Origin of the sequence: Gardnerella piotii (assembly GCF_003397585.1) — a bacterium.
In the GTDB taxonomy this organism is placed as follows: Bacteria; Actinomycetota; Actinomycetes; order Actinomycetales; family Bifidobacteriaceae; genus Bifidobacterium; species Bifidobacterium piotii.
In genome coordinates this window covers 1153428-1211098 of record NZ_QJUV01000001.1, presented here as the reverse complement: position 1 = coordinate 1211098, position 57671 = coordinate 1153428, and the positions used below count along the sequence as shown (strand labels likewise).

43 protein-coding genes, 2 tRNA genes and 1 riboswitch (2 of these 46 cut by a window edge) are annotated in these 57671 nt (G+C 41.5%); of the genes, 35 read left to right on the top strand and 10 right to left on the bottom strand.

Translation table 11 applies throughout. From position 1 onward, the window contains the following. The 7 genes from D0T20_RS05265 to murI form a co-directional block, all read left to right on the top strand. On the top strand, window positions 1-3815 hold the 3' portion of the coding sequence (locus D0T20_RS05265; RefSeq protein ID WP_116438610.1) for a S8 family serine peptidase. The gene continues 2086 nt to the left of window position 1, outside the view; 3815 of the gene's 5901 nt are visible here — the last part of the coding sequence; its start codon lies beyond the left edge, outside the window; the stop codon is at window positions 3813-3815. Window positions 3816-3935: 120 nt separating this feature from the next. Further along, window positions 3936-5276, top strand: a complete 1341-nt coding sequence (gene xseA / locus D0T20_RS05260; protein ID WP_116438739.1) for an exodeoxyribonuclease VII large subunit — start codon at window positions 3936-3938, stop codon at window positions 5274-5276. Window positions 5277-5356: 80 nt separating this feature from the next. Next, on the top strand, window positions 5357-5668 hold the full coding sequence (locus tag D0T20_RS05255) for an exodeoxyribonuclease VII small subunit (protein ID WP_032817070.1): 312 nt from the start codon (window positions 5357-5359) through the stop codon (window positions 5666-5668). 117 nt (window positions 5669-5785) lie between these two features. Continuing rightward, a tRNA-Arg gene (locus D0T20_RS05250) sits at window positions 5786-5858 on the top strand. A 179-nt stretch (window positions 5859-6037) separates the two neighbouring features. Continuing rightward, on the top strand, window positions 6038-7123 hold the full coding sequence (locus D0T20_RS05245) for an Abi family protein (protein WP_240320607.1): 1086 nt from the start codon (window positions 6038-6040) through the stop codon (window positions 7121-7123). Between the two features lie 288 nt (window positions 7124-7411). After that, a complete protein-coding gene (ileS, locus tag D0T20_RS05240) occupies window positions 7412-10822 on the top strand; it encodes a mupirocin-resistant isoleucine--tRNA ligase (protein ID WP_116438609.1) in 3411 nt (1136 codons plus the stop codon). Between the two features lie 568 nt (window positions 10823-11390). After that, window positions 11391-12173: a glutamate racemase gene (gene murI / locus D0T20_RS05235; protein ID WP_004130381.1), complete on the top strand. Its 783-nt coding sequence runs from the start codon at window positions 11391-11393 to the stop codon at window positions 12171-12173. Window positions 12174-12220: 47 nt separating this feature from the next. On the opposite strand, the gene D0T20_RS05230 is transcribed toward murI, so the two are convergent. Beyond that, window positions 12221-12847: a vitamin K epoxide reductase family protein gene (locus D0T20_RS05230; RefSeq protein WP_240320597.1), complete on the bottom strand. Its 627-nt coding sequence runs from the start codon at window positions 12845-12847 to the stop codon at window positions 12221-12223. 78 nt (window positions 12848-12925) lie between these two features. Here D0T20_RS05230 and D0T20_RS05225 point away from each other — a divergent pair, with 78 nt between their 5' ends. Beyond that, window positions 12926-13822, top strand: coding sequence for a PHP domain-containing protein (locus D0T20_RS05225; protein ID WP_116438607.1), 897 nt, complete (start codon window positions 12926-12928; stop codon window positions 13820-13822). A gap of 68 nt (window positions 13823-13890) precedes the next feature. Here the strand turns inward: D0T20_RS05225 and D0T20_RS05220 are convergent, their stop codons facing one another. Beyond that, window positions 13891-14115 carry a DUF3107 domain-containing protein gene (locus D0T20_RS05220; RefSeq protein WP_018616133.1) on the bottom strand — a complete coding sequence of 75 codons (225 nt, stop codon included), beginning with the start codon at window positions 14113-14115 and terminating at the stop codon, window positions 13891-13893. Between the two features lie 9 nt (window positions 14116-14124). After that, complete coding sequence (locus D0T20_RS05215; protein ID WP_116438605.1) at window positions 14125-15753, bottom strand: phosphotransferase; 1629 nt, start codon at window positions 15751-15753, stop codon at window positions 14125-14127. A 150-nt stretch (window positions 15754-15903) separates the two neighbouring features. Between D0T20_RS05215 and D0T20_RS05210 the strand changes: the two genes are divergently transcribed. Beyond that, the gene (locus D0T20_RS05210) at window positions 15904-17544 is read left to right on the top strand and encodes an ATP-dependent helicase (protein ID WP_116438603.1); all 1641 of its coding nucleotides are present in this window, start codon (window positions 15904-15906) and stop codon (window positions 17542-17544) included. A gap of 53 nt (window positions 17545-17597) precedes the next feature. Here the strand turns inward: D0T20_RS05210 and D0T20_RS05205 are convergent, their stop codons facing one another. Next, window positions 17598-19343 (bottom strand): zinc-dependent metalloprotease, encoded by a 1746-nt coding sequence (locus D0T20_RS05205; protein ID WP_116438601.1) that lies wholly within the window; start codon window positions 19341-19343, stop codon window positions 17598-17600. 260 nt (window positions 19344-19603) lie between these two features. Between D0T20_RS05205 and D0T20_RS05200 the strand changes: the two genes are divergently transcribed. After that, complete coding sequence (locus D0T20_RS05200; protein ID WP_409256833.1) at window positions 19604-20521, top strand: S16 family serine protease; 918 nt, start codon at window positions 19604-19606, stop codon at window positions 20519-20521. Here the strand turns inward: D0T20_RS05200 and D0T20_RS05195 are convergent. After that, window positions 20512-20585 (bottom strand) — tRNA-Val (locus tag D0T20_RS05195). The two genes, D0T20_RS05200 and D0T20_RS05195, sit on opposite strands and share 10 nt — an antisense overlap. 164 nt (window positions 20586-20749) lie before the next feature. On the opposite strand from D0T20_RS05195, the gene D0T20_RS05190 reads away from it, so the two are divergent. From D0T20_RS05190 to D0T20_RS05165, 6 genes are all read left to right on the top strand, one after another. Next, complete coding sequence (locus tag D0T20_RS05190; protein WP_116438599.1) at window positions 20750-22093, top strand: DivIVA domain-containing protein; 1344 nt, start codon at window positions 20750-20752, stop codon at window positions 22091-22093. Between the two features lie 54 nt (window positions 22094-22147). Further along, window positions 22148-22900 carry a DNA repair protein RecO gene (gene recO, locus D0T20_RS05185; protein ID WP_020973338.1) on the top strand — a complete coding sequence of 251 codons (753 nt, stop codon included), beginning with the start codon at window positions 22148-22150 and terminating at the stop codon, window positions 22898-22900. 86 nt (window positions 22901-22986) lie between these two features. Continuing rightward, a riboswitch (TPP riboswitch) is annotated at window positions 22987-23088 on the top strand. Window positions 23089-23124: 36 nt separating this feature from the next. Further along, window positions 23125-23745: an ECF transporter S component gene (locus D0T20_RS05180; protein WP_004130359.1), complete on the top strand. Its 621-nt coding sequence runs from the start codon at window positions 23125-23127 to the stop codon at window positions 23743-23745. A gap of 169 nt (window positions 23746-23914) precedes the next feature. Next, window positions 23915-24838, top strand: coding sequence for an ABC transporter substrate-binding protein (locus tag D0T20_RS05175; protein WP_004122192.1), 924 nt, complete (start codon window positions 23915-23917; stop codon window positions 24836-24838). 108 nt (window positions 24839-24946) lie between these two features. Next, window positions 24947-26188, top strand: a complete 1242-nt coding sequence (locus tag D0T20_RS05170; RefSeq protein WP_116438597.1) for a phosphotransferase enzyme family protein — start codon at window positions 24947-24949, stop codon at window positions 26186-26188. 121 nt (window positions 26189-26309) lie between these two features. Further along, entirely contained in the window at window positions 26310-27104 is a 795-nt protein-coding gene (locus D0T20_RS05165; protein ID WP_016635710.1) for an isoprenyl transferase, read from the top strand. A 26-nt stretch (window positions 27105-27130) separates the two neighbouring features. On the opposite strand, the gene D0T20_RS05160 is transcribed toward D0T20_RS05165, so the two are convergent. Further along, complete coding sequence (locus D0T20_RS05160) at window positions 27131-28360, bottom strand: M20 family metallopeptidase (protein ID WP_016787373.1); 1230 nt, start codon at window positions 28358-28360, stop codon at window positions 27131-27133. Window positions 28361-28424: 64 nt separating this feature from the next. Beyond that, on the bottom strand, window positions 28425-28814 hold the full coding sequence (locus tag D0T20_RS05155) for an MTH1187 family thiamine-binding protein (RefSeq protein WP_016635708.1): 390 nt from the start codon (window positions 28812-28814) through the stop codon (window positions 28425-28427). Window positions 28815-28999: 185 nt separating this feature from the next. Between D0T20_RS05155 and D0T20_RS05150 the strand changes: the two genes are divergently transcribed. The 13 genes from D0T20_RS05150 to D0T20_RS05085 all read left to right on the top strand — a co-directional run bounded on the left by D0T20_RS05150 (window position 29000) and on the right by D0T20_RS05085 (window position 46182). Then, window positions 29000-30520: a glycine--tRNA ligase gene (locus tag D0T20_RS05150; RefSeq protein WP_016635707.1), complete on the top strand. Its 1521-nt coding sequence runs from the start codon at window positions 29000-29002 to the stop codon at window positions 30518-30520. Window positions 30521-30601: 81 nt separating this feature from the next. Next, window positions 30602-31756: a tRNA dihydrouridine synthase DusB gene (dusB, locus tag D0T20_RS05145; protein WP_116438596.1), complete on the top strand. Its 1155-nt coding sequence runs from the start codon at window positions 30602-30604 to the stop codon at window positions 31754-31756. Between the two features lie 229 nt (window positions 31757-31985). Beyond that, entirely contained in the window at window positions 31986-33194 is a 1209-nt protein-coding gene (ftsZ, locus tag D0T20_RS05140) for a cell division protein FtsZ (protein ID WP_032835871.1), read from the top strand. A 24-nt stretch (window positions 33195-33218) separates the two neighbouring features. Continuing rightward, complete coding sequence (locus tag D0T20_RS05135; RefSeq protein ID WP_016635704.1) at window positions 33219-33683, top strand: cell division protein SepF; 465 nt, start codon at window positions 33219-33221, stop codon at window positions 33681-33683. Window positions 33684-33894: 211 nt separating this feature from the next. Next, entirely contained in the window at window positions 33895-34188 is a 294-nt protein-coding gene (locus D0T20_RS05130) for a YggT family protein (protein WP_032818175.1), read from the top strand. Window positions 34189-34460: 272 nt separating this feature from the next. Next, window positions 34461-35774 carry a DivIVA domain-containing protein gene (locus tag D0T20_RS05125; protein ID WP_016787380.1) on the top strand — a complete coding sequence of 438 codons (1314 nt, stop codon included), beginning with the start codon at window positions 34461-34463 and terminating at the stop codon, window positions 35772-35774. A 68-nt stretch (window positions 35775-35842) separates the two neighbouring features. Next, on the top strand, window positions 35843-36337 hold the full coding sequence (locus D0T20_RS05120) for a signal peptidase II (RefSeq protein WP_016808726.1): 495 nt from the start codon (window positions 35843-35845) through the stop codon (window positions 36335-36337). Further along, window positions 36330-37286, top strand: a complete 957-nt coding sequence (locus tag D0T20_RS05115; protein ID WP_116438594.1) for an RluA family pseudouridine synthase — start codon at window positions 36330-36332, stop codon at window positions 37284-37286. The genes D0T20_RS05120 and D0T20_RS05115 overlap by 8 nt, the downstream gene beginning before the upstream one ends. Before the next feature lie 52 nt (window positions 37287-37338). After that, the gene (gene dnaE / locus D0T20_RS05110) at window positions 37339-40899 is read left to right on the top strand and encodes a DNA polymerase III subunit alpha (RefSeq protein WP_116438592.1); all 3561 of its coding nucleotides are present in this window, start codon (window positions 37339-37341) and stop codon (window positions 40897-40899) included. A 157-nt stretch (window positions 40900-41056) separates the two neighbouring features. Further along, a complete protein-coding gene (locus D0T20_RS05105) occupies window positions 41057-41746 on the top strand; it encodes a hypothetical protein (protein WP_116438590.1) in 690 nt (229 codons plus the stop codon). A 175-nt stretch (window positions 41747-41921) separates the two neighbouring features. Further along, window positions 41922-43259, top strand: coding sequence for a type I glutamate--ammonia ligase (gene glnA / locus D0T20_RS05100; RefSeq protein WP_004130324.1), 1338 nt, complete (start codon window positions 41922-41924; stop codon window positions 43257-43259). Window positions 43260-43691: 432 nt separating this feature from the next. Further along, window positions 43692-44648 carry a nucleoside hydrolase gene (locus tag D0T20_RS05090; protein ID WP_032813541.1) on the top strand — a complete coding sequence of 319 codons (957 nt, stop codon included), beginning with the start codon at window positions 43692-43694 and terminating at the stop codon, window positions 44646-44648. Between the two features lie 130 nt (window positions 44649-44778). Continuing rightward, window positions 44779-46182 carry an MFS transporter gene (locus D0T20_RS05085; protein ID WP_016635694.1) on the top strand — a complete coding sequence of 468 codons (1404 nt, stop codon included), beginning with the start codon at window positions 44779-44781 and terminating at the stop codon, window positions 46180-46182. Window positions 46183-46267: 85 nt separating this feature from the next. On the opposite strand, the gene hrpA is transcribed toward D0T20_RS05085, so the two are convergent. Both hrpA and D0T20_RS05075 read right to left on the bottom strand, forming a co-directional pair. After that, complete coding sequence (gene hrpA, locus D0T20_RS05080) at window positions 46268-50341, bottom strand: ATP-dependent RNA helicase HrpA (RefSeq protein ID WP_116438589.1); 4074 nt, start codon at window positions 50339-50341, stop codon at window positions 46268-46270. Window positions 50342-50359: 18 nt separating this feature from the next. Continuing rightward, on the bottom strand, window positions 50360-51061 hold the full coding sequence (locus D0T20_RS05075) for a class I SAM-dependent methyltransferase (RefSeq protein WP_116438587.1): 702 nt from the start codon (window positions 51059-51061) through the stop codon (window positions 50360-50362). A 120-nt stretch (window positions 51062-51181) separates the two neighbouring features. Here D0T20_RS05075 and hflX point away from each other — a divergent pair, with 120 nt between their 5' ends. From hflX to D0T20_RS06395, 6 genes are all read left to right on the top strand, one after another. Further along, window positions 51182-52699, top strand: a complete 1518-nt coding sequence (gene hflX, locus D0T20_RS05070; RefSeq protein WP_205412668.1) for a GTPase HflX — start codon at window positions 51182-51184, stop codon at window positions 52697-52699. A 131-nt stretch (window positions 52700-52830) separates the two neighbouring features. Further along, window positions 52831-53793 (top strand): L-lactate dehydrogenase, encoded by a 963-nt coding sequence (locus D0T20_RS05065; protein WP_004130300.1) that lies wholly within the window; start codon window positions 52831-52833, stop codon window positions 53791-53793. 154 nt (window positions 53794-53947) lie between these two features. Beyond that, complete coding sequence (locus D0T20_RS05060) at window positions 53948-55294, top strand: SufS family cysteine desulfurase (RefSeq protein ID WP_116438585.1); 1347 nt, start codon at window positions 53948-53950, stop codon at window positions 55292-55294. A 28-nt stretch (window positions 55295-55322) separates the two neighbouring features. Then, entirely contained in the window at window positions 55323-55949 is a 627-nt protein-coding gene (gene sufU / locus D0T20_RS05055) for a Fe-S cluster assembly sulfur transfer protein SufU (RefSeq protein WP_116438584.1), read from the top strand. 53 nt (window positions 55950-56002) lie between these two features. After that, window positions 56003-56479, top strand: coding sequence for a metal-sulfur cluster assembly factor (locus tag D0T20_RS05050; protein ID WP_016635688.1), 477 nt, complete (start codon window positions 56003-56005; stop codon window positions 56477-56479). Window positions 56480-56492: 13 nt separating this feature from the next. Continuing rightward, window positions 56493-57194 (top strand): HAD family hydrolase, encoded by a 702-nt coding sequence (locus tag D0T20_RS06395; protein WP_162862693.1) that lies wholly within the window; start codon window positions 56493-56495, stop codon window positions 57192-57194. Between the two features lie 5 nt (window positions 57195-57199). On the opposite strand, the gene D0T20_RS05035 is transcribed toward D0T20_RS06395, so the two are convergent. After that, window positions 57200-57671, bottom strand: partial view of a DUF4125 family protein gene (locus tag D0T20_RS05035; RefSeq protein WP_162862692.1) — the 3' portion only. It continues 173 nt past the right edge of the window; the window shows 472 of its 645 coding nt (coding positions 174-645); the start codon falls outside the window, past its right edge; the stop codon is at window positions 57200-57202.

The following is a 57671-nucleotide window of genomic DNA, read 5'->3' as shown; positions in this document are numbered from 1 at the left end:
GTCGCAGCAATGAAAGTAAAGCATATGCTTCTCTTTATGAGTTAAAGCAGGGTGAACGCAAGTTTAATGTAACATTGCACAATTATGGTTCTGAGAATGTTAAATATAGCATACCGAATCAGGTTGTTGTAAACGAGACAAATAAACCTGGTGAAAAAACATCCACATTTGTGAACGATAAAGAAACATTAACTGCAGATAAGTCTTCCGTAATTGTAGAGGCTGGTAAAACAGTTGATATTACTTTCACATTGAATCCTCAATATGGGGAAAACCATTACATTGAAGGATGGGCTTGCTTAAAGTCTAAGACTAAAGGTCAGCCTGATTTGTCTGTTCCATATCTTGGTTTTGTTGGTAATTGGAATGCTGAGCAGATTTTGGTTAAACCTGGTGAAAAGTATAAGAATGCTGATAAACCAGCTAAGCCTGTTAATCCTGCACAAAATCCTTCTCCTGCAGCTCCGAACCAGTCTTCCGATGAAAGTAATGGTGAAATTGATTCAACTACTGCCCTTATGTCTGATTCAGCAGACGGAAGTATGCAAGTTAAGATAAATGGATCTAAACGATTCATGTTCTCACCTAATGATGATGGATGGTATGATTTAATCACACCATATGTGCCATTATTGCGTAGTGCGGCAGATATTCGCTACGAGATTATGGATGAAAATGCAAGCAAGGTATTACGAGTTTTAGGTGAAGACCACAATGTTTCTAGACCTACTTTGCCTTCTGCAGCAGATTCAATGGGCCATGAAGGTGTGAATGGTCGTTTTGATGGTAAGCGTTATGATCCGAAAATCGCGCAGTTTGTGCGGTTTGAGGATGGAAATTACGTGTATCGCATTCAAGCTCGTTTGGGCAAAGGCTTTCAGTGGCAAAACTACGACATGAAGTTTGCTCTAGATACGCATGGTCCTAATGTGAATGTTTCCGACCGTGATTCTAATGGCGTTGTAACAATCACTTTAAGTGATAACTTAAGTGAAGATCCTGGTCTTCCAGTTATTCGCCGTGTTGGTGATGATGATGTATTTAAGTATGATGATGCAACTGGTTGCACTTTAGATAAAGTACATCATAAGCGCGTGTGCAAAATAAATGTTGGTAACACAACGCCATTTATTTCTGTTGTTGCTAAAGACGCAGGAATGAATGGAACTCGTGTAGTTAAAGTGTTTGCTAATAAAGATCATAAAATCTTCATTTCTCGTCGAAAGGAAATGGACGGGAAGATGGTTGGAACATCTGTAGTGCATGACAATAAGTTAAATCTTGAAGGTTATGTTTCTGATGATGTTAAATCCATGAAAGTTCTAGCAAGTTACAAGAAATACGATGGATCAATTGTTAAAACAACAGTTAAAGTGAATCTAAATAAAGCACCAAAGTTTACTGCTAGTAATATAAAAATAGTACGTGGTGAAAACACTGTAAAGGTGCTTGGATTCTCTGATGATAAATGCAAAACGCAAATAGCTAGCGAAGAGTTTACGTTAACATACAATCCAGAGCGTCCGCGTATTAGTGTTACTAATACGGATAGTGGCGATAGTGATGGAAGTTTGCCTGTTTTGAGTGATGGTAGTGTAACTGTAAAAGGCAAAGTAAAAGATAGTTCACAACCTAAGCAAAAGCTTGAGCTAACAATTCGTTACCAAGTGGATAAAGTGAAGCAAGCAGCTGGTTCTACTGATCCTGGTTCTTCTAATTCAAGCAGCGAATCTGCTGATGATGTAGATGACACTGAGACAAAAGAGGATCCAGTAACGATTAATTCGGATGGAACATTTGAAGTAACAGTAAAGCCTTCTGCTAAGGCGTATCAGGTTACTCTCTGCGCAAGTAATGGTCAGAATCTTAAAATTAAGTCTGTTAAGCTTCAAGGCCGTAACGAGCCGAACTTTATGGAAGTAAGCAATGGCGTGTTCTATCCAAGTAATGTAACTCCACTTGGAGCAAATATTTGGATGATTAATCCTATTACTGCAGGACCAAGCTTAGACTCCTTTACTTTGCAAGGTACTGTTGGTCCAGATATAAAGAGTGTAGAATTTACTCCTTCTACGCGTCTTAATAAAGATGGCAAGTATATGTTAGAGTCAGCTATTGCTGCAAAGATAGACAGTCAAGCGCATAGTTTCTCTATTGATTTGCCAATGCATACTGGAATTAATGATTTCCGTGCTGTTGTAAAAACTGCTGATGGTAATAAGCTTATGGATTTTGCAGTTGCTTTCTTGTTTGATAAAGAAGCTCCAAAAGCTACTTTTGTTAATCCACAATTATATGGTCATACATTGTTTACAAACAAAGATACCGTAAAGTTTAAGGGTAGTGCTCAAGATAACGCTTCTGGATATAGGCTTTCTATCAATCATTCTGTTGTTGCAGAGTTTACTTCTCTGGAAAATGGTGATGGCCCAGAAGCAAACAAAAAAGAATTTGAGCGTGATGTTGATGTAGAAGATGGAGATCATGTTTTTCTTGAGCTTGAAGACAAGGTTAATTCATCTGTTTATGGTTCCATTCCAGTTGTTGTTGATAAAACAAATCCAACTGTAGATGTGAGCATGAAAGACGGTGAATCAGTAGAAGGTGACTATACTGTTGCTGTAAAAGCTAAAGATGCAAATCTTAAATCTGTAGCTGCATATGTTGATGACAAGCCAATCGGTGCTGTTTCTAATACGAATTTAGCTCCTCATCCTGTAGAAAGTACATTGCTTTCGTTAACTCAAGGATATAGTTCCTATACTGAAGTAGATAAACCTGAAAAGGATCATTTGGAATTAAAGGCAGTCATTCATGCTAAAGATCTGGCAGAAGGTAATCATATTCTTCGCGTAGAAGCTATTGATTATGCTGGAAACTCAGCTGCTGGTGATAATCAGCGAACTTCCATTCCGTTTGTTAAAAAGAAGCATGCTGAACCAGTTAAGCCTGATCATTCTAAGCCAGATGTGCCTGGTCATAATGTGAATCCAAATGTTCCAAAGAAGCAAGAAATTCCTGCTCCTCCAGATGCAAACGCTCATGTTCCAGCAGCTCCTAAGAGTGTTGTTGAATTAACAAAAGCTCTTAAGAGCAATCTTTTAGTTGGTAAATATGAAAACAATGTTGCTCGTGCAGGTGTCGAAAATCCTATGAAGCTTCGACTTAGCCAAAATAGTGACATTATTGAGCAGCTTAAGAAGAATAAAGTTGTATATGCATATGCGTACATTTATTCTCTTCCTGTTTTGTTGCATGGCAAAGATGGTGCTAGCTACGTAAAGGTTGTTTTGGATGATAAAGGTCAGCCTCATTTTTATGCTGAGATTCCAGAAGGATATTCGGGTAAACATACAATTGTTCTTATTGATAACAGAGGATTACAAATTGCTTGGACTAATGTGTGGGTTATTCCAGCTAATGCAACTTCATTCGATGAGACTATTGCAGAATATAACTTGATACATTCTGAAAGTCATCCTGGATTTACTTTTGCGTCTAGTGATGAAGATTATGAATCTGCAAGTAATATTGCAGATAATAATGAGGTAAATGGTTCTGAGACTAACTCAGGAGCATATGCAGGTGCTAATGGTAATGCTAATAGCAATGTTAATGGCAATAGTAAGAATGCTAATAATAATGCTAATTCTTCCTTAAGTAACTCATTATCTTCTTCAAAGAACACTAATACAGAGGGAATGCTTTCAAAGTTAGGTGTGACTGGTGCTGGAATAGTATTCACACTGGCTACATTGGCTTTGTTGCTGCTAAGTGGCACTTTTGCACTTTTTGTTCGCAAAATGCGCATGTAAAGTGTTAACTAGTTACCTTTAAGTCTAAATAGTTATATTCCCCATGTGTAACAGCATGGGGAATATTTGGTTAGTGCGCTTTATGTTTTGTATGCTCATTTGTTAAATTGGCGTGTTTGCATGTTTGTCCTTCTTAACAGTCAAGCTGTAAGCATGACATTAAGTATGGTGTTGCAAGAATTGCAAAATGAGCATCAAGGCTCAGAGTTGCAGCCTAAAGCGCAATCTAATCGCACGCTACCTTTGCGTGCAAGCGAAACAAGTGCAGAAAATCCTTGGCCAGTAAGCGTTATAAGCCAAAAGTTCCATGGTGCTGTAGAAAAGTGGCCTGCTGCTTGGGTAGAAGGTCAGATTGTTGAAATCAACATGAGAAGGTCTACGTCTGGCTACGTAACGCTTAGAGACAGCAACGAAGACGTTTCAATCTCCATAATGGGCTTTAGCAAGTTTGTTCAGCAAGCGAAAGATTTGCGGCAGGGCGATAGGGTAGTTGTTCACGGCAAGGCAGATATTTGGGTAAAAGCAACACGATTGAGCTTTGTTGCCGACGAAATTAGGCGTGTTGGTGCTGGCGACTTAAAAGCGCAAATAGACGAGTTGCGCAAAAAGCTTAAAGGCGAAGGCTTGTTCGACGCGGAAAATAAGGTGCCGCTGCCCGAGTTTCCAAAGTGCATTGGACTGGTGTGTGCGCCTCAAGCTCGCGCAGAGGGCGATGTTATTACAAACGTCAATTTGCGATGGCCTGTAACGCGTTTTAAGGTGGTTCACGCGCATGTTCAGGGTGTGCAATGCCCAGCGGACGTTATTGCGGCCATTAAGCAGCTAGACGCAGACCCAGAGGTTGATGTGATTATTGTTGCGCGCGGCGGCGGTAGTTTTGAAGATTTGATTGGATTTTCGGACGAGGGCGTGGTTCGCGCTACGGCTGCTTGCGTAACTCCGATTGTTTCTGCGATTGGTCACGAAGACGATTGGACGCTGATTGATTTGGCGGCAGATATGCGAGCTTCTACGCCTACAGATGCAGCAAAGCGCGTTGTTCCAGATGTTAACGAGCAATGGCAGTTGATTGATAACGCCTTGCAACACGCGCGCATGAGGATTTCTGCGCGAGTTAGCAACGAGATTCAGCTTATTGAGGGATATGCGAATAGGCCAAGTATTACTCAGCCAACCACTATGTTGGAGCCGCACGAGTTGTTTGTTCAGCAAGCAATTGAACGCATGAGGCATGGTTTGGTGCGTCTGCTGGATGACGCTAGTTTGACTGTTGAAAAGGCACATGCCAGCATTACAGCTCTTAGCCCGCAATCAACGCTTAATCGCGGTTACGCGGTTGTGCAAATTAGCGGCGGGAAAGTGCTTGACGATTCTAGTCGTGTAAAAACTGGCGACGATATAACAGTTACTCTTAAAAGTGGCTTGATCACAGCTAATGTTACATCTGTAGAAAAGTCGTAAAGTCGTAAAGTCGTAAAGTTATAAAGCTGTAAAGTCGTAAAATAAAAAAAGTTTTAAATAAAAATTAGAAAAGGATGATTATGAGTGACGAAACTACGCGCGAAAATGGTGCAAAAGTTGATGCGATTAGCACGCTTAGCAGCGAAGAGCGAGCTGCGATTGACGCAATGCCTTACGAAGAGGCGCGCGAAAAGCTTGTGCAAGCTGTTAAAGCGCTTGAGGCTGGCGGCTTGACTTTAGATCAGTCTATGCATCAATGGGAGCTTGGAGAGGCGTTAGCAAAGCGTGCGCAGGGCTTGCTTGCATCGGTTCGCGCTAAGTTGGACGCGGCTCAAGCGGAGCAGTCGGCTACAGCAGCAACTGCTGGAACGCAGTCGAATCTTGAATCGTGAATCTTGAGTGCGTTATAGCGCGTAAACCACGCCATGGTGTATAATTGCCATTTGTTGCTTTGCAAGAAGCGTGCGCATGTTTCGTTTTGCGTGTTGCGCGCTGCAATCAACTAAACTGCCTCGGTAGCTCAGTGGATAGAGCACCACTCTCCTAAAGTGGGTGTCGTCAGTTCGATTCTGATTCGGGGCACTTTTTGTGTATAGCTATATTTGGTTGTGTGCTGTATATAGTTTGTTTATTTTTTGACAAATATTAGTTTCTTTTGTAGAATAGATACGTGGTGAAGCCAGGCTGTGTCTGGTTCGCGAAGAGCCAATCAAGTGATTGATTGGCTCTTTGTGCATCTAATGGCGGGGGATTTGGTGGGAATGATGGTGATTTATAAGCCTTTTACTACTATCAAGCAGCAAATAAAATTGCTTAAGTCTAGAGGAGTAGTGTTTTCTGATGAGCTTAAAGCTATGGAAATACTTGAAAGAGAAGGCTACTATAGCGTTGTGAATGGGTATAAAAATCCATTTCTTGAATCAAAAAATTCGAATAAATATGTTCAAGGAACAAAGTTTGAACACATTTATTATCTTTTTAAATTTGATCGCGAACTTCGTGGTATTATTTTTGCGGCTACAACTAGAACAGAAGCATTGTTAAGATCATCATGTTCATATTGTTTTAGCCAGATTCACGATAATGAAGTCAATGCTTACCTTAATGAAGCTAATTATGAAGATCCAAAGGAATCGCGCGGTTTAGTTAGAGCATTTAATCGAATTATAGAAAATAATACGTCAAATAATAAAAAATTAAATCTAGGGAAAGAATACATACGGCATTGTATCAATAATCACGATGGTCAGGTTCCATTATGGGTTTTATCTAATGACCTAACTTTCGGACAGATATTCTGGTTTTACAAAGTTCAAACTAGATGCATGAGAGGTTTGGTTGCTAGGGAATATACTGAACTTTATAATTCTTCACACTGTTCTCAAAAAGATATTACGTCAATAAAAATTGATTCTACTTATAGAAGAATTAAAGAGTTCAGAAATATTTGTGCGCATGATGAACGTTTGTATTGTGCTAGACCACATAGTTTCAATGCAACAGTTTTTCAGCTTATTAAAGATTTCGACTTATTCTTAGACACTAACTATTATCTAGAGTTTTTAGAGAAAATTGAGAAATTACTAAGTGCGCTTTGCGTTGAAGTGCCAAGTTGTTCCAAAAATGTTATTGAATGCATTGGAATGTCTAGTATTAATGAATTTTATGATTGGAAAAATAAAATTAAAGAAAATATTACCTTGAATAGTAACTTGCCTGTTCCCAACGAACCAACGCTTAAAGCTATGAATCACGCTAATCAAATTATAGATGGCAAAATTGCTGAAGATGGCATTGTTTTTAGTAATGCTAATGAAGCTAAAGCATTTTTGGATAATATGTCATGAAAATGTCATGAAAATTATTCGCGAGTCGCGAAATCTTCCTAATGTTAGGGGATAGTGTTAGATTATTTCTAACTTAAGCGATGATCCGTTATCGGCGGGGAGTTTTCGGAAGAACGGCGAGGATTCGTAAGATTCTTGCTTATTAGAACCGACGGGGTTGGCCCGCATAGCCAAACACGAGAGGCTGCAAGAGTTGCATAAGCATTTTTGCAGCAAGCGAGGTGGTACCGCGGCAGTAACTGTCGTCCTCGCAGGGAAATATTCACCCTGTTGAGCGAGGAGAGCACAGTGAGCGAATCCACTAGTCCAGCCGCAAACGCATCCGAAAATACGTCTACAAATAACGTATATCCAAAGGCAAGTGTTTCTGTATCAACGCAAGAAAACGCTGGAGCGCAAGTTGCACCAAATCCTTCCTTCCCAAAGCTTGAAGAGTCCGTTCTTCAATATTGGGATGCAAATAACACTTTCCGCAAGTCAATCGAATACCGCCCGTCTGGCAAGGGTAGCCAAAACGAGTTCGTGTTCTTCGACGGCCCTCCATTCGCAAACGGTCTTCCTCACTACGGTCACCTTCTTACAGGTTATGCAAAAGACGTTGTTCCGCGCTATCAAACCATGCGCGGACGCAAAGTAAACCGCGTTTTTGGTTGGGATACTCACGGACTTCCAGCAGAGTTGGAAGCGCAGAAGGAACTTGGCATTGAGTCGGTTGATCAAATCGAAAAAATGGGCATCGCAAAGTTCAATGATGCTTGCCGTGCCAGCGTTTTGAAGTACACAAATGAGTGGCAAAACTACGTGCATCGTCAGGCTCGCTGGGTTGATTTCGAGCGCGGCTACAAAACGCTGAATATTCCATACATGGAATCCGTAATGTGGGCGTTTAAGCAGCTTTACGATAAGGGCTTGGCTTACAAGGGCTACCGCGTTCTTCCGTACTGCCCAAAGGACCAGACTCCTCTTAGCGCTCACGAGCTTCGCATGGATGCGGATGTGTACCAAAACCGCCAGGATACAACTGTTTCCGTCGCCGTTAAGCTTCGCGACGAAGACGACGCTTACGCAGTATTCTGGACCACCACTCCTTGGACAGTTCCAACAAACTTCGCAATCGTAGTTGGCGCAGACATTGACTACGTGGAAGTTCGTCCAACTGAAGGCAAGTTTGCAGGCAAAAAGTTCTACATTGGCAAGCCTTTGCTTGGATCTTACACTAAGGAACTTGGCGAAAACTACGAGGTTGTGCGCGAACTTAAGGGCGCTGAAATGGCAGGCTGGCGTTACTACCCAGTGTTCCCATACTTTGCTGGCGAATCTGCGCTCGCCGAAGGTGGTACTCCTGGTCCTAATGCTTTTACGATTTTTACAGCAGATTATGTTGACACTGCAGAAGGTACTGGCCTTGTTCACCAAGCTCCTTACGGCGAGGACGATATGAACACGCTTAACGCGCACGAAATTCGCAGCGTTGACGTGCTTGACGCAGGATGCAAGTTTACAAGTGATTGCCCAGATTACGAAGGCTTGTACGTTTTCGATGCCAACTTGCCAATTTTGCGCAACTTGCGTGCAGGAGACGGCCCGCTTGCTCAAATGCCAGAAGATCAGCGCGCATTGCTGTTCCAAGAAAAAAGCTACGTGCACAGCTATCCTCATTGCTGGCGTTGCGCAACTCCGCTTATTTACAAGCCTGTTTCTAGCTGGTTTGTTTCTGTTACAAAGATTAAGAAGCGTTTGCTTGAGCTTAATCAAGAGATTAATTGGATTCCTGGAAACGTTAAAGACGGCCAGTTCGGCAAGTGGCTTTCTAACGCTCGTGATTGGTCGATTAGCCGTAACCGCTTCTGGGGCTCGCCAATCCCAGTGTGGGTGAGTGACGATCCAAAGTATCCGCGCGTAGACGTGTATGGTTCGTTGGATGAGCTTAAGGCTGATTTTGGCGACTATCCTCGCGACGACGATGGCAATGTTAATATGCATCGCCCGTATATCGATCGCCTTACTCGACCAAACCCAGACGATCCTACTGGAAAGTCGCAAATGCACCGCATTACGGACGTTCTCGATTGCTGGTTTGAGTCTGGTTCTATGCCTTTTGCACAGTTCCATTATCCTTTTGAAAATAAGGACTTCTTCGAAGAGCACTTCCCATGCGATTACATCGTTGAATACATTGGTCAGACTCGTGGATGGTTCTACACACTTCACATTATGGCTACGGCTCTATTTGATCGCCCAGCTTTTAAGAACGTGATTTGCCACGGCATTGTGCTTGGTTCCGACGGTCAGAAGATGAGTAAGCATTTGCGCAACTACCCAGATGTTAATGGCGTTTTCAACGAATACGGTTCGGACGCAATGCGCTGGTTCCTCATGTCTTCGCCAATTTTGCGCGGCGGCAATTTGATTGTGACTGCAGACGGCATTAGGGATACGGTTCGTCAGGTTATGCTTCCAGTTTGGAGCTCTTACTACTTCTTCACTTTGTATGCTAACGCTGCAAATGGTGGTAAGGGCTACGATGCTCGTATGCTTCGCGCAGACGAGGTTGCAGGCCTTTGTAACATGGATCGCTACTTGCTTGCTCGCACGCGTTTGCTTGTTGAGCGCGTAGAAAAGTGCTTGAACGAGTTTGCGATTAGCGATGCTTGCGCGGCAGTTGGCGATTTTATTGACGTGCTTACGAATTGGTATATTCGCGGCAGCCGTGACCGATTCTGGAATGAAGACGAGACTGCTTTCAACATGCTTTACACTGTGTTGGAAGTGTTTATGCGCACGATTTCCCCTCTTGCTCCTATGGAAGCGGAGGCTGTGTGGCGTGGTCTTACTGGCGGCGAATCCGTGCATTTGGCTGATTGGCCTTATTTGGTTGAGCCGCAAATGCTTTCAGATGGCGAGAAGAACCCTAAGGCTGGCGAAGTCACTGAGCTTGGTGCTGTTCTTGCTCACGATGATGCTTTGGTTGCTGCTATGGATAAGGTTCGCGAGGTTGTTTCTTCTACGCTTTCGTTGCGTAAGGCAGAACAGTTGCGCGTGCGTCAGCCGTTGGCAAACTTGACTGTTGTTGCAGAAAATACTGCTGCTGTAGAGCCTTACGAGCAGGTGCTTGAGCGCGAGCTTAACGTTAAGAATGTTACATTCTGCACTTTGGAAGATGCAGGCGACCACGGTTTGAAGATTGTTCACGAGCTTAAGGTGAATGCGCGCGCAGCTGGTCCTCGTTTGGGTAAGCAGGTGCAATTTGCTATTAAGGCTTCGAAGAGTGGTGATTGGCGTGTTGACGGCTCTGGTGTTCCTGTTGTTAATACTCCAAATGGCGAAGTTGCGCTTGAACAAGGCGAATATGAGCTTGTAAATCGCGTTGAGTCTTCGGATGCTCAAGTGGCTGCAAATACTGCTTCTGCTGCAATGCCAACTGGCGGTTTCGTTATGCTTGACACTGCTTTGACTAGCGATTTGCTTGCGGAAGGTTACGCTCGCGACGCTATTCGTGCTGTTCAAGATGCTCGCAAGGAGAACGGTTTAGATATTAGCGATAGAATCTCTTTGACTTTGAGCGTGCCAGCTGTGGACGTTGCTAAAGTTAATCAGTTCCGTGACTTGATTGCGGAAGAAACTTTGGCTACAAGCTTAGAAGTTACAGAGGCTGATCCTAGTGCAACCGAGCTTAGCGTAAGTCTTAAGCGTGCGTAAAAGCTAAGTATTGTATAGTGTGCCTTCGCGTTATGTAGTTAGCGCGGAGGCAATTTTATTTTGGATATATAAGCAATTAGGCGTTTATTTGTTTTGTGGCGTGCGTTTTGTTGGTCTTCGGATTTCGCCTAAGTGTAGGCGAAATCGGGGTCGCGCTTGCGTGGAAAGCGCATTGGCTTTCCACTTTGAGCAAGCGCTATCGCATCAATTTGCTTTTTCATGCTACGCTCAAGTGAAAAAGCAAGGTGATGCGACACTCCGATTTCCATACCTTCCTATAGATTCGTTATAACAACAGTACAAATTTACTCATGTTTGTATTTGTCAGTTTTATAAGAAAACATGCAACACTTTGGGCATAAATTCGCCATTGCATTAGTGGGGACGCTCCATATGTGCGCAGCGCAGTGGGCATTGGTAAACCCGTGGTACTTAGCTACTAGGTTTATCTCTGCCACTGCTTGCGTTTCACTAAGAATTTCTACACGCGCAATCTTATTGACTCCGTTTTGTAAAGCTTATGTTTGTGCTAAAAAGTAACATAATAAGAGTCTATTAGGAGGTTTTTATGACTTCATGCGCTCCGATTGGTGTGTTTGACTCAGGTCTTGGTGGTATTTCTGTAGTTCGTCAACTTCACGCATCTATGCCTAACGAGCGCATTGTTTATTTTGGCGATTCTGCAAACGCGCCTTATGGCATAAAAACTCCTCAAGAAGTTCGAGATCTTAGTTTTAAGATTGTTGAGCATTTTGCAAGTCTTAATGTTAAAGCTGTTGTAATTGCTTGCAATACCGCCACTTCTGCTGCTGTAAAAGATTTGCGCGCACATTACAATATGCCGATTATTGGCATGGAGCCTGCTCTTAAGCTTGCTTGCGATTTGGGTGGCGGCAAGCCTCAGCGCGTAATCGTTGCAGCTACGCCTTTAACTCTTAGAGAACGCAAGTTTGCAGAACTTATGAATCGTTTTACGCAAAATCACAAGATTTTTTCTAGGCCTTGCCCCGATTTGGTAGAAATTGTGGAAAATGGCGATTTAGGCAATAAAAATATTGTTATGAGTGCTTTGCACAAGTATTTTGATTCTTACGATTTAACGAATATTGATTCAGTTGTTTTAGGATGCACTCATTTTGTGTTTTATAAAAGCTACTTCCGTGAGTTTTTGCCTGATTGCGTGAATATTGTAGACGGTAATGATGGCACTATTCATCATCTTAAAAGCGTTTTAGAATCTAAGGATCTGCTTGCGCCGAGCGAAAATAGTGGAAGTGTTCTGCTTACTAATTCCGATTCAAGTAATCGTATTGCTAAGCTATCGCAATCGTTGCTTAATGGTGATTTCTGATTGAAAATTAAATTGCGTCTTATTACTTGCGTCTTATTACTTGCGACTTAAGCAAATATGGCATTTCCGTATTTGCCTAAAATAAGCAATACAAGAGCAAAAATCCAAAGCAAATCTACAATTAAATCGTAATTTAGTCGGTAGTAAGCACTTAAAATCTTATTTTTTAATCCAATCTCTTGCACGCTAAATGTTGCGTGTGTAAGTGACATAAATTGCACAGTTGTGCAAAACATTAAAACAAGGCACCATGGGCAAAGAATTTGTATAACAAACATAGATTGCGTAAACAGCCAATAAGCGTACAAGAGTGCGCCTAATCCGCCAATCCAGCTAAAAGTTGCTAGCCATTTTGGAAGTTTTACTTTTGCTATTCCAACTACAGCAATCGTTACGAAAACGCTTTCTGCTGCAATTCCAAAGAAAGCATTAGGGAAGCTTAGTTCTCCAAATCTTATGAATTCCGCTTGCCAAGATTGCGCCACTTTAGAGCATGAAACAACGGTGTTTACATCGCATCCAAGCGCCTTGTGCGGTGCGCGTGCAAGAGCTAAAGTCTCGGAAGAAAGTATTAGCGATGTTAAAAGTGCAATTGCGGATGAAATAAGCATAATCATGTAAACCCAAGCGGCAGAGTGTCGCCAAGAATTCATGCGATTATTGTGGCTACCCATAAACACTCCTCAAAGCGCTAATGTATTTAGATATTGTTTAGACTTAAAACGTTACATGCCACAGTTTACGATAATTATATGACTGTAATAGGTAGTAGTGCGAATAACGATTTTAATTTGGATTCTAAATCGCAAGATTTAGGGTGGGATTTGCATTGTCATACTTTATATTCCGATGGCACTAAAACTCCAAAAGAATTAGTAGATGAAGCTAAAAATCTTGGTCTTAGTGGAGTAGCTATTAGCGATCACGATACTACTGCTGGTTGGCATGATTTTGAAGAAGCTGCTAAAAACGCTGATTTTCCAGTTATTTTTGGATCAGAGATAACAGCTGTAGAGGGAAATATATCGGTTCACATGCTTGCTTATAACTACAATCCAAACGACGAGTGCATTAATGAAATGTTTGCAACTACAAGAAAACGCAGATTGGAACGCACGCGCAAAATGGTTGACCTTATGTCGCACGACTTTCCGATTACTTGGCAAGATGTTCTTGCACAAGCAGGGCAAGGTGCGCTAACTACGATTGGTCGCCCGCATATTGCAGACGCTCTTGTTGCTGCAGGCGTTTTTGAAACAAGGTCGCAAGCTTTTGCAGGTCCTGTTGCTCCACGCGGCCCATACTACATTCCAACGCCATCTCCAAGTGTTGATGAGGTTATTAAAGTTATTAAACACGCTGGGGGAGTAAGCGTTATTGCGCATCCTGCGGATTATAGTAGGAATCTTGTTATTCTTTCGGATTCTCAAATAGAACACTATGCAAGCGTTGGTCTTAACGGTTTAGAAGTATATCATCGTGGCAACTCTTTAACGCAAAGACAAAGACTATTGGAGTTAGCGAAAGACTTGAATTTGCTTGTTACTGGTGGATCCGATTGGCATGGCAGTGGCAAGCCAAATAAAATCGGAGAAGAAACAACAAGTTGCAATGTTGTTTCTAAAATCCTAAATTACCAGATGAATTAAAATTGTGCTGTTAAAACGTTATAAACGTGTTAAGTGTTCTAGCAGTGTTCAGCAGTGTTCTAGCGCTGTTAAAACGCATTAAAACCAACAGTATGAGTTGGAGTATCTCCTATAATCGCATATGCAAAAGAGTCTGCCATAATAAAAATTTTTCGATTATTTTTATCTGTAAGATTAATTGCTTTTGCGTTTTTAATAGCGCTTTCAATAATGTTTTGTATATCTTGCTCGCTTTGGTCGCTTTCAAAGCTAATAGTGTCTTTTACGTGCTTAACGCCAATTGTTACCTTCATTTTTATTCCTTAATTGTTTTCGCTGTTTTCGGTATTATTTTCTAGTTTGTTTTTTGCGTCTTTAATAGCAAGTTCTGCATCTTTTAGCATTGGAATAATAATCGTTGCTGGCTTATCTAAATCTTCATTTTTATTGCCATTACTATTATTGCCATTACCATCGTTGCTATTTATATTGACATTTTCAACAATATTGGTACTGTCTACACTTTCGCCGCTATTTGCACTTTCTACACTATTATTTGCATTAGCTTTATCTGCAAAATCATTATTGCTATCGCTAACTTCGTTCGTTGCATTGTTATTCACATCGTTAGTTTTGTTAACGCTGCTTATAACTTGCGTTTCTAAGCCGTCTGCAATAGTGGCGGTTTTAGTGGCAGCTTCAGTGGAATTAGTGTTGTCGTTTATAGTTATAGTTTGTTCGTATGTATTATCTTTATAGTCTTTTTGATCTTCTTGCTTGAGTGTTACAACAGTTTTTTCGTTAGTAGCATCCGAAGATATAGTATCGTCTTTAACAACATCATCTTTAATAGAATTATCTTTAACAATATCGTCTTTAACAATATCTCCTACAGTAAGAGAAGACGCTGGATTTGCGCTATTATTGTTTTGATTTGCGCTGGCTGCTCTAGAATTATTTATGCGAGTAAGCTCGTGAGCAAGACGTTCCACTTGCGCTTTGAATCTCATTATTCCAGTTGTATCTGCGCGTTGCAAAGCTTGAATAAAGTCTCCAACTTGCTCCATTTGCAGCCAAAGATTTGCTCGAAGCATAATCATGCTATCTAACCTAGACCCAAGCATTCTTCCATATGCACTTAGCAAAGCGTTTCTATGCTGCTCGTTAAGCTTTGCAAAAATCCACGCTAAATCGCGAGCAGGATCGTTGATTTGCATGCTTTGCCAATTGGTTATAGCTGTAATAGTAGACCCAGAAAATAGAAAATCACCATCTTTGAATCCGCCGTGAACTGGGCAAGTGTCGAATGACCACAATCCATCAGTTTCTAAAACTCTAGACCAATTATCTGTTATTTCTGTAGGAATATGGCCTGCTTGGCGCAATCTTTTAATCCAAGATGTTAATTGCGTGCGAATTTGACCAGTAGTAAAAGAAGGATAATCGCTTTTAGTTAAAAATGACGGACTTAGTCTATGAATCGCGCCTATTGCAGTTCCAGCGTTTACACAATCATCTGTTGTAAGAAGACTTAGTTCTCTTGCATTTCCGTTTAGATGATTACAAATAAGCACTGTTGGATTGTTAAAATCAGCTTCTCCTATTGAGTCAAAATGTAATTCGTTTTGATTTTGACTATTAGTGGAATCTTGTTGATTTGCTTGGTTCTGTTGGTTAGTTTGATTTGCCTTATTTGAAAGCGACCCAGGAACAAACTTAAGCATTTCTTCGTGAGCAAATCCAAGAGCTGCAAGCCCCTTAGTTTTTTGCAATACCCATGCTGCTCGCGCCCTATCGTGCAAACGTTTTTGACCTTTAGCGTTAGAGCTAACAAAAATGTCGTAAAGTCTGCCCGAAACGTCTTGAATAACAGCGTGAGATATGCCAGCAGCGGCATCGGTGGCGTTTGCCTGCTCGCTTTGGCGCGTTCCGGCGAATTGTACTTCTGGCATGACCGATGAGGCCAGCGCTACCAACTTGAATCTGCTTATCTGTGTCACAGTTCAACATTAATACAAAGCAACGAGATATAGCTAAATAGCCTTTAACCACATTAGCGTTTTATGCTTTTATTTTTCTTTAATTGTTGTAACAATAGAATTATGATTTCTACTCAAGAGTCTTTAGAAAGCAAAAAGCGCGAATCTAACGAAAATCATGGTAAAGATTATGCGCAATCTTTGCTAGAAGGTTTAGATGATTCTCAACGCAAAGCAGCAATGGCGTTACAAGGACCAGTGCGCATTACTGCATGCGCTGGAGCAGGTAAGACTCGCACTATTACACGAAGAATCGCGTATGCGTGTGCAAAAGGAGAGTGGGACGAAAATCGCGTTTTAGCTGTTACTTTTTCCGTAAAAGCTGCTAAAGAAATGCAAAATCGCCTTAAAAAATTAGGCGTAAATAATGCAACTGTTGCAACTTTTCATTCTGCAGCTTTACAGCATTTAAGACGAGTTTGGAATGACGTTTGCGAAGCTCCTTTTCCAAATATAATGGATGATCCAAAAAGCGTTACTGAGCAAGCGTTAATCCACTACACAGATTTTGCAGATATGACTTCTGCACAAATACGAGATATTATTGCAGAAATCAACTGGGCAAAGGTTAGTCTTATTGCTCCAGATGATTACGCGCGCGCATATTCTTGCGTTAGTCGAGATCTTCCTGCAGCTCTAGACGTTAATCAATTTGTTGAAGCATATAAAGCTTACGAGTTAGAAAAAAACACAAGGAATCTTATTGATTTTAACGATTTGCTACTTCTTGCATGCCATGTTTTGCGCACTTTTCCTAAAGCATGTGAGAAAATACGTAGCAAAATCGGCTGGGTTACTGTTGACGAGTATCAGGATGTTTCTCCTCTTCAACATGAGCTTCTTAAATGTTGGCTTGGCAATAATCGAAATATTTGCGTTGTTGGAGATCCTGCGCAAACGATTTATTCTTTTGCAGGAGCAAGCAGCTACGATTTACTTGAATTTCCTAACGAGTTTGCGCCGCTTTGTGCAGATATTAGTCTAAATACGGATTACAGATCTACGGAACGTATTGTAGGGCTTGCTAATCGGGTTCTTTCTAAGTCTGCTTTTAGATGTGATTATTTAAGACTCGTGTCAAAAAATAAGGGTGGCGCTCGCGTTACTAAAACTGTTTACAACACGGATTACGACGAAGCTGTTGATGTTGCTCAACGAATTTATAATGCTGTTAAATCAGGTAAAGCGTGTCCTACGGATTTTGCTATTCTAACTCGCACTAATGCTCAACAGAATATATTTTGCAAAACTTTGGGTGATTTAGGAATACATTTTTCTGTTAGAAAAGATGCTGGTTTGCAGATTGATGTTTTAGAAAACAATTTTGAAGATTCAAACGCTAGCGATTTGAGTGATTTAGAAAAATACGTTGAAAGTGGCGATGCAAAAGACATTGACTTTGCAAAAGAAAGCGAAAGCGAGCGCGAAAAAGTAGATTTAATCAAAAAATCTTTACTTCCTGTAACGATTTCTACGATTCACGCATCTAAAGGCTTGGAATTTAAGCACGTGTTTTTAATCGGCTGCAGCGAAGGACTACTTCCATTTGGAAGCGTTAATAGAACTCAAGATACAGACGAAGAAGAGCGCAGACTTATGTATGTTGCAATAACGCGCGCGGAAGCAACCTTGCACATGTCTTATGCAATTTGCAAAGACTACGGCAATGGAATGCAAAGGTCTGTAAGCCACTTTTTAGAATAAATGCATTTATGCAATTGTTCTAACGTAAATCGCTTATAAATTAGTTTATGACTTTATTCGTCGCTTTTGTGCTGATTAGAGTCTTCGCCAGAGTCTGTACCAGAATCTTCGCCAGAGTTCGCATTGGAATCTTGGTTTGAGTCTTGCTCGTCGTTTTGGCTGTCACTATCGCTAGATGCCAATAATTTACTTAATTCGTCGTCCCAATTAACGTCTTTAAGTTTTTGCTCTAAATCGTCACTGTTCTTAAAATCTTCTAAATCAAGCATATTCTTGCTTAATTCTTCTAGATTTGCGTTTTCTAAATCATTGCTATCTGTTTGTTCAGATTCTTTTTTATTTGTATTATCGCTGTTTTGACTATTCGTATTGTTTTGACTATTAGTGTTGTTTTCGTTATTTTTATTTACTTTATTAGTATCGTCTTTATTGTCTTTATTATCTTCTTTATCTTTATTATCCTTAGTATCTTCTTTATCTTCGCTAAAATCTGGTAATTCTGGCAAAAGATCTGGGTGATTCCACATAGCATCGCGTTCCTCAATGCCTTTTTCGTTTGTAATTGCATCCCACATTGATGCAGCTTCGCGCATTGCTCTAGGACGCAACTTTAATCCAGTTAAAGCTTGGAAAGTCATTTCGGAAGGGCCACCCGCAGCGCGTTCTCGCCTAGTCATCTCTCTAAGCTGCTCAATGTGTGGAATGTGTGCCATTCCAGCACGCCAAATAACGCAATCCACCCAACCTTCACTAAGCGCAAGAAGTGTTTCTAGCCCTTTTAATGCTTGTTTTTGGCCTTCTGTATCGTTTCGAGCAATATTACATAAGTCAACAGCTCCCGAAATAGACTCTGGGTTCATTCCTTCAATATCTCTAAGCTGTTCTTCCATAGCGCTTAAGTCGATAGAAATTCCAGCTGCATACTTTATTATTAGTGCTTCAAAACGAGGCATAAGCCAAGGTGCAGATGCAAACAATCGTGCGTGAGCAAGCTCTCGCAATGCTAGATAATTCATAACTTCGCTAATGTCTAATCCCCACTTTTTTGCGTAATCTATGCAATTGTAAGGAACAAGACCGCCTGCAGGGTTTTTAAGAAGTGAAATACCTTGATCAAAGCTTCCGCGAATCTCTTGAGATAAATTTCCAGCAGCATATCCTAATTGCATTGCAAAAGACGTGTTAGCAAGAAGGCTCATCATTTGTTCTGGCTTTTTTACGCCATCTGGCATAGGTATTGGCATAACGCCGTCGTATAATCCTTCTACTTCTAAGTCTTGGTCTTCTCCAAATTTTTCGGCAATAACATCCGAAAAAGCGTTACTAACCGATTTGGCAACAGGATTTGCAAACTTAATCCACGAATCTATAGTTCCATTAACCCAGTCTTCTCTTGAAAGAACATCGGGGGTTCCAGATACTGGATTTAGATTGCAATTCGCGTCTAGCCATAAGTTTGCTTCACTTAGCGCTCTTCTTGTTGCATCTGCAACTTGTGCGTTTACTGTACCGCCGTCTCCAGTTGCTTTTTGGCAAGCAAGCAATTGAGCAAGTCTTTTATTGATTGGACCTTCTTTAAGTGTTTCCGTCATCTCAAAAGGCGTGTTTAAGCCGCCATTAGCAAAGGCACTCATTAACGAATGAACTTCTTCTGGAGATGGAAGGCCTCCGTTTGAACATCTTGTAAGAATGTCATCGCGAACTTCAAAAGGAAGATTTTCAAAGTTAGACCAAGCTCTTTCTCCTTCTTCGGGGCCAAAGCAGCTAACAAGCCATTGGTGAATTTCTTCTTCGCTCATATTCAATCCTTATGAAGTTTGTACCTAAGTTAAATATATTTGCGTATATTTTATGTTTGTTTACATAGTCTTTAACTATACAGTTTTAACCACGTATAAAAGATTCTACTCGATACATGGTGATTTTTGCTAATAAATTAATAATGTGTATAACTTTTTCAAATTTTTTCAAAAACCGCATCTTGTGAGGGTTTTTAGAGTGTAGGTTATGCACATTTACATATACTATTAATTTTATGCCTAATAAGATGCCTAATAGTATGCCTAATAAGATTACGTACATGTTTAATAAAATCAATAAAAATATATTCACTACTCTTAAAAATACTGTTGGGGATCTTGTTGAATATTTTTCCGCTAAGTCATTTAGATATTTTGTTGGGTTATTTATTGTAGTTATGTCGATTATCGCGCTTTTTCTACCAAGTGCATATGTTGTGGAAGAACCTGGGCCAACTCAAGATGTTCTAGGAAAGTCTTTTGGAAAATATGTGATTAATGTTAAAAATAGCGCTGTTAAGAATACTGACTATAAATCTTCGTCAAAAAGTGGAAAGCTTCTTTTAGTAACAGTAAATACGTCTGGAATACCAGGATACGAGATTCCAAATATATATGCGATTGCATCTTGGTTCGATTCTAAAAAGCAAGTTTTACCTAGAGAAGTTCTTGTTCCAGTAAATCAAAACGCAAGCGATTATAAGAAAGAAACAACAATGCAAATGCGCTCTTCGCAGTCTTCTGCTCAAGTTTCTGCTCTAAAATATGCTAGTAGCAAACTTGGTGTAGATGTTAAAAATGTAAAAATTAAGTTGCATATAGACGATATTGGTGGACCTTCTGCAGGCATGATGTACGCTTTGGGTATTTTGAACAAGCTTACAAACACAGATTTGGCTGGTGGGAAAATAATCGCTGGAACGGGAACCATTGATAACTCTGGGAAAGTTGGTCCAATTGGCGGTATTCGATTAAAGATGATATCTGCAAAAAGAGATGGAGCTAAATGGTTTTTGGCGCCAAACAGCAATTGCAATGAAGTTGTTGGGAATATTCCGCAAGGCTTAAAAGTTGTAAGCGTAAAAACTTTGGACGACGCATACAAAGCGTTAGCAAAAATAAAGGCTGTGAAGAATCTAGATTCTTTAAGAACTTGTAAAGCGGAAAGTGGGCGATGAGGGACTCGAACCCCCGACATCCACCGTGTAAAGGTGGCGCTCTAGCCAGCTGAGCTAATCGCCCGCTTGAAACAAGATACAGTATGGTGTGTACTAGAAACGTTGATTTGTGTTTTAGGCGTGTTTTGCGCATATATCATTTGCGTGTCTTGCGTGTTTTTTGTTTATGCGTCTTAACAATCGCGTAAAGTGTATTGAATACGAATCTGTTCAGGAGGTCTATTGTTTATGGCGAGTAAACCTGATACCGCGCGTAATTCTTCGGGTATTGAGCGTGTAGGTAAGCGCAAGAAGGGTTACAGCGTAGAGCAAGTTAATGATTTTCTTGAGCGTGCTCATTCTTTGTATGAATCTAGCGACATTAGTCTTACTCAAAAAGATATTCAAGACGTATCTTTCGATTTAGAAGATGAAGGATATGCTATTCCTCAAGTAGATGCTGCTCTTTCTAGATTAGAGCGTGCAGTTGTAGATAAGACTACGCAGTACGAGATTTCTAATCGCGGCAAGATTGTTTGGAAGGCACAAGCAGACGAAGAATATAGAGTTTTGCTTTCTCATTCCCAGCGCGATTATAAAATGCGCTTTGATTCCGCGCAATCGCGTAAGCCTTCTTACGATAAAAAACAAGTAGACAATGTTGTAAATAAGTCGCTAGATAAGATTGCTGTTCTTCTTGGATATAATCCAGTTTGGGGAAGCAGTTTAAGCGATTTAGACAAAATTGACGCAATGTTTGTTTCTAATGTTCTGTTTACTCAACGTTCTGGAAAACGAGGATATGACGAGCGTCAAGTGGACTATTATCTAAATGCTTGCGTTCGCTTATTAAGCAGACTTGAGTCTTATGATCGAGTTGCTAAGTATACAGACTTCGATCCTAGTGATTCTGTTGATTCTGCTAATTTTGGCGTTTCTGCTAAGTCTAATAATGATTTACAAGAAAATGTTGTTTCTAAAACATCTTCTGCGCCTAGTGTTGTTGAACCTAGTGTTGTTGAACCTGCGGCAGCTCCAGCTCCATCTCCATTAATGCCTCCAGCAATTCCTCCATCTATTCCTGTTGAGCATCATGCGCAGAAGGCGATTTTTACTCCTCACTCTGCGAGTGTTGAAGCTAGTGACGATACAGACGACGAAATGTCGCAAGCGTCTACTGTTATGCCTCCAGCATTCCCTCCGTCTTATGCTCCTAATGCTGCTTCCAACAATTTTGCTACTAACAATAATGATTTTGGAAAAGTTAAAGATGCAGAAAAGAAGGAAGATAGCGCGAATGTTGTTAGTGCGAATGCTGATGGTGTAAATAATGCAAATGCTAACAATGCAAGTAATAGCAATGCAAATGATTCTAAATCCATTGGAGATTTGAATCTTTCGCTTCTTGCTTCGCCTAAGTTCGAGCCTTCGCAAAGTCTTAATTTAGATATTCCAGATCTTTCGTTCCCTGTTATGAACCATTTTGACACTTCGGTTGAAGATTCTTCTCGCGAAGCAAATAATGATTCAGATGATTTTGACGATACTGGCGAATCTAATTTTGGCGGATTTGTAAACCCAAATCATAATTAATAATCTATTTTTCACTTAGATTTAGGGATTATACAAGCTAAGAGTTATTGATTAATGCCGTTATATAACGATGAAGCTGTTGTTCTTAAGACTTTTCCTCTTGGGGAAGCTGATCGAGTTATTGTTATGCTCACTAAAAAGCATGGCAAGGTTCGAGCTGTTGCAAAAGGTGTAAGGCGGTTAAAATCTAGATTTGGTGGGCGCTTAGAGCCATTTATGCGTGTTAATGCACTTTTTGCAACTGGCAAAACTTTTGATGTTATTTCTCAAGCGGTTTTAGTTTCGCCTTATGCTGGTAGCATTTGTGCGGATTACAATCTGTATAGTTGTGCTAGCATGATTGCAGAGATTGCGGACGATTTAGTCTCGTCTTGCGCACAATATTCGGATTCTTGCTCACAATACAATCTTCTTATAGCTGCTTTGTCTGCTCTTTCTAAAAGTTTGCATAGTGCTGAATCAATCGCGCTTTCGTACGTTTTAAGAGCATTGCAATTAGCTGGATGGTCTCCTAGGTTAAATGAGTGCGTTATTTGTTCAACACGCAATGATTTAGACTATTTCTCGGCAGCTAGTGGTGGAGTTATGTGCTCTAAAGATCATGCTTTAGAGTCTATTAAGTGCAATGATTTAGCGCGTTTTCAAATGATTTCATTAATTAATGGTGATTGGCAAAATTTAGACGGAACAAGTATAGACGATTTAACATCTAAATGCGTTGAACAATGGTGTGAATATTGGTTAGAAAAGCCTATTAGATCTATGCGTTTAAGTGAAAAAAATTCTAATTCGCTGTATTTTGATTAGAGTTTCTATTATCTTAATGAGCGATTTTGTTAATTTTATGTTTGAATTTTATAAAATTTGTCCTCGCTGTCTGATGCAATATGAATGATATCAGGCACGGGTGCTCTTTTAAGAGCTGAGAAGATTACTGTCTAACCGTTTAACGTGAATCGGGTAATGCCGACGTACGGAGTTTTCTGCAGGGTCGCCTTTGTTTGATTGGTTAAAGATGAAAGGAGACCCTAATGGGTACATCTGTTGAAGAAGAGACCGTGCGTCCATCCTTGCGTTGGAACGTAGCCGATGTTACGCTCACGGTTGTTATTGCTGTAGCTTCTGGTATTATCTTCTGGGGCATCGGCTTGATTAGTGAGCCTATTTCTGCTGCTCTTAAGCTTATTCCAGTTCCAGGCGTTAGCGCATTGTACTATGGTTTGTTCTACTTCGCTGGTCCTTTAGCTGCTATTATGGTTCGCAAGCCAGGCGCTGCACTATTCGGCGAGTTTATTGCTGCAATGGTTGAGTTGACTGTTGGTAGCCACTGGGGCGGTATTGGTACCGTTCTTCCTGGTTTTGTTCAGGGCTTGTTCGCTGAGTTTGCATTCTTGTTTGTTATGTATCGCAAGTGGAACGTTGGTTTGACTGCACTTTCTGGCGCGTTAGCTGGTTTGGGTGGAATCGTTTCAACCTATCCGTTCTACTACGCAGGTGTTCCAATCTTCGGCGCATTCATGATGATTCACACACTTTGCAGCATGATTTCTGGTGCTGTAATTGGTGGTGTAGTTATGTGGTACTTGTACAAGGGTATTGCTGCTACTGGCGCATTGAGCCGTTTTGCTTCTGGCAAAGAAGTACGCGCTTAAGTCTTAACTTTTGCTAGTAAGATTTGATTTGTGGGCGGGGAATTACCTCGCCCACTTTTGTAAAGTCGCAAATAAAAGTGGCAAATAAAGTCGCAAGTTAGCAGCGCGCAAAAGTCGCAAATAAAAGTCAAAATAAAATCACAAATCACTATAAAACAAAGGAGTTAATATGCTAAGAGTACGTCTTGAATATGTGCATCCATGGACGAATCACGCAGGTATGTATCTTGCAAGAAAGCGCGGATTGTACGCACAATACGGATTAGATGTAGAGTTTACAAGCACAGATACGGAGCGCGGAGATGTTCCAGCATGCTTGGAGCGCGGAGAAGTAGACATAGCTCTTGTTCGCTTAAATCAGCTTTTGGCTCATCAAAATGGTGCAAATAAGCTAACGTCATTTGCTGTAATGAATCAATCGCAAATTGGTGGAATCATAACAAATAAGAACACGGGTATTACGCGATTCAAAGATCTAGAAGGAAAGCGCGTAGTAATCCCTATGGGTGTTAAGCGCTTATACACAGAGCTTCAGCAGGCGGTTGCTGCCGACGGAGGCGATTTTAGCAAGCTGATTACAATTGATCCAGGCCCATGGGAGCCAGACATTCGAGCAGTAGAGCGCGGAATGTGCGACGCTTTTATTAACGTAGCTTGGTGGGAGCCATACCAGGGTTCGCTTCCATTTGACCAAGTTGTTGTTCTTCCATTCGATTCTATTGGCGTAGCGCCTCATCATTCTTACTATGTTTGCGCTCGCCAAGAGATGATTGAGCGAAATCCGCAATTAATACGCAACTTTGCAAGCGCAACAGTTAAGGGCTATGAACTTGCAGGAAAAGACCCGCAGGCTGGCGTTGATGCTTTGCAAAATGCGCTTTGCCATATTAGCCCAGAGGCTTTGCGCGCCTCGCTAGACGAAGTGATTCCGTCTTGGTACGACAAGAATGGTCGTTGGGGTACAGCAGACATGGCTTTGGTGGAAAACTACACTCGTTGGATGGGTGAAAATGGCCACTTAAGTGTGCCTCTTGATTGCGCGCTAAAGAGCCTAGAAAGCGGATGTGTAACAAACGAGTATTTGCCAGAATAGTCGGCCAGCATGTGCTTGAATCGCAAGCATAATAACGATTGCAAACGCAATTACAATCGCAAATAAATATCACAATTCAATGAACCTGTGGCAATAATTGGAGCGAATATGGAAAACGAAAGCAACGACCCTCAGCTAGATATTGTTGCTCAAAGATGGGCAAATGTTGATTTAGATGAGGCAAATATTGTGTGTTCTCTTTTAGAGGATCCGCTAGAAGCTGATTGCGTTTTAAGTCATAGTTTGCGTCCAATGGCTGCAGGTTCATTGATTCGTGTGCATTACAAAGATGATTCGTCAAAGAAATCGCAAAGTTTGGACGTTTATATTAAAAGATGCAGCACAAAAGTTAGGCAAGCAAGCACAATTAGGCCGTATCATCGTTTTGCGGAGCATCTTTTACAAGACAAAATAAGCACGCCAAAGTACTTGTATTTTAACAAAAATAGCGAGTTTTTAGGTTTAGAAAAGAATGCTTCTGGCGATACTTGTGACGATACTTCTGGCAATATTTACGTAGACGGCACTCTTCTTGTAATAGGTGATTGCGCTTACGAAGTGACTTTAAAAGCTGGCGGAGAAGATAGATACAAAGACGCGTACACTTGGGATCCGCCTAAAACGTGTGAAGAAGCCAAAAATCTTGGAGTAATGATGGCAAAAATCGCCTTAGCTTCGCAAAGTTTTGACGAGCCAAATCCTAAGGAAATCAACGCTTTTCAATCAAGATTTAGTCTTTGTGCAAGCGAAGATGTGCAAAAAGCTGCAGAAGTTTGGTTGGAAAATAGACCTGATTTAGCGAAATTCTTAAAAGAGCAGAATCGTGATTTTGTAAAAGATTTAAGTGAATTTGCTCCAACATGCAAAAAAATTTACGATTTGGGGTATGCGAATCTAAAAAAGCAGTGGACTCATGGAGATCCGCATATATCTAATTTTATGTGGGAAGGTAGCGCTCCAAGTGCAGTGTTTGATTTTGGAATGGCGTATAAAAACACAGCAATCTACGATTTGGCAATGACTTTAGAACGCAACACAATTCAATGGGTAGATATTGCGAATGGCAAAAAAGATTCATTTAGAACGGACTTAGTTAAGTCAATTTTGCAAGGATATGCTAGCGTTCGATCATTAACAGATGTTGAAAAAGAGCTGCTTCCGCTTGTTTTATCTGTAAGTCAAATCGAGCAATGCGTAGAATTTGTAGACTATTACTTAAAGTCAAATGGATCTTACGATTTTAAGATTTGGGGCTACGATACTGGATTCTTAGAGCATGCTAGATGGTACAAATCTTGCTTTGGGAAAAGATATTTGAATTATTTATTGGAAGCTTTACAAGAACTATAGCGGATTTTAGTGTGCTTTATAGCGGACTTTTTAGTTGATTTTTTACTTGATTTTGCATGCTTTTATTTAGCTTTGCAAAACGCTTTAGCTATTCGTTCAATGGGGTTGTTAGATTTTAACTATGAGTTTTGAAAACGTTGACTACACTTCGTTAAATATTCCAGCGGCTCCATTTAGTGATCCTAGCCGTGTGCCAGATTTTCCTAAAGGTAAAGTTCCTCGCCATGTAGGCGTGATTATGGACGGCAATGGCAGATGGGCCAAAGAGCGCGGAATGATTCGCACAGAAGGGCATAAAGCGGCGGAACCAGTGGTTTTTGACACTATTGCAGGAGCAATAGAAGCAGGTGTTCGCTACTTAAGCTTGTACACGTTTTCTACCGAAAATTGGAAAAGATCTCCTCAAGAAGTGCATTTTTTGATGGGATTTTCTAGAGATATTATTCACCGCAGAGTTGCGCAAATGAATGAGTGGGGAGTGCGCGTGCGCTGGGCTGGAAGACGGCCGAAATTGTGGAAGTCTGTTATTGACGAGTTGGAAAAAGCTCAAGAGATTACAAAAAATAACACTACGATTGATGTTGTTTTTTGCTTAAATTATGGTGGTCGCGCGGAAATCGCAGACGCTTGCGCAGCAATTGCTAGGGAAGTTAAAAGCGGCAAAATTAAGGGCGATCGCATTAGTGAGAAGATGATTGCAGAACATTTGTATAATCCAGATATTCCAGATTGCGATCTTGTGATTCGCACTTCGGGAGAGCAGCGCACTAGCAACTTTTTGCCTTGGCAAGCGTCTTATGCGGAGCTTGATTTTGTGCCAGAACTTTTCCCAGATTATGGTCGCGAAGCGCTGTGGAGGTCAATCGACCGTTATGCGCATCGCGACCGCAGATTTGGTGGCGTAAAAACCGCTTAAACTTATCTGTTAGTAGAATTAATTTATTAGTCGCAAGCTAGCCATGCGCAAGCTGCAACAACAGCTGATTCAAGTCCACGATTTAGAGTTGGTTGCAAATCTGGAGCAAAAGCTGGATTGTGGTTTCCTGGAGCATTTTTCATGTCTTCAAATCCACCTAATCCCCAGTATGCGTAAGGTGTATTGAAAGCGTTCGCGACTATAGAAAAATCTTCTGAAGCAGAAGCGCGCGAAATATTTACAGAGTCTTCTCCAAAGTATTCATCAAAAGCTTTACGCACGCGCAAAGATGAATTCTGATCATTATTCGTAAGCGGATAGCGGTCATAGTATGTAAATTCTGGTTTCTTAGGACATCTTGCAAGCTCGCACTCTCCGCGCACAATTCGCTCAATGGCAGAGTGAACAAATTTTTGAGTATCTTCGCTGTATGTTCTAGTATTAATCAAAAGTTCCGCATCGTCTGGAATAATGTTTGACTTGCTTCCAGCGTTTATTGCGCCGACTGTAACTATTGCGTAATCTTTAGCTGCAAGTTCGCGAGACACAATCGTTTGCAATTTAAGCACAATTGACGAAGCAACAATCACTGGGTCAACACTCAACTCAGGCATAGAACCATGTGAACCTTTACCAAAAATGTGCACACGAATCGAAGCTGCAGTAGTTAAGAACGCGCCCGATCGAATACCAACTGTTCCTGCAGGAATAGCGCCCAACACATGCTGACCAAGGTAAACGTCAGGCTTTGGAATAATGCGTGTAATGCCATTTTCCACCAAGCTTTTTGCGCCTTGAGCTGTTTCTTCTCCAGGCTGAAAAACACCAATGTACGTTCCTCTCCAAGCATCTTTATGCTTGTTAAAAGCCTTCAATGCACCAAGTAGGCTGGAAATATGAAAATCGTGACCGCAAGCGTGTGAAACTCCGACCGTTTTGCCATTTTCGTCTTGCGTGCTAACTGTTGAATTGTAATCTTTTCCTGAATTTTCTTTAATTGGAAGCGCATCGATATCCGCTCTCATAGCAACAACAGGACCTTCGCCGTTTTTAATCTCTGCCACAACGCCTGTTTTGCCAACTCGCTTTGTTTCAATCCCAGCTTTGCTAAGAATATCAATAATTGTTTGAGCTGTATGATCTTCTTTCATTGACAGTTCAGGATGTTGATGAAAGTATTTGTATTGTCTTTCTCGTTCTGCTTGGGTTTCATATAAATCGGATAATATTTTCTGAACTGCCGTAAGTTGCAGCATAAATTCCTGCTTTCTTTTGTTTTGTTATAACTTTGTTGAGTTTTGAGATTATTTGATTTTAGTTTTATTTTTCTTTATTTCGTTCTTCAAGAATCTTGTCTACAAGAGCAGCTTTTGCGTCTATTTGGCCGCTAAAACCAGGACGAATGTCTAGTTTTAATATAACGCCTGTGCGGTAGCCTTTTTCAACAAGAACCATAGTTGCATCTTTTACAACGCGCATAACGTCGTCGAATTCACCTTCGATGTTTGTAAACATTGCGTTTGTTTCGTTTTTTAATCCAGAATCACGAATCACTTTAACGCAATCTGCTACGTATTCGCTAAGTTCTTCGCCAACTCCGCTAGGAGCAATGCATAATGCTGCAACTGTGTTAGTTTTGTGGGAATTTTTGTTATTGCAAGTATCGCAAGTCTTGTTATCGTTAGTCTTTTCAACATTGTTTTCGCTCATTTTAGATCCTTTCAAAATGCAAATGTGTGTTCAAAATTATGCTTACACTTTATTGTATTCGCTTAGCTTATATATGTTGCCTTATACGTTTATGTAGCTTTATACGTTTCTATTAGCGTCACAGGGTTTTTCTATAATAAACACCGTTTCACCCGAATTTTCTAGATTTGCGAAAAAGGTGTATTGTGGCTGTTTCAAAACTTGATGAAGTTGTGTCGCTGGCTAAGCGTCGTGGATTTGTGTTTCCAGCTGGAGAGATTTACGGCGGAACTCGCTCCGCGTGGGATTATGGCCCTTTGGGCGTTGCATTAAAAGATAATATTAAGCGCGAATGGTGGCGTTATATGGTCACTACTCGTGGCGATGTTGTTGGCGTAGATACGTCTGTTATTTTGCCTTCTCAAGTTTGGGTTGCGTCTGGTCACGTTTCTGTATTCAACGATCCTCTTATTGAGTGCTTGAATTGCCATAAGCGCCATCGTGCAGATAAGTTGGAAGAGTCTTATGCCGAAAAGCATGGCGACAAGATGCCAGAGAATGGCTTAAAAGACATTGCTTGCCCAGATTGCGGTACTCGCGGAAATTGGACGGAGCCTCGCGATTTTAACATGATGCTTCGCACTCATTTGGGGCCAGTAGAAGACGAAAACAGCTTGCATTACTTGCGACCAGAAACAGCGCAGGGTATTTTCGTTGATTTTAAGAACGTTATGACTTCTACGCGTCAAAAGCCGCCATTCGGCATTGCAAACATTGGTAAGTCTTTCCGTAACGAGATTACGCCTGGAAACTTCATCTTCCGCACTCGCGAGTTTGAGCAGATGGAAATGGAGTTCTTTGTAGAGCCTGGAACCGACGAAGCTTGGCATCAGTATTGGATTGATACACGCGTAAATTGGTATGTTGATTTGGGTGTAAAGCCAGAGAATTTGCGCATGTATGAGCATCCTAAAGAGAAGCTAAGCCATTATTCCAAGCGCACTGTAGATATTGAATACAAATTCGGATTCCAAGGATCTGACTGGGGAGAGCTTGAAGGCATTGCAAACCGTACCGACTACGATTTGTCTGCTCATGCTAAGCATTCTGGCGAGGATTTGAGCTACTTTAACCAGGCAACTGGCGAAAAGTACGTGCCTTACGTTATTGAGCCTGCTGCTGGCCTTACGCGCTCGCTTATGGCGTTCTTGGTTGATGCTTACGACGTTGACGAGGCTCCAAACACTAAGGGTGGAGTGGATAAGCGCACTGTTCTTAGACTTGACCCTCGTTTGGCTCCTGTTAAGGCTGCTGTTTTGCCATTGAGCAAGAAGCCAGAATTGCAATCGGTTGCTCAAGATTTGGCTGCGGATCTTCGACAGCATGATTGGGTTATTGACTACGATGAGGCTGGCGCTATTGGTCGCCGCTATCGCCGCGAAGACGAGATTGGTACTCCTTTGTGCGTAACAGTTGACTTCGATACTTTGGAAGATCACGCTGTTACAATTCGCGAGCGCGACACTATGCAACAAGAGCGTGTTTCATTAGATAAGGTTGCAGATTACGTAGCAAGCCGCATTAATGAAAAGCGCGTTAAGTATCCGCAAGGTCCTGTAGAGATTGTTGGAACTCGCGCTGCAGATGGCGGTGTGGATGTTTCTAAGGAAGGCGGCGTTGACGAGTCGCAGCCTGTAAAGATTGCTCAAGCTGGCGGATTGTACTAATAAGTATTTAGTAAAAGTCGCTAGTAAAAAATCGCGTAAAATCGCTAGCAAAAATATTAAAGTGAACGGAGTTAAAGCAATATGGATTTTTCTATTAAACCAGTGGATTTAGGGAAAATTCATATTGCAACTCCTGTTGTTTTATCTCCAATGGCTGGTATTACTAACTGGCCTTTTCGCGTGATTTGCCGAGAGTACGGGCCAGATGGCTTGTATGTTGCAGAAATGATTACTGCACGCGCACTAGTCGCAAGAAATCCAAAAGCCTTGCGTTTATGCCGTTTTGCGCCTAGCGAGAAAGTGCGCTCCTTGCAACTTTACGGAGTAGATCCTTTAATTGTGGAGCAAGCTGCTCGAATTGTTGTTGACGAAAATATGGCAGATCACGTTGACTTAAACTTTGGCTGCCCAGTTCCTAAAGTTACAAGGCGCGGCGGCGGTTCTGCTCTTCCTTGGAAAACAGATTTGCTTCAAGAGATTTTACATCGCGTTGTAAGCGTGTGTAATCCAGCGGGAATTCCTGTTACAGCTAAATTCCGTGTTGGAATTGACGAAGCTCACGAGACTTTTATGCAAGCTGGCCATATTGCGCAAGAAGAGGGTTGTGCGGCTGTTACTTTGCATGCGCGTACCACTGCAGAATATTATGGTGGTCATTCCGATTGGAGCCGTATTGGCGAGCTTGTAGAGGCTTTAGATATTCCTGTTTTTGGCAATGGTGATATCTGGGGCGCGGACGACGCTCTTGCAATGTTTAAAGAAACAGGGTGTGCAGGCGTTGCTATTGGTAGAGGCTGCCAGGGGCGTCCTTGGATTTTTGCAGATATTCGCTCTGCCTGCAATGGCAGCGATAATCGCGTTAATCCAAGTCTTGGCGAAGTTTGCAAGGTGATTTTAAGGCATTTGGAGCTTCTTGTTGACTTTTATGATGGCGATGAGCGAATGGCAGTTCATGACTTGCGAAAGCATATTGCTTGGTATTTGAAAGGCTTCCCAGTTGGAGGAGGAACTCGCAAAAGCTTTATGGAATGCGAGTCTATTGATGACGTTCAACGCAATATTGATGCGTTAGATTCGTCACTTAAGCTTCCTGAGCAGATTTTAGACACGCCGCGTGGTCGAGTTCGTTTTGCTAAAAAAGTTCATTTGCCATATGGCTGGTTGGATTCAAGAATTACTACTAGCGAGGAGCGCAAAGAGCTTTTTGGCAATGATCCAATGGATGCTAGCTACTAGCGTTTTTCTAGAGTTTTCTAGGGTTTAGTGGCTGTTAAAAATGGCGTCTAAACTATTGCTTAATGTTCCAAACTTTTGTTGATAAAACGCCTTAAATATTTGCGTATAGCACGGTGTATTATCGAATCGGTGACATTTTTTAAGTTTTTATTTGTAAAACGTCGCCATTATCGAGCGTTTTGCGCTAAAGTATTGCGTAAAACGTGCGTGTGAGTGACAGGAGACAACGGTGAGCGAGATTGCCCAGACTGACAATTTCAACGACAAAACCATAATCAAGGTAGTCGGCGTCGGTGGAGCCGGTGGTAACGCCGTCAACCGAATGATCACCGAGGGTTTGCAGAACGTAGAATTCGTAGCTATCAACACTGATGCTAAGGATTTGTTGCGTTCCGACGCTGATGTAAAGATTTCATTATCTGATGCTTCAAGTCGTGGTCTCGGTGCTGGTGCTGATCCAGAAAAGGGTGCAAAAGCTGCACAAGATCATCAATCCGACATTGAAGAAGCATTAAAGGGCGCCGATATGGTGTTCGTAACTTGCGGCGAGGGCGGTGGAACTGGTACAGGTGCAAGCCCAATAGTTGCGCGAGCTGCACACCAGCAAGGTGCTTTAACAATCGCAGTAGTTACGCGTCCTTTCGGGTTTGAAGGCCCTCAGCGTGCTGCATCAGCAAAACTTGGTATTGAAAATCTTCGTAAAGAAGTCGATGCTTTGATTGTTATTCCAAACGATCGTTTGTTGGAAATTTCAGATCGAACTATCGGAATTATTGAAGCTTTTAAGACGGCAGATACCGCATTGCTTGCAGGCGTGCAAGGTATTACCGATTTGATTACCATGAATTCTTATATTCATGTTGATTTTTCGGATGTTACCGCCGTTTTGCGTGGTGCTGGAACCGCGCTGTTTGGAATTGGCGCTGCAAAGGGAGAAGACAGAGCTACTCAAGCTGCTGAAATTGCTATTAGCTCCCCATTGCTTGAAGAGAGCATTGAAGGCGCTCACGGTGCTTTGATTAATATTGCAGGTCCAAGCGATTTGAAGTTGCAAGAAGCAAGCGCTGCAACAGAACTTGTTCGCAAGGCAATTCATCCAGAAGCCCAGATTATTTGGGGTCTTTCTTTGGACGATTCTTACGGAGACGAAGTTCGCGTTACTGTTATTGCTGCTGGTTTTGATTCCCACCCTAAGGTGGAAGACGATAAGGCTGGTGCTTTTGTAGATATGCAAGCAGGAGTTGATTCTGTTGCCCCAGCTCAGTCAACAACTCCAGTCGCGCCTTCCGCAAAGCCTGTTGTTGCTGAAGAATCTTCGCAGCCTGTTTCTTCTATGTTTGATTCTGTTGCACCAAGCCAGAATTATCAAGCATCGGCTTCTAAAGATAAGCCTCAAGACGAACCAGACGAATTGGATATTCCTGATTTTCTACGTTAAGCATAGCGATAGGAGGGCAGCTTAATGGCTGGCTTTATGAAGAACATGATGTCTTACGTAGGCATGAGTGATGTTCAAGACGACGATGATTTCGTTGATTCTCAAGCGCAAGAAACTTCGTTTGACAACGATCACAACGTTGCTCCTATAAGTCTGCATAATTCAGAATCGCAGTTGGGTAATGGCACTGCTTCTCGTGCTGGAGCAGTCCGCATGAGTCGCATTACAACGATTCATCCAAAGTCTTATGACGATGCTCAATTAGTTGGGCGTGCGTTAAGAGATGGAACTCCAGTTGTTTTGAATCTTACTGGTGTTAGTGAATCTGTTGCGTATCGCATTGTTGACTTTTCTGCTGGAGTTGTATTTGGTGTTCGTGGGTCTATTGAGCGAGTAACGCCAAGAGTGTTTCTTCTAAGTCCTTCGCAAGTAAACATAAAGGTTGAAGACGCTCCTAATGGCGGTTCTGCTAGAGAATTGTTCTCGTAAAGATACAAGCTTAGTAACAAAGACCGCTTATAGCATTTGCTTTATGCGTTATTTAGATTTAAGGCAGAGTCTCTTTGAGATTTCTGCCTTAAATTATCTAATATCAATTATCGAATAAAAATTATCTAATAACAAAAATCTTCTTAACTTTTATTGTGATGATTGTTTACTTGTGATTGTTTTAAGAAAGTTTATTTACGGAAGTGAGTTTATGATTTTTAACAGCTTAATATTAATCATTAATCTTTTTCTAAGCGCATACTTAACAGTGCTATTTATTCGCGCAATTTTAGACTGGATTCCAATCGTATTCCATTCATTTAGTCCAAATGCGATTGTTAGAAAATTTGCTCAAATCATATATTATTTAACGGAACCGCTTTTAAGATTTGCGCGTAGATTCATACCACCCGTAAGGCTTGGTAATATAAGTTTAGACGTAAGTTTTATGGTTGTTTACTTTTTGATAATTGTTTTACAAGTGATTTTATCTATGATCTATTAAGATTTTTTTTTATTAAGACTTTAAGAATGTTCACTATACGCGCGCAATCGCCACTATTTTTCAACGATGTTCGTATTATTATCTATTAATCACATTATTTACTAAACATTTACTAAACGTAAGTCTTCATAATAAAAATAAGTCTGAATAATAAAATATTGGCAGATTTCGTAAAAAATAATTACTTTTTACACAATTTTTTCTATGGACGTGATAGCATCGAAGAGATATATCAAAAGGGCTGCGCGCCCAAAAGTGAGGTGTAATGCATTATGGCTCTGTTAACGCCTAAAGACATTCGCGAGCATACCTTCCAGATCGTTAGATTCAAGGGAGGCTATGACGTTGACGAAGTTGATGACTTTTTAGATCAGGTTACAGAAACAATCGAAGCGCTTGGTCAGCAGGCCGTGCAAGGACTCGGGGCTTCTACGCAGTCTCTTGGCGCTGATGTTGCTAGCTTAAACAATAAGATTGCAGACTTAACAAATCAGGTTGAATCTTTAACTAAAGAAAATAATGATTTGCGAGAAGCATCCAGCAATGCAAGCAAGAGTGATAACGATCTTGCAGCAAAGCTTAAGGAAGCGGAAGAAAACAACCGTGCATTGAGCGAGCAAAATCAGCAGCTTAAGGAGCAACTGGATGGATTGGGTGCTCAAGTAGATCAGCTTACCGCTCAAGCTGCAAATGCAGATAATGCTAAGGCAGACGCTGATAAGAAGATTCAAGAAGAGCTTGAAAACGTTACGCGCGAGCGCGATGACTTCCGTGCAAGCAGCGAAAACTTGGGTCGTGAGCTAGAAGAGGTTCGCCAGCAGCTTGTTGTAACTCAGCAAGAAAATGCTAAGGTTCAAGATCTTAACAAGCAGCTCGAAGAATCGCATAAGCGAGAAGAACAGCTTCGCGAGCAAGTTTCTAAGATGGAACCAAGCACAGAAACTGGTAGCTTGCAAAAGATTGCAGGCGCTGGTGCGGAAGCTCAGGGCTCGGAGCCAGAGCGTGCTACTGCTATGTTGACTCTTGCAATGCAATTGCACGATCAATATGTAGACAAGGGCAAGGCAAAGGCTCAGCAGATTGTTGAAGAAAGCCAGGCACGCTATAACGAGATAATTGCCAAGGCAGACGAATACTCTGGTCGCACGCACAGCGAGGCTGACGAATACAATAAGCAAACTCGCGGGGATGCGGATGATTATTCGGTTCGTACTCGCGGAGATGCCGATGCTTATGCGGCTCGTGCTCACAACGAGGCAGACGCTTACTCGGGCAAGGTTCGTCAAGCTGCGGATGACTACTCTAAGCAAACTCACGATCAAGCTGATCAATACGAAGCAGAAGTTCAGCACAGAGCTGCGGATTACGATTCCACTACTCGCACTTCTGCAGACGCATATGCTCGCCAAGTACGTGAAAATCTCGAGAAGCAAACTAAGGTTATTGAAGGAAACATTCAAAGCCTTAAGCAGTTTGAAACTGAGTATCGTACTCGCTTGACCGACTTCTTGGGTCAGCTTGTTGCTCAAGTTTCCGACGAAAACACGTATACATCTATGGAAAATCAAGATAAGCAGGATAAGTAGTATTTACTAGTATTTAGTAGTATTTACTAAATCCCTTTAGATTGGAAAATACATTGACGCATAGTTATGTGCGTGTAGAACGGCTGCGTAATCGCGCAGCCGTTTTTGCACTGATTGCTTTTATTGGCGTGGTTTTAGACCGAGTAACAAAAGTTTGGGCTTTAGCAGCGCTTAGTGGTGGAAAAAACATTGAGATTCTTCCACACTTGCTCTCTTTTACTCTTGTTAGGAATCCTGGAGCATCTTTTGGCTTAGGCTCTTCTTTTACTTGGGTTATTAGCGTGTTAGCTTGCGCTGCTTGCGGTGCTATGACTGCTGTTATTAAGCACACAAAATCCTTATATTGGACTATTGCGCTTGCTTTAGCTTTTGCTGGAGCTTTTGGAAATCTTATTGATAGAGCGCAATATGCTCAGGGCTTTTTGAACGGAAAAGTCGTAGATTTTATAAACTACGGATGGTCCGTTGGAAATGTTGCAGATATTGAGCTTATGTTTGCAGGAATCGCAGTTATATGCCTTATTTTGATTGGGATTCCTCTTATAGAGCGCGCTGATGAGTGATATTCGTTTTACAGTTACGAGTCAATTTGCAGGATGTAGGTTCGACGTATGTTTGTCGAAGCTTATGGGAGTATCGCGTGCAAACGCAATATCGCTAATCGAAAGTAGCAAAGCAAAAATCCTAAATAGAAAGTCGCAAAAATCATCTATTTTGCAAGAATCAGATGTGATTGTTGTAAATAAAGAAGACGATTGTGCTTGCGATTGTGCTAGTGCTCGCGATTCTTCCAGTAATGCTCAAAGCCAGCCTTCTATATGCGATTTAGAAATCGTATATAACGATGACGATGTTGTAGTAATAAACAAGCCTGTTTCTGTGGCGTCTCATGCAGCAAAAGGGTGGAACGGGCCTACTGTTCCAGAATGTCTAGAAGACGCTGGGATTAAAATAAACACAACGCTTTGCGACGAATCACGCAAAGGAATCGTAAGCAGGTTAGACGTTGGAACAAGCGGCCTTATGCTCGTTTGCAAAACGGATTTTGCGTACGAAAAGATGAAGCAGCAATTTGCTAATCATAGTGTTAAAAAAACTTATACGGCATTAGTGCAAGGAAATTTGGAGCAAAACAAAGCGACTATTGAAGCTCCGATTGGAAGGTCAAAAGTATCTGACTTTAGGTTTACTGTAACCAAAAATGGCAAACCAGCTGTAACACATTGGGATGTTTTGGAGCGCTTTGGAATTGCAACTTTAGTTAGCGTAAATTTAGAGACGGGTAGAACTCACCAAATACGCGTGCATTTTTCTTCGATTGGTCATCCATTAGTGGCGGATAAAATGTATGGAGCAAACCCAAAACTCGCAGAAAAACTAGAGTTACAACGCCAATGGCTTCACTCAACTAAGCTAGAATTTAAGCATCCTAGAACAGGAAAATTAGTTAAGCTTGAATCGAAGTATCCGCTAGATTTGCAACACGCTTTACAAGCCGTGCGACAATTATAAAAGCGAGCATATTTAGCAAAACAGGTCATATTGCATCTATAAAATAGCAAGCATGACTAGGCCAGAAACAAACTTTGTACATTTGCATAACCACACGCATTATTCGCTTTTGGATGGTGCTTCAAAGATACCAGACCTAGTAGCGAGTGCAAAAGAATTGGGTATGCCAGCTATTGCTATTACAGACCACGGCAATATGCATGGCGCGTACGAGATGTGGAGCACGGCTGTAAAAGCTGGGATTAAGCCGATTATTGGAATCGAAGCTTATGTGACTCCAGAAACAGCCAGACAAGACAAAAGCCGAGTTCATTGGGGAACGGACGCGCAAAGAAGCGACGATGTTTCTGGCGGTGGTTTGATTACTCACATGACAATGTGGGCCGAAAATGATGAAGGCTTAACAAATTTGCTTAAAGCATCGTCTATAGCCAATTTGGAAGGTCGCGTTATGCGATATCCTCGAATGGATAAAGATGTGCTTTCAACGTATTCTAAAGGCGTTATAGCGTCTTCTGGATGTCCGTCTGGAATTATTCAAACGCGTCTTCGTTTGGGTCAATTTGATGAGGCTTTACGCGCTGCAAGTGAGTTCCAAGATATTTTTGGTCGAGATAATTTCTTTATTGAGCTTATGAATCACGGGCTTTCTATTGAAACACGCGTTACGAAAGATTTGCTTGAGATTGCTAAAAAGTTGAATGCTCCACTTCTTGCTACTAACGACTTGCACTATGTGCACGAAGAAGATAGAGAAGCGCAAGATGCAATGCTTTGCATTAATTCTGGATCTCGCTTAGATGATCCAGATCGTTTTAAGTTTGACGGTTCTGGCTATTATTTGAAGTCTGCTGAGCAAATGCGTGAGCTTTTTAAGGAGTTTCCAGAAGCTTGCGATAATACGCTTGAGATTGCGCGACGTTGCAATGTTATGTTTGATGACGGCGAAGATGGCGCTTTTATGCCGCAATTTGATTGTCCTAAAGGGTGGGATGAGACTTCGCTATTCCTTAAAAAAGTTGAAGAGGGTTTGGAACGCAGATACAACAACAATGTTCCAATGGAAGTCTTAAAACAAGCAGACTACGAGTGTGGCGTTATATGCCAAATGCAATTTTGTGGCTACTTTTTAGTTGTTGCAGACTATATTAATTGGGCAAAAGAGCACGGGGTTATGGTTGGCCCTGGACGAGGAAGCGCTGCAGGAGCAATGGTGGCGTATGCAATGGGCATTACCGAGCTTGACCCAATGAAGCATGGTTTGATTTTTGAACGATTCTTAAACCCAGAGCGCGTGTCTTTGCCAGATATTGACGTTGACTTTGATCCAGAAGGTAGAGCCAAAGTTTTGGAATACGTTGGCGAAAAATATGGAAAAGACAAAGTAGCGCAATGCGTGATTTATGGCACGATTAAAACTAAGCAAGCTCTTAAAGATGCTGCTCGAATAATGGGTTATGAGTTTTCTGTTGGAGAAAAAATTACAAAGATTTTGCCTCCTGCAAAAAATGGCAAAGATATGAGCTTGCATGAAATTTTTGACGAAAAGTCAAAGAGATACGCGGAGGCTCGTGAGTTCCGTGAGATGTACAAGGATGACCCAGATACAAAGCTAATTACAGAAGAAGCAAAGGGTATTGAAGGCTTGATTCGCCAAACGGGTGTGCATGCTTGTGCAACGATTATGGGTTCGGAGCCTATTACAGATACGTCTCCTCTTTTGGAGCGCACTGATGGCACAATTACAACAACTTTTGAGTATCACACTTGCGAAACTCTTGGCCTAGTTAAGATGGATTTTTTGGGTCTTTCTAACTTAACGGTTATTAGGGATACTATTCGAAATGTTGAGAATAATCGTCATACAAAAATTGATTATACGAAAATACCTTTAGACGATAAAGAAACTTACAAACTTCTTGCAAGAGGAGATACTTTAGGAGTTTTCCAGCTTGATTCCGACGGTATGCGTGCGCTTCTTCGCACTCTAAAACCAGATAACTTTAACGATATTTCTGCTTTGATTGCGCTTTATAGGCCAGGTCCTATGGATATGGATTCGCACACCAATTATGCTAAGCGTAAGAACGGTTTGCAAAAGATTACGCCTATTCACCCCGAAGTTGCAGAGCCGCTAAAAGATGTTTTAGGCGAAACTTATGGTTTGATTGTGTACCAAGAGCAGGTGCAATCTGCTGCGCGTATTTTAGCAGGGTATAGCCTTGGCAAGGCAGATGTTTTGCGTAGAGCTATGGGTAAAAAGAAGCCAGAAGTGTTGGCTAAAGAGAAAATCCCGTTCTTTAAAGGTATGCAAGAGCATGGGTATTCTAAAGAAGCTGCTCAAGCTGTGTGGGATGTTTTAGTTCCATTCTCTGGTTACGCGTTTAATAAAGCTCATTCTGCTGCATACGGTTTGATTTCATATTGGACTGCTTACTTAAAAACGCATTACCCGGTTGAATTTATGGCTGCGTTACTCCAAAACGAACGTACGAATAAAGATAAGACTGCACTGTATTTGGGTGAAGCAAGGCGCATGGGAATTCGCATTTTACCTCCTGATGTTAATGAATCAGTATTAGAGTATTCTGCTGTAGGCAATGTTGTGCGATTCGGTCTTGGAGCAATTAGAAACGTTGGAGATAAAGCTGTAAAAGATATTATTGCTGAACGTGAATCTTCTAGAGGACGTTTTGTGAATTTCAAAGATTTCGTTAAAAGAGTTTCTTTCGATGCTCTTAACAGAAGGCTTGTTGAATCTTTGATTAAAGCTGGAGCTTTCGATTCTATTGATCCTAATAGGCGTGCTATTTGGGAAATTTGTGGACAAGCGATAGATTCCGTAATACCTATTAAGCGTAGGCAATTGGAAGGTCAGTTTGATTTATTCTCTAGTATTGATAAAGATAATACAGATAATCTGTCTTTAGGCGATGCTGAAATAAATGTTCCTGATGTAGAAGAATGGGATAAAAAAACAAAGCTAAACTTTGAGCGTGAGATGTTAGGACTTTATGTTTCTGATCATCCTTTGAGTGGTCTTTCTGCTGTTTTAAGTAGCTTGAGTGATATGAGTATTGCTGAATTGATTGATAAAGCAAAAACTATGAATGATCGCACTAAAGTGACTTTAGCTGGTCTGATTACTGGTGTAGATAGACGTGTTTCTAAACAAGGTAATGCGTGGGCAATAATCACATTGGAAGATATGGAAAGTTCCATACAATGTATGTTTTTCAGCAAAGCATACGAAGCTGCTGCAAATGATTTTGCGATTGATCAAGTAGCTCAAATTCGAGGTGAAGTTGAGGTTCGCGATGAAACAGTTTCTTTGCGTGGTAAATATTTTGAAATACCTTCTTTGGAATCTATAGATTCAAGACCTCTTAATATTGTTCTTCCTAATATGAGTATCGATAAATCTAAATTAGACAAGTTGAGTTCTATATTATGTGAGCATCCTGGGTGTTGCGAAGTAAGACTTGCTTTGATTGACTCTAAGGGGCGCGCAAAAGTCTTAGCTTTTGGAGATAGATTTAGAGTTAAGCGAGATATGTCACTTTTTGCAGAGCTAAAAATATTGTTTGGCCCAGCTTGTTTGCCAGGCGCCTAAAATGAGCCGATTAAAATAAGCTAATCGCGTAGAATATTCTTAGAGTGTTTTAGAGTGATTTTAAGCGTTTTAAGAAGTGGTAAAGATAAGTAAAGATAAGTGAAGATAAGTAAAAACAAGTAAAAATAAGGCTTTTTGATTTAGAAGGTAAAAAGATATGTGTGAAAATAACGACGATTTGAGTAAAAACAATAACGTTAGTGATAATAATGGCGTTAATGGCAATAATGGCGTTGACTCCAATGATTCCAACGGTGTTCGTACTTCTTTTACCGATAAAGAGCTGGAAGATGCATTGCTTGGTTTTGAAAAAGAGTTTAGCGAAGAGCAAAATCGTGATTCAATCGATGATGCTGTAAAAAAGATTGAGCAAGCAGATTTTGAAGAAGATTTGCAAGGTTTGCTTGGAAAAAAGGCAAAGTGCGCGCTGTTCTTAACAGCTATAGAGCCAGGAGAGCTTCTTGCATCTTTTTGCAAAATGGCTGGAGTTAATGCGGATTGTTTTAACGACGAAAATGGTGGAGTCGCAGTTTTACGTGATTTAGACGAAGACAATCCAGAAAAATCAGTTAAAAAATTTACCGACTATTTTCGTGGAATGCCTGCTGTTCTAATGGTAAATCGCGCTAATAAGATTGATGCAAAAGTTTATGAATATAATCGAGGCGTTTTAGACGTTGTTCCTCCTATGATTCTTGCAATGGCTGCTAGATGTGTTGAAGACCTTATGATTTGTTACTCAAGTGTTAAAGATCTTAAAGAATCTGGGATTGAAGTTACAAGTACAGATGATTTAAGCGATGATCAAGCCAAAGAGATTTTTTATAAATATGGCAAAAAGATGTAATCCACGTTAAGTAGATTGCTACTAGATTGCTACATTAAAAATAAGTAAATTCATGCTCATAAAACTAAATAAAAGTGAAAAGTAAGAGATAATATAAATTAATCTCTTAAATATTAGTTAAAGAGTATGAGAGAAAAACACATAGTTACACACTTAAATTGATTGGACTGTAGATATGGATAGACAGCAAGAATTCGCTTTGCGTACAGTTGAAGAGCGTGACGTTCGTTTTATTCGACTATGGTTCACGGATGTTCTTGGAACTCTTAAATCGGTTGCTATTGCTCCAGCAGAGCTTGAAGCTGCGTTTGAAGAGGGTATTGGCTTCGATGGTTCTGCGATTGAAGGCATGACTCGTGTTTTAGAAGACGACATGATTGTTAAGCCAGATCCTTCGACTTTCCAACTTTTGCCATGGCATGGCGGCCCAGAAGGCACGGCGCGCATGTTTTGTGACGTTTTAACGCCAGATGGGGAGCCGTCTCTTGGAGATCCGCGTCATGTTCTTAAAACTGCGCTCGCAAAAGCTAAAGAAAAAGGCTTTACTTTTTACGTTCATCCAGAAATTGAGTTTTACTTATTTGAAGCGCAAGACGATTGGTCTAAAGCTCCTGTTCCTATTGATGAAGGTGGGTATTTTGACCACGTTCCAAGAAGTTCGGCAATGGACTTTCGTCGTAGTGCTGTGAGCATGCTTGAACAGATGGGTATTTCTGTTGAGTATTCTCACCACGAAGGCGGTCCTGGTCAAAACGAGATTGACTTAAGATATGCAGATGCTCTTACTACTGCAGATAACATTATGACTTTCCGCACTGTTGTTAAGGAGATTTCTCTTGAGCGCGGAATGTATGCGAGCTTTATGCCTAAGCCGCTAACTGACCAGCCTGGTTCTGGTATGCACACGCATTTAAGCCTGTTTGAAGGAGATTCAAACGCTTTCTATGAGGCTGGGCAAGAGTTTAATATGTCGCTTATTGCTCGCCAATTTGCGGCTGGTATTTTGCATCATGCTGCAGAAATTTGCGCTGTTACAGATCAATACGTTAATTCTTACAAGCGCTTGTGGGGTGGGGCGGAGGCTCCTAGCTATGTTTGCTGGGGTCATAGCAACCGTTCTGCGCTTTTGCGTGTGCCTCAATATAAGCCTGGCAAAGGTAATTCTTGCAGAATGGAGTTTCGCGCGCTCGACCCTGTTGCGAATCCGTATCTTGCATACTCTGTTTTGTTGGCTGCTGGCTTAGATGGCATTGAGAAGCAAATGACTTTGTGCGATCCTACTAGCGACGACGTTTGGGAGCTTACGGATGCTGAACGTCAAGCTATGGGCATTCAGCCTCTTCCAGAGTCTTTGGATGAAGCTTTGAAGATTATGGAGAAGTCTGATTTTGTGGCTAGTGTACTCGGCGAGCATGCGTTTGAATACTTCTTGCGCAATAAGCACAAAGAGTGGGAAGAGTATCGTCGCCAAGTAACGCCTTACGAGCTAGAGAAATACTTGCCTAGACTGTAGGTTTTGCAACGTATTTGCGAATTTAGTTTGTGTTGACTATTAAAATCGCGCGATGTGCTGTGGTGGCGTGTCGCGCGATTTATTTTTAGGTTTTTCTTTGATTATTTTTTAACATTTTTCGCAAAATTTTTTCATATTGTTATATCTGAATGTTTATGTTTGAATGCTAGTTTCTAAGCATAATTTAAACGTTTGTTTATTTAATTTAACTTTTGTTGAAGATTGAAACATTTTATAACAAAAATCGCAAACTATTGCACAATAAAGAAACAATGATATATCTAAAATTATCCAATTGTAATGTTGATTTTCAAAATTATGAGAATAGAATTTTTGCTTGGTTGCATTTGAATAATTTTGAAAATATTCGCGCAATCCATGATTTACAACGACTGTAAAATCATGCCAAATACACAAAGGGAGGTAACTCAAGTGAAGAAGCTGATTCTTGATCTTGATACTGGTGTTGACGATACTCTCGCTATATCTTATGCTCTTGGAAGCCCAGAAATGGAGCTTATTGGCATAACTGGCACGTATGGCAACGTTTTAATGGAGCAAGGTGTTCGTAACGCGCTTGCAATCACAGACTTACTTGGGCATCCCGAAGTAAAAGTTTATAAGGGACTTTCGCACGCAAGCAAAAAAGATTCTTTTGAAGTTCTTCCAATATCTGCATTTATTCATGGAGATAACGGAATTGGCGATGTTGAGATTCCAGATTCTGCGCGCAAAGCAGAAGATGAATCAGCTGTTGATTTTATTATCGATTCTGTAAAGAAGTATGGCAAGGACTTGGTGTATGTTCCAACAGGACCAATGACAAATATCGCTGCTGCGTTGAAGAAAGCTCCAGAAATCAAAGACGAAATCGGAAAGATTGTTCTTATGGGCGGAGCGCTTACCATTCATGGAAACGTAAACGCTTGGACCGAAGCGAATATATCTCAAGACCCAGATGCTGCAGATGTACTATTCCGCTCTGGTGCTCCAGTAACAATGATTGGTTTGGATGTTACTTTACAGACTTTGCTTACCTACAAGGAGACAAAGCAGTGGCGTGACCTTGGTACAAAGGCTGGCAAGTTCCTTGCAGATATGACCGACTTTTACATTAAGGCATATGAAACAACGGCTCCACACCTTGGCGGATGCGGTTTGCATGATCCTTTGGCAGTGGCTGTAGCTGTGGATCCAACACTTGTTACAACGCTTCCAATCAATATGCAAGTTGATGTTGAAGGTCCAACTCGTGGACGCACAATTGGTGATGTTACGCGCTTGAATGACCCTGTTAAGACAATGCAAGTTGCTGTTGGTGTTGATGTTCCACGATTCTTGAACGAGTTTATGACGCGTATTTCTGGCTTGGCAAAAATCGCTGGCTGAGTGTGGATTTTACGAGTTTTAACTCCGCTTTTTGTTGTTCGACACGCCGTAAATCGCAACATTTTCCGCAATATACGACGTGCCTTATTTGCCAATGTAGAAACTAAAAATATTAATTGATTGGATTATTATGACTGAGATTGCAAAATCTAGTGCGGTAGACCCATACGAGGATCCAAAAACCCGCGACAAAGTGGCGATTTACTCGCTAATTTTACTTCTTATAACCTTTATTCTTGGAACATTGTGTTTGCAAGGATTTAATCTGGTATTCGATCAGATTGGTAAAGCTGTTGGTGCTCCTGATCAAGCTTCTCTTATTACGAGTTTGCCAATTATTGTTTTAGGCATTGTGTGCTTTATTTACGGTTCTTTGGGTGACTTTGTGTCGCTTCGTAGACTCATAACAATCGGACTTGTAACACTGTTTGTTGGATCGTTGTTTGGTTTTATTGCAAACTTCTTCTTCACTCCAAACTTGTGGACTGTTATTATTGCGCGTATTTTACAAACAGCTGGCGAGCAAGTAGCAGGTTCTTCCTTCCTTGTTATTGCAACTAAGTATTTGCGCAACGATCTTAAGGTAATTTTCTTTGGACTCTTTACTGCTGCTTATCAGCTTTCTGCTTCTATTGGCGTTTTTGCTGCTGGTGCTCTTAGCTCTATTGCTTGGCAGTATTTGTTCTTGATTCCTGCAATTACTATTCTGTTCTTGCCAGTTCTTGTTAAGTTCTTGCCTACAAAGAACGGTATTGGTGGAAAGATAGATAAGCTTGGCTTTACAGTGTTTGGTATTGCTGTTGCATTGCTGACTTTGTTCTTCTCGTACAAGGCATGGGGATTGTTGCTTGGATCCATCGTGCTGTTTGTTGTGTTTGCTGGATACATTATGAAGGCAAAGAACCCGTTTGTAACTCCTGCATTCTTTAAGAATAAGCGTTGGCTTTCGGGCATTATTTTGATCTTCATCTTCTACTTTACTAACTATTGCATGCCTCCAATTTACAATGTGATTGGTGGAGCTTTGTATCATATGAGCACTGAGGCAGTTTCTTCCTACCTTGTATGGGCATTCGTTGTAGCAGCAGTGTTTGGAACATGCTCTGGAACAATTATCGGTTTTATTGGACGTAAAGCTGGCATTATTATAGCTGCTGTTCTTATGATTCTTGGATGGGTTGGAGCTGCTGTATTCATCAATTGCGGATTCCTTGTTCTAACTTTGTGCGCATGCGTCTACTACGCTGGTTGCGGACTTATGTATTCGCCAATCGTTTCAACGGTTCTTAGCGCATTGCCTGTTGAAGAATCGGGTCGTGGATGCGGTATGAACGATTTAGTTATGAATGTTACAGCATCAATCGGTATTTCCATTTTCAGCGGATTCTTTGGTGGAAACTTGCTAAAAGGATTCTCTTTTGCTGGAATCCAAGGCTTAGGTGCAGGTTATTCTAACTTGCTTATGATGGGCGCTATTGTAGCCTTTATTGGCTTAGTAGTTTATATTGCTCGTAGCCTTATGGTTAAGGAATAGGCGATATTTGTTAGTGGCCACTAGCTGCAGTCGTGTTTGGCTGATTGGTTAGTGGCCATTTTTGTATTATTTTGCTTGCGTGCTATCAAATCTTTTTCATACGCTGAACACTAATTGGGTATGCTGTTCCAAGCTCTTGCGCCCAAAGAGAAACGTAGAATTCTTCGCACATCCACTTTAGTTTTTGAGCTTTTTCTTGAGCTTCATCTCTATTAGGTCCAGCAGGCAAGCTTTCTGCTCTCTTTTGAGCTTCTAGTACAATCTTATGAGCTTCATCTGCTTGCCAAGCCCATTGAACATCTCGATCTTTGTTTGACTTTGCTTTGTTAAGTCGAATCAAATCCGCATGTAAGTAGCGCTCTATTGAACTAAGTGCGCTAGAATCTGCTTTTGCAATGAATCCAGGAAAAACAAGCGAAGATGCGTGTTCTTTAATCGATTGAAGAACACTAAGCATTGGCAAGTCGGCTTTGCCGCTAACAGCAGACTCGACTTTAGCAAATCGCTCCAAAATAGCAATAACACTGTGTGCAACGCTATAAACCGTGTCTTCGTAAACTTCGGCAATATTGCCAACGGCTTCTTTAAGTTCAACATCGTTAGTAATTTTTTGCGTATTTGGTATAAGGCGCTTAATAGCAGCCATTTGCAAATCTTGAGCCAAATCTTTAGAAGACTTATAAGGTGCAGAAGCAAGTAGCAAAGCCTCGCTGCCGAGCCATCTAGATGTAATGCGCTTATCGTCTAAAATAAGCATGTTAAGCGCGCCTTGCCAAACCATTTGAGATCTAGAAAGATTAGTTGCACCAGACTTGTGTAACAAATCTGCTCTCTCAACAACATTTCCAGCTTGTGCAGCTTTAATCGCTTTGCTATTAACAACATTTAATGCACACTCTTGAGCTGATTTTGCAAATCGATGCTGAAGACTTATTAGCGACTTATCTGTTCCTAAAACAGTAGGCTTAATGCGCTTGTTGCTTTGATTATGCGAATTGTTTTGATTAGGTTTGTTTTTATTAGTTTTCTTTTGCTCAACGCTAAAAGTTACGCGCAAATAAGGAGATAGTCGTTGTAGCTGATCTTCGCTTAAAACTTCTGGGTGGATTTGTGCTCCAACAACACTAATCGCAGCTTTAGTAAAGACTTCGCTAAAGTCTTGCCAAATAAAATCTTCTTGCGGGTTCTCATTTATTCCTGGAAGATAATCGTAGTTTTCGTCAATCCATTCGCGGATCTTATGCGCAGTATCTGGAGCTGGCACGAATTGCACGCGCAAAGTCTTAGGAAGAGACTTAATCATGCCAATAATAAGCTCGTCTAATAAGCCTGGCACATTCCAAGTAAACTCTTGAGGCTTAAGTCGCAAAAGCGCATGAAGTGGAACGTGTACGGTTACGCCATCTAAAGGATTATGCGGATCGTAAATGTAGCTTAAGCGCAAATTAATTCTCTGGCCGTCTGTTCCAATCGTATGCCAAGTATCGGGGTAGTCTGCTAAATCAGTGTCATTTGCGTATTGCAAGCGCTCAACACAATCTGGGTTAAAATCAAGAAAATGTGGGTCTTGAAGCCTATAATTTTTCCACCATTTAGCCAAATCTGCAATGGTCGTAGCTTCTTGAGGAAGTTTATTATCGTAAAAAGTAAACAAATCCTCGTCGTTTACAGTTTCGCTCGCTTGCCTAGTGCGATTTGTTTGATTATCGGCATCGTTCAAAACGTTAATATTTGAGGAGATAAAATCGTTGAATGGAAAACGCTGTTGAACGTTTCCTTCGACTAAGCCTTGACGAATCATCAATATTCTAGATTCGTAAGGATTGATTTTAGACCATTGAACAGTGCGATTTTGCACAATAGGCAAGCCGTACAAAAGCACTTTCGATTGAGCAATTGCAGCACCTTTGCTTGCGCTCCAATGAGCATCTAAATATGTTACGCGAGTAAGGTTCTTGGCTAAAGACTCCGCCCAAGCAGGGTCGATTTGCGCGCAATACCTTGCCCAAAGTCTAGAAGTTTCAACTAATTCCGTACACATAATCCAAGAAGGAGTTGTTTTAGAAACAGATGAAGATGGGAAGATTGCAAACCTTGTGCTTCTAGCGCCTTGATAATCGTTTTTTGCCATTTTTTGAGCGCGCTTAATGGCACGAATTTTGGCTGTTCCGCGAAGTCCTGCAAAATCCGAAGCCTTAGGCTCGCGAATAACTTGCATGCCAATCATAGAAAGCAAGCCAGAAAGCATAGAAGCGTGGATTCCTTGATAATCCCAAGTGCAACAAAGACTGTGAGCTGCTTGTTGATTATTTGGCAATTGGCGTATTTGCAAAGACGCGCGTTTAATCGGCAGCGCTTCGCCAACATTATAATGAAGCTCCTTGCATAAATCTTTAAGCTGATTAACTAAATCTTTCCACTGTTTTAGGCGTAAAAAGTGGAAAAATTCCTCTTTGCAAAGTCGCCTTAGCGCGTTGTTGCTGATTTCGCCATCCGCCTGGAATATGCGATCCCAAATATTCAATGCTGTTAAAAAGTCACTTAACTCGTCTGCGTAACGATTGTGTAATCTATCTGCTTCCTCGTGCTTGTCTTCGGGGCGCTCGCGCGGATCTTGCAAACTCAAAAACGCAACAATAACAAGAATCGCAGCTAAAGTATTTGGTGTAGTGTTTCGCGCAGCTTCAATAATCATGCGTCCAAGGCGAATGTCAATTGGAATATGACTAAGCTCGCGGCCGATGCGAGTCAAACTTATAACACCAGATTTTCTACTTATTGCACCAAGCTCGCTAAGCTCGTTAAAACCGTCGCTTACAGCCTTAATATCTGGAGGATCAATGAATCCAAAATTCGTTATATCTTCGCCGGTTTTAGCAACGCCAACAGAGAGCATGTGTAAAACAACAGCGCCAAGTGAAGTGCGCAAAATCTCGGGATCGGTAAAGCGCGGGCGAGTATCGTAATCTTCCCTAGAATACAAGCGAATAGCAATGCCGTCTGCGATTCGCCCACAACGTCCAGAACGCTGATCTGCACTTGCTTGAGAAATAGGTTCTATAGGAAGACGCTGAACTTTGGCAGACTTAGAATATCGCGAAATTCTAGCAAAACCAGGGTCTACAACGTAGCGAATATCAGGCACTGTAAGAGAAGTTTCTGCAACATTAGTGGCGATTACAATGCGCTGATGCGTGTGATGCTCAAAAACTCGATGCTGGTCTTTAGAAGAAAGACGCGCAAAAAGTGGAACAATCTCAATGGCGTCACTGCGATTCATGTCGCTTGTGCGCGCACCGAAATAAGAACGCAACGATGCTTCAAACTCGCGAATATCGCGCTCGCCAGAAGCAAAAACCATAATATCTCGCGCGCCTTGAGTGTGTGTTGAATGAATCACAAGTTGAGCGCATGCGCGAGTTACAGCAGAAGCAATGTCTTCATCGCAAATATCTTCTCGATTGCTTTCGTTAGATTGGCTTTGCTCAATATTTTCATCATCCATAGCAATATCTGCAAAACCTGGAACATGCTTCATAAGCGAAGGTGCGCTTCCAAGCGGCTCGTAAAGTACGCGCACTGGGTATGTTCGCCCAGAAACCTCTATAACAGGAACTTTAATGTGTAAAGCTTGCTCAAAATGGTCTTTAAATTTTGCAGAATCGATTGTTGCAGAAGTAATAATAAGCTTTAAGTCTTTGCGCTTTGGCAAAAGAGTTGTTAAATATCCAAGCAAAAAATCAATGTTTAGGCTGCGCTCGTGAGCTTCGTCAATAATAATAGTGTCGTATCTAGTAAGAAGTGGGTCGCGCTGAATTTGAGCAAGCAGAATACCGTCCGTAACTATGCGAAGCTTTGTTTTGGATGAGCTTTCGTCGTTAAAACGCACTTGGTAGCCGATTTCTTCGCCAAGCTTAACACTCATTTCGCTTGCGATTCGCTCTGCAACCGTGCGTGCAGCAAGTCGGCGGGGTTGTGTGTGAACAATTTGCTTTCCGCGACCGCCTCTGCCAAGTTCCAAAGCCATCTTTGGTATTTGAGTGGTTTTTCCAGAACCCGTTTGACCAGATACGATTACAACTTGCGACTCTTTAATAGCTTCAATAATCTGGTTGCGTGCGGAACAAATCGGCAGTTCACTAGGATAGTCAAAATTCATATTAAATCCTGCTAAATACTATTTTCTTAAGACTTCTATAATCCTGTATCCCTTAGAGCTTGCGTATTTTTCAACGCTAAAATCTTCACCAAGATTTTTAGAAAGCCAAGGGATTAAGGAGTCGGAGCCAAGATTTTTTTGAACAACCAAATAAGCAGCTCCACCAACTTTTAGGCGAGGAAGCCACGTGAGCAAAATATTGTGTAAAACGTCTTTTCCAACGCGGATTGGAGGATTAGACCAAATAAGATCAATGTTTTTAGATGAATCTTCTTTTAATGCATCTTCTACAAGATAAGTGTGAATGTTATTTAATCCAGCATTCTTGGCGTTAATATTAGTAAGCTCTAGAGCGCGCTCGTTAACGTCTACAGCGTAAATTTGCGCATTAGGGGATTCAAAACCTAAAGCCAAGCTAATAGCGCCCCAGCCGCAACCGATGTCGAAAAATCGCCCATTTTCTGGTGATTGTGGAGCGTGTTTAAGAAGAACTGCAGTTCCTAAATCAAGTTTAGAAGAGCTAAAAACTCCGTTAGAAACTTGCACGCTAACTTTGTGACCTCGCAAATCAACTTGCAAAGTTCGTCTTAAGTCTAAAGAATTTGGGTTAGTGGAAAAATACTGTTCGCCACTAGTCTTAGATTCTTTAGCATTTTTGTTTGTTTTAGTAGCATTAATGCTGCTCGTCTTTTTAGTTTTATTAAAAGTGTTAATAGTCATTTTAGTGTTGGTTAAAAATTATGTCTTCTAGATTCACAATAATAAAACAAACGTTGTAAATCGCGTATTAATAAAGGATTTAACGTAAGTAGTTAAAGAAAAATAGCAAAGGGCATAGTTTTGGTAGATACTTTAGCAAATAGTGATTTGGCAAGTGGTGATAATAATATGCCCGAGCATAAAAATGAGCATAGAGACTTTCTTTCAGGCCATAGTGAAGTTCTGCTAGACGATGCGAACGCTGGATCAAGCATAGAAAGTAACGATGAAGCTTGGCAAGAGCGTGAATCAAGAAACGCGTTAAAACGAGTTGCTGGTCTTGGAGAATTACAAGACGTAACTGAAGTAGAGTACAGAAAACTAAGGCTGGAACGCGTTGTTTTAGTAGGCGTGTGGTCTAGCGCTCGCGGAACTCTAAGCCAAGCAGAAGAGTCTCTTAGAGAGTTGGCGGCTCTTGCTAAAACCGCTGGCGCAGTAGTGTGTGACGGCATGTTGCAGCAAAGATATAGGCCAGATGCAGCAACGTATGTTGGTTCTGGAAAAGCGCGTGAACTTGCAGCGGTTGTAGCTCAAAATGATGCGGATACGATTGTTGTAGACGACGATCTTCCACCAAGCCAGAGAAGAGCTTTGGAAGACGCTACTAAAGTCAAGGTTGTAGACAGAACAGCTGTTATTCTAGACATTTTCGCTCAACATGCAACAAGCAGGGAAGGAAAGGCGCAAGTCGAGCTTGCTCAGCTTCAATACATGCTTCCGCGACTTAGAGGTTGGGGTGCTGCTCTTTCTAGGCAGGCTGGCGGTCGTGCTGCTGGAGACGCTGGAATAGGCTCTAGAGGCCCTGGAGAAACAAAAATCGAAATGGATAGGCGCGCAATTAGGAATCGAATTTCAAAATTGCGTCACGACATTGCGCTAATGGCACCAACTCGCGAGACAAAGCGTGGATCTAGGCGTCGTCAAGATATTCCAACCGTTGCGGTAGTGGGGTATACAAACGCTGGAAAATCTTCGATTATAAATAGACTTACTGGCTCTAAGGAGCTTGTAGAAAATGCGCTTTTTGCCACTTTGGATACTGCTGTTCGAAAGTCTTTAACTAAAGATGGTCGCGCTTATACGCTTGTAGACACGGTTGGTTTTGTGCGAAGGCTGCCAACTCAGCTAGTAGAAGCGTTTAAGTCCACTTTGGAAGAGGTTGGCCAAGCAGACGTTATTTTGCACGTTGTTGACGGTTCTCACCCAGACCCTGTTTCTCAAATTGAGGCAGTTAACGAGGTTTTAGCTCAAATTGATGGAGTAGAAGACATTGCGCAAATTATTGCGTTTAATAAGTCGGATGTTATGCAAGAGCCAATGCGTTTGCGCTTGCAATCGTTGTACCCCGATTCTTTAATTGTGTCTGCGCAAAGTGGCGAAAATATTGAGCATCTAAAAGCGCGCGTAGAAAATTTGTTACCTTCGCCACATGTTCACGTTAAAGTTAAGCTTCCTTATAGTGATTATTCTGGATCTTTGCTATCTAAAGTTAGAGAAAATGGCATTGTAAAATCGGCGGAATATAAGGATTCTGGCATAGAATTAGATGCTTTTGTTGGAGATTCTTTGGCTGCAAAACTTATGCAAATTGCGCTTTAAACAAAATTCCTTAGGTGTGATTAAAGTAAAAACTGTTCATGCATATATCTCTATTGTTAGAGCAGCCCTTATATTTTGAGTTATTTATTAGCTAGAGGGTTGACTCTGTTTTGTGGAAAAGGGGTTTTCTAATGGTGAATTCTCAGGTTAAGCCAACAAAGCTTGCGATTATTGGTGCTGGCGCAGTAGGTTCTACGCTTGCGTTTGCTGCTGCTCAGCGCGGTGTTGCTCGTGAAATTGTGCTTGAGGATATCGCTAAGGAACGTGTTGAAGCAGAAGTGCTCGATATGCAGCACGGTTCTAGCTTCTACCCAGCTGTTTCTATTGCTGGCTCCGACGATGTTGAAATTTGCCGCGATGCCGATATGGTTGTTATTACTGCTGGCGCTCGTCAAAAGCCTGGTCAGACTCGTTTGGAGCTTGCAGGTGCAACTATCAATATTATGAAGTCGATTATTCCTAATGTTGTTAAGGTTGCTCCAAACGCAATTTACATGCTTATTACAAATCCTGTTGACGTTGTTACGCATGTTTCTATGAAGCTTTCTGGTCTTCCTGCTAATCAAATGTTTGGATCGGGTACAAACCTTGATTCTGCACGTTTGCGCTTCCTTATTGCTCAGCACACTGGTGTGAATGTTAAGAACGTTCACGCTTATATTGCTGGCGAACATGGCGATTCCGAAGTTCCTCTTTGGGCTTCTGCAACTATTGGTGGCGTTCCAATGTGCGAGTGGAATGCTCTTCCAGGTCATGAGCCATTGGATGAAGCTAAGCGCGAAGAGATTCATCAAGAAGTTAAGAACGCAGCATACAAGATTATTAACGGTAAAGGCGCTACAAACTACGCTATTGCAATGTCTGGCGTAGATATTGTTGAGGCTGTTCTTCGAGACACCAACCGCATTTTGCCAGTTTCTTCTTTGCTTGAAGACTTCCACGGAATCTCGGACGTTTGCATGTCGGTTCCAACTTTGTTGAACCGCAACGGCGTAAATTCTCGCTTGAATACTCCAGTTTCGGATCGCGAGCTTGCTGCTTTGAAGCGTTCTGCAGAGACTCTTCGTCAAGCTGCGGCACAATTTGGATTCTAATTAGTTTTTGCTTTATGATTTAAGCTTTTATGCTTTTATGCTTGGCTGTTCGTAAAGCGCTAATTACTAAGATTTAAGTCTTGAAAGTCGCTCCTTCAATCTTTGTTTGGGGGAGCGGCTTTTAAGTTATAAATTTGATTAAAAGGTGATTTGAATGTTTAATCATAAAAATCTTGATACAGACTTTGCGCTAATGCGTGATTTTGAAGATTTAAGGCTCCAATTTCCGATTTTAAGTCGCAAAGTACATTCAAAACCCTTGATTTACTTGGATTCTGCAGCAACTTCTCAAAAGCCGCAAGTTGTAATTAATGCCGAAAGCGAGTTTTACAAAACGATTAATGCTGGTGTTCATAGAGGCGCGCACGAGTTGGCAGCGCTTAGCACTGTTGCGTTTGAACAAGCGCGCGCAAAGGTTGCAAAACTCGTTGGTGCTTGTAGCAAAGAAGGCAGCGAAGAGATTGTTGTTACGCCTGGCGCTACAGGAGCGCTGAATCTTCTTGCTACTTCTATTGGAAACGCAACTATTAACTCTAGGTTAAATCGCCCTGGTTTTGCGGAAGATAACTTAACTTTGCGCCAGCATTTTGTGATTAATGAGGGGGATAATATTGTTGTTTCTCGCGCAGACCATCATTCCGTTTTATTGCCATTCCAAGAGCTTGCGATTCGCTCTGGCGCGGAGCTTCGATGGATCGATGTAAGTGAAGATGGTCGCGTGCGCGCAGACGCGGATTATTTGAGCACTGTTATTGATGAGCGCACGAAAATCGTTGCAGTTACGCATATTAGCAATGTTACGGGCGCAATCACGGATGTTTCGCCGATTTGCAAGCGCGCGCACCAGGTTGGGGCGATTTTTGTTCTTGACGCTTGCCAGTCCGTTCCGCATATTCCAGTTGATTTTCACGCGCTAGATGTTGATTTTGCAGCGTTTAGTGCTCATAAAATGTACGGACCTACGGGAGTTGGGTTCTTGTATGGTCGACGTAATCTTTTGAACGCTCTTCCACCAGCCAATTTTGGGGGATCTATGGTGGAGCTTGCGTGGCTTAACAAGCCAGCGCAATATATGCAAGCGCCTTACCGTTTTGAGGCGGGAACTCAGCCAGTTGCGCAAATGGTTGCTGCAGGAGTTGCAGCGGATTGGCTTTGCTCGTTGGGCATGAATCGAGTTGCAAAGCATGAGCAGGAACTTGCTGAGGAATTGCTTAAATTGCAAGATGTTCCAGGAGTTCGCGTGCTTGGCCCGCTTGATTTAAGCAAGCGCATTGCAACGGTTTCTTTTGAAGTTGAAGGAGTGCATCCGCATGACGTTGGCCAGTTTTTGGATGCGCAAGGAATTGCGATTCGCGTTGGGCATCATTGCGCTCAGCCGATTCATCGCCATTTTGGCGTGTATGCTTCGAATCGCGCGTCTGTTGGAGTTTATAACACAATCGAAGAAACTCGCGAATTAATCGAAGCTGTTTCCAAAGTTCGCGCATATTTTGGCGCATAGTCGTAATATTTTAATGCAAGGAGAGCGTATGTTTGATATGAGTTTTGATGATGACGGTAACGGTGCAAGTAGCGGATTAGAAAGCATGTATCAAGAAGTGATTTTAGATGCTGCTAGAAATCCGCACGGAAAGGCGCATTTTTTAAGCACGGAGAGCCTTTCTAAAGCAGAGTCGCAAGCAACCGATGAGCTAAAAAACGATTCTAATATAAAAATTACAAATCATCACGAAAATTGTGCTGTAGAAGCTAGTAAAGACTATGCATTTGGGGAATCTCATCAATTTAATCCAACTTGCGGAGATGAGGTTACTATGCACGTGGAACTCGCTAAAAACGTTGATAATTCAAGCAATGCGCTTATAAAAAGTATTAAGTGGGATGGCCACGGTTGCTCAATTTCGCAAGCGAGTCTTTCGATTATGGTTGATTTGGTTGATGGAAAAACTGTTGCGGATGCCTTGCGATTAGCCGCTCTTTTCCACAAGCTTATGGAATCTAGGGGAGTGGGATTAAAAAACGAGCAAGACGAAGATGAGTTGGAAGATGCAATGGTTTTTCAAGGCGTTTCTAAATATCCAATGCGAATCAAGTGTGCGTTGCTTGCGTGGGAAGGCTTAAAAGACGGTATTGCAAAGGCTATTGAGGCTTTATAAAATCGTATATGGCTTTATAAAATCGTAGTGTAACGCTAAAAATAAGGAACAAGATGGCAGAAAATCAAGCAGAATCAACTCTTAGCGCAAACAATATTGGGCGCGTAAGCGAGGAAGATATTCAAGAGGCTTTGCACAATGTTGTGGATCCAGAGCTTGGTATTGATGTTGTTGATTTGGGCTTAGTTTACGGGATTGAGATTGACGAGCTTGGTCGCGCGATTCTTACGATGACGCTTACGACGCCTGCTTGCCCGCTTACGGATTTGATTGAAGACGAGTGCGCGAGTGCGCTTGTTGGATTAGTGGACGAATTTAGGATTGATTGGACTTGGAAGCCGCGTTGGAGTGTTGAAAATATTACAGAAGATGGGCGCGCGCAGCTTGAGGCGCTTGGTTATAATTTGAACAATTTGCCTGCTAGCTTTGGCGCTGGGGTTGGTGTTTCTGGCGTTGGTGTTGGAGCTCCTGGTGCTTCTGGCGCTTCTGGAATGTCGTCCTATATTGGCGGAATTTCGCCAACCGAATAATTTAGGATTTTTAATGATTTGCACAGAAGATTTTTCGCCTAATTGCAATGATTTTAAGAATAGTGACGATTGCAAGAATAGCGATAATTTTATTAAGAATAGCGACGATTATTGCGATTTGTGCGCGCAAAAAATTGTTGAAAACAGCATAACAGATGTTGTTTTTGACTTGCATCTTCTTGTTGATTGGGATGCGCGCCGCACATTGGAGTCAGATTACCCAGATTATATTGGCGAAGTTCTGTTTAGTTACGAGCCAGAATGGGGTTTTGAGTTTCACGAAGCTTTGCGAGAGGCTGCATGGAGCAGCCAGCGCGCACTGGAATCGTTTAGTGAGCATCACGGTCCTGCTGTAACTTGGCTTTATCGCCTGTATTTTAAGAATTTTTCACGCGGATTTTTAGGGGAGCGAGCGCGTTTTGCGTCTTTTGCTCGCGATTTGATTGCAAAAGGTGTGCGCGTTTGGGCGTTGGGAAACGCTTCGCAAGAGTGGATTGATTGCGCGCGCGCAACTTGCCCAATACTTGGCGAGATAAATGGCGTTAGTGCATCTTGCGAATCTCATTTGCGCAAGCCGAATATTATGATTTATAGAGATTTTTTGAGCAAAAATGGTTTGAACGCATCTTCTACTGTTTTTGTTGAATCGGATTTGCGTAGCTTAAAAACTGCGCAAAGAATCGACTGTGCATTTGCAAAACTATTCACGCTATAGTTGCCTCAACATTTGTCGGCTGATTCAAGTGAATCGTAGCCATACATATGCACAGTATTTTCAATAATCATCTGAGTAAGATTTAGATTTTTTGCAAGCAAATCTTCTATAAAATCCTTATATTTAGCAAAAGTATCATCAGAATACGTGCTTAATTCTCCTCGCAAATACGTTTCAAAAGATGTATTTTCTTCTGTATCTTCGCTTGTTTTTAGAACGCGCATTGCAAGACCTAAATGAGGGTAGTGATTGCGAAAATCATTAGCCCACTTAACTTGCGTTAAAATAATCTTCTCTTGCTCGCTTTTTCTAGGCTCTAAAATCGGCTTAATATAAGGCTTAATTGTGCGCTCAAAAATTTCTGGCGCAGTAGACTCCATCATTCTTGCATATTTTTCTGTTATCAAATTTCTGCCATTGCTATTTGCGCGCTCAAGATCTTTTTTATAAGATTCTTGCAAATCCAGAGGCCAAGTT

What these genes read in the sequence shown, in the direction of transcription:
- D0T20_RS05060 (WP_116438585.1), top strand. Translation starts at nt 53,948, where the DNA reads ATGTTTAATCATAAAAATCTTGATACAGACTTTGCGCTAATGCGTGAT.
- D0T20_RS05180 (WP_004130359.1), top strand. Translation starts at nt 23,125, where the DNA reads ATGGGTACATCTGTTGAAGAAGAGACCGTGCGTCCATCCTTGCGTTGG.
- D0T20_RS05085 (WP_016635694.1), top strand. Translation starts at nt 44,779, where the DNA reads ATGACTGAGATTGCAAAATCTAGTGCGGTAGACCCATACGAGGATCCA.
- hrpA (WP_116438589.1), bottom strand. Translation starts at nt 50,341, where the DNA reads ATGAATTTTGACTATCCTAGTGAACTGCCGATTTGTTCCGCACGCAAC.
- recO (WP_020973338.1), top strand. Translation starts at nt 22,148, where the DNA reads ATGCCGTTATATAACGATGAAGCTGTTGTTCTTAAGACTTTTCCTCTT.
- dusB (WP_116438596.1), top strand. Translation starts at nt 30,602, where the DNA reads ATGGATTTTTCTATTAAACCAGTGGATTTAGGGAAAATTCATATTGCA.
- dnaE (WP_116438592.1), top strand. Translation starts at nt 37,339, where the DNA reads ATGACTAGGCCAGAAACAAACTTTGTACATTTGCATAACCACACGCAT.
- D0T20_RS05210 (WP_116438603.1), top strand. Translation starts at nt 15,904, where the DNA reads ATGATTTCTACTCAAGAGTCTTTAGAAAGCAAAAAGCGCGAATCTAAC.
- D0T20_RS05190 (WP_116438599.1), top strand. Translation starts at nt 20,750, where the DNA reads ATGGCGAGTAAACCTGATACCGCGCGTAATTCTTCGGGTATTGAGCGT.
- D0T20_RS05215 (WP_116438605.1), bottom strand. Translation starts at nt 15,753, where the DNA reads ATGCCAGAAGTACAATTCGCCGGAACGCGCCAAAGCGAGCAGGCAAAC.
- D0T20_RS05230 (WP_240320597.1), bottom strand. Translation starts at nt 12,847, where the DNA reads ATGGGTAGCCACAATAATCGCATGAATTCTTGGCGACACTCTGCCGCT.
- D0T20_RS05255 (WP_032817070.1), top strand. Translation starts at nt 5,357, where the DNA reads ATGAGTGACGAAACTACGCGCGAAAATGGTGCAAAAGTTGATGCGATT.
- D0T20_RS05175 (WP_004122192.1), top strand. Translation starts at nt 23,915, where the DNA reads ATGCTAAGAGTACGTCTTGAATATGTGCATCCATGGACGAATCACGCA.
- D0T20_RS05225 (WP_116438607.1), top strand. Translation starts at nt 12,926, where the DNA reads ATGACTGTAATAGGTAGTAGTGCGAATAACGATTTTAATTTGGATTCT.
- D0T20_RS05200 (WP_409256833.1), top strand. Translation starts at nt 19,604, where the DNA reads ATGCCTAATAAGATTACGTACATGTTTAATAAAATCAATAAAAATATA.
- D0T20_RS05050 (WP_016635688.1), top strand. Translation starts at nt 56,003, where the DNA reads ATGGCAGAAAATCAAGCAGAATCAACTCTTAGCGCAAACAATATTGGG.
- D0T20_RS05170 (WP_116438597.1), top strand. Translation starts at nt 24,947, where the DNA reads ATGGAAAACGAAAGCAACGACCCTCAGCTAGATATTGTTGCTCAAAGA.
- D0T20_RS05065 (WP_004130300.1), top strand. Translation starts at nt 52,831, where the DNA reads ATGGTGAATTCTCAGGTTAAGCCAACAAAGCTTGCGATTATTGGTGCT.
- D0T20_RS05135 (WP_016635704.1), top strand. Translation starts at nt 33,219, where the DNA reads ATGGCTGGCTTTATGAAGAACATGATGTCTTACGTAGGCATGAGTGAT.
- D0T20_RS05075 (WP_116438587.1), bottom strand. Translation starts at nt 51,061, where the DNA reads ATGACTATTAACACTTTTAATAAAACTAAAAAGACGAGCAGCATTAAT.
- glnA (WP_004130324.1), top strand. Translation starts at nt 41,922, where the DNA reads ATGGATAGACAGCAAGAATTCGCTTTGCGTACAGTTGAAGAGCGTGAC.
- D0T20_RS05105 (WP_116438590.1), top strand. Translation starts at nt 41,057, where the DNA reads ATGTGTGAAAATAACGACGATTTGAGTAAAAACAATAACGTTAGTGAT.
- D0T20_RS05165 (WP_016635710.1), top strand. Translation starts at nt 26,310, where the DNA reads ATGAGTTTTGAAAACGTTGACTACACTTCGTTAAATATTCCAGCGGCT.
- D0T20_RS05155 (WP_016635708.1), bottom strand. Translation starts at nt 28,814, where the DNA reads ATGAGCGAAAACAATGTTGAAAAGACTAACGATAACAAGACTTGCGAT.
- xseA (WP_116438739.1), top strand. Translation starts at nt 3,936, where the DNA reads ATGTTTGTCCTTCTTAACAGTCAAGCTGTAAGCATGACATTAAGTATG.
- D0T20_RS06395 (WP_162862693.1), top strand. Translation starts at nt 56,493, where the DNA reads ATGATTTGCACAGAAGATTTTTCGCCTAATTGCAATGATTTTAAGAAT.
- D0T20_RS05220 (WP_018616133.1), bottom strand. Translation starts at nt 14,115, where the DNA reads ATGAAGGTAACAATTGGCGTTAAGCACGTAAAAGACACTATTAGCTTT.
- D0T20_RS05115 (WP_116438594.1), top strand. Translation starts at nt 36,330, where the DNA reads ATGAGTGATATTCGTTTTACAGTTACGAGTCAATTTGCAGGATGTAGG.
- D0T20_RS05125 (WP_016787380.1), top strand. Translation starts at nt 34,461, where the DNA reads ATGGCTCTGTTAACGCCTAAAGACATTCGCGAGCATACCTTCCAGATC.
- D0T20_RS05205 (WP_116438601.1), bottom strand. Translation starts at nt 19,343, where the DNA reads ATGAGCGAAGAAGAAATTCACCAATGGCTTGTTAGCTGCTTTGGCCCC.
- D0T20_RS05160 (WP_016787373.1), bottom strand. Translation starts at nt 28,360, where the DNA reads ATGCTGCAACTTACGGCAGTTCAGAAAATATTATCCGATTTATATGAA.
- sufU (WP_116438584.1), top strand. Translation starts at nt 55,323, where the DNA reads ATGTTTGATATGAGTTTTGATGATGACGGTAACGGTGCAAGTAGCGGA.
- D0T20_RS05130 (WP_032818175.1), top strand. Translation starts at nt 33,895, where the DNA reads ATGATTTTTAACAGCTTAATATTAATCATTAATCTTTTTCTAAGCGCA.
- murI (WP_004130381.1), top strand. Translation starts at nt 11,391, where the DNA reads ATGACTTCATGCGCTCCGATTGGTGTGTTTGACTCAGGTCTTGGTGGT.
- D0T20_RS05245 (WP_240320607.1), top strand. Translation starts at nt 6,038, where the DNA reads ATGATGGTGATTTATAAGCCTTTTACTACTATCAAGCAGCAAATAAAA.